The sequence below is a fragment of the Streptomyces sp. NPDC053750 genome, assembly GCF_044544295.1.
Classification (GTDB): Bacteria; Actinomycetota; Actinomycetes; order Streptomycetales; family Streptomycetaceae; genus Streptomyces.
Window position 1 is genome coordinate 1 of record NZ_JBITXB010000018.1, and the last position, 57,671, is coordinate 57,671.

Sequence of the window (57,671 nt, forward strand, 5' to 3'; positions counted from 1 at the left end):
CCGACGCCGATCGGTCCGGCGGACGGCGCGGGCTGGGAGCCGAACACTCCGGTCTCCGTGCCGATGAGCAGCGCGAACAGGGTGGCCGTGGTGCCGAGGAGCAGGGCGTGTGCCCGCAGCCCGGTCCCGTTGCCCACGGCGACCAGCTGCCGCCAGGCAGAGGTGAAGCCGAACCGGGAGTGGAAGAGGGCGACGCCCAGGCCGAGACCGAGCAGGAGCAGGACGCCCGGCTTGGCGCCGTGCGCGGACCACACGTACGCGGTGAGGACGGCGGCGAGCAGCCCGGACACGGCGAGCGGCGTCCGCCGCACCGGGGGCAGGGGCGGCGCCTGCGGGCGTTCCGAGGAGGTGGGCGAGGGAGCGAACAGAGCGGTGGACACGCGCGGCGGCGCGGCCGGGGACGACCCGGCAGGGGGTGCGGTGGTCACGGAAGAACTCTCCGGGGTGGGTGGTGTGCACGGGGACGGCGGGCGCCGGCGGACCGGCGGCGCGGGGAGTGCGGCCGGTCCGGGGGGCTCAGCGGCGACAGAGGCCGTCGTCGACGCACCACGCCGAGCACGCGAAGAGCGCGAGGCACAGCAGCGGAGCCGATGCATACATGCGTGCGAATATACGGAGGAGGCTGCTCCGGACGCCACACCGTCTCGCCAGGCGGATGGCGGACGGAGTGGAGTCCGTGTCCTTGCGGCCGGTTACCGGGTGCGCTCCAGACGGTCCGCCATCAGCTGCACGAACCGGGCGGGCTCCTTGGGCCGGCCGCCCTCGGCGAGCACCGCGAGGCCTCCAAGCATGGCCGTGACCTGCGGCCGCGCCGAACCACGAGACGTTGATGAGAGAACGGCACGGGCGCGCCCCGGTCCTGAACCAGGCAGAGGCGGCAGATCCGGGAGGGGCAGAAACCTCAGCGGGCCGGTGGACGTGCCCGCGGGTTCCCGCCCGGGCAGTGCGGGAACGACCGCATGCCCCACGCCGAGCCCGGCCGGCAGGATGGCGGTGTCCCCGTCGGCGGCACCGGTGTCCGATGTGAGGTGGACGCCCAGACGGGCGAAGGCCGCATCGACATGGGCACGGGACGAAGACCTCTCCGGAAGCCGGATGTGCCGGACGCCGGCCGGGTCAGCCGGAACTCCAGGGCCACACCTGAGCCCCACCACCCCCAGTCCTTCACGTGCGGTGGTGTGCGCCACGAAGGCGAGTTCCCCGTTCATCCATGGCGGCGCAGCTCATGGAAGAAGTCGTCGACGACGTGCAGCCGGCCGGTGTCGGTCACCGCGTCGTACACCTGCTTGCCGACGGCGAGGTCGAGGACTCCGAGGCCGAAGGGGGAGAACACCACGGGCCGGTCGTCCGGCAGCGACACCCGGTCCGTCATGACGTCGTGCAGCGTTCCGGTGAGGAAGTCCCGGTTGCCGGTGAGCTGTTCGGCCAGGTGCGGTGAGGTGTCGGCCTTGAGGCAGTGGTCGACGTCGTCGACGACGTTCGCCGAGGCGAGCACGATCTCGGGGGCCAGGTCGCGCAGCGACACGTGCAGCACCAGGGGGTTGTGGTCGAACCACGCCGGGTCCGTGACGTGGGGCCGCCCGGCGACGGTGGCGAAGACGACCAGGTCGCTGGAGCGGATCAGCTGCTCGGGACCGGCGTGCACGGTGATCCGGCCCGTGGCGGTCCGTTGCAGGTAGGTGCGGAAGCCGGCCGCGCTGTCGGCGGACAGGTCGTGCACACCGATCTGGTCGAAGGACCAGCCGGTCGCGGTCAGGTAGGTGTGGATGTACCGGGCGATCAGGCCCGTTCCGAAGAATCCGACGCGAGTGGGGCGCCGGCGGTGACGGCTGAGCCGGTCGGCCGCCGAGGCGGCCATCGCGGCCGTTCGGCAGGCACTGATGACGGAGCCTTCCAGGCAGGCGAACGGGTAGCCCGTGTCGTGGTCGTTGAGGATCAGGACGGCGGAGGCGCGTGGGATGCCGGCCCGCACGTTGTCGGGGAAGCTGGAGATCCACTTCACGCCGTCCACCCGCACCTGCCCGCCGATCGACGCGGGCAGCGCGATGATCCGCGCCGTCGGCCGGTCGGGGAACCGCAGGAAGTACGACGGCGGGTTGACCGAGTCCCCGGCGGCGTGCAGCCGGTAGGTGGCCTCGACGAGCTCCACGATCTGCCGTTCCCGGCCCTCCAGGGCGCGCTGGACCTGCGCGCCGGTGATCACCGCGAACGACGGCACGGTGATCGGCGACGGTGCGGGGACCGGCTCGGACACGGCGGACTCCGTGGCGTCGGCAGGGGCGGCGGCGTCGGAACGGTACGTGGTCATCGGGCGCCTCCCTCGAGGATCGGCGTGCGGGTGGTCGGGTGCAGCGGTTCGGCCATGGCGACGACGACGTCGCGCGGTGGCTCGAAGGGCTCCCGGCTGTGGGCGGTGCGGACGTTGTCCACGAGCATCAGGTCCCCCGCCTGCCACGGCTCGCGCACGGTGTGGCGCTCGTACACCGAGTTGATCAGCTGGACGACGTCCTCGCCGATCGGGTCGCCGTTCCCGAAACGGGTGTTGAAGGGCAGCCCGTCGGGGCCGTAGACGTCGACGAGGTACTCCCGTACCTCCTCCGCCATGGTCCATTCGTTCAGGAACGCGACCTGGTTGAACCAGCAGCGTCGGCCCGTGACCGGATGACGCACCACGGCGGGGCGGCGCTGACGGGTGCGCAGGCTCCCGTCGGGCTGCCAGTGGAGGTCGATCGCGTGGGCCCGGCAGTACTCCTCGACGGCGGCCTGGTCGTCGGTACCGAACGCCTCCTCCCAGGAGGCTCCTATCTCGTCGTTGTACGTCCGTGTGAGCAACCAGCCCTCCTCATCGAACCGCCGCACCAGGTGGGGCGGGAGGGCGTCGAGGACGGCGGGGGCGTCGGCGAGGGCGGTGGCTCCGCCGGTGCGGGGCGGGGTCAGGCAGGCCAGTAGCAGGAGGCCGGGCGGTGCATGGGTGTAACTGAGCTCGTGGTGCATGCACATGGGCTGGTTGGGCGGCCATGCCGTGGAGGAGTAGACGCCCGGCGCATGGGTGTGGCGGGGCGAGAAGGCTTCCCTCTCCGTCATGAGGGCGGGAGCCAGGTGCCGGAAGACGGCGTCGGCCTGGCCGGTGTCGCGCAGAGCGAGGCCGCGGACGAGGAGCGCGCCGTGTTCGGTGACGAGGTCGCGGAGGGCGTGGCGGTGTTCGGCCGCCCAGCCCGGCGGGTCCTCGGCGGTGCGGGGGTGAACGTGCAGGACGGGGGGCTTGCCGTGGTGCACGTCCAGGTCCGTCCCGGGCGGCGCGGGCACGGCGGCGGGCGTGGGGAGGGCGGAGGTGGGGAGTGACATCGTTCCTGTCCTTTCCATGACGTCGGGGAGTGCCAGGGGGTGCCTGAGGTCAGGCCGAGTGCGCCGGTGCGGTCGGCCGTCGGTCGGGGAGGTCCCCCAGAAGCCCGGCCAGGTCCGCGAGGACGGGGTGGCGGGTGATGTCCGCCAGGGACACCGCGCGGTCCAGGCTGATGGCGAGCTTCACGGCCGTCAGCGAGGTGCCGCCCAGGTCGAAGAAGTGGTCGTGGCGTCCGATCCGGCCCTCCGGGATGCCGAGCACGCCCGCCCATGCCGCCACCAGCCGCTGTTCGGCGGGCGTTTCGGGTGCATCGGGGACACCGGATGCACCGGGCGCACCTGGCGTCCGGAGGTCGTCGCCGTCGGCGGCGGCATGGAGTCGGGAGGCCAGAGCCGTCAGGGCCTTCCGGTCGATCTTGCTGTTGCGGGTCAGCGGGAGGCCGTCGCTCCAGTGGACGGCCGAAGGGACCATGTACGCGGGCAGCGCGGCGCCGAGCCGGTCCAGCAGGACGGCGGTGTCGAGGGGCCGCGTGGAGGAGTAGAAGGCGACCAGATGGGTGCTGTGGCCGGGCCGTTCGGCGACCACCACGGCGCTGTCGCGGACACCGGGCACCCGCAGCAGGGTGTTCTCGATCTCTCCGGTCTCGATCCTGAACCCGCGGACCTTCACCTGGGTGTCACGGCGGCCGAGGAACTCCAGTTTGCCGTCGGGCCGCCAGCGGCCGAAGTCGCCGCTGAGGTAGAGGCGCCGGCCTTCCCGGTGCGGATCGCGCAGGTAGACGGGCCTGGTGCGCTCCGGGTCGTTGACGTAGCCGCGGCCGACGCAGACCCCGGAGAAGGCGATCGCGCCGGGCGCGCCGAGCGGCACCGGGTTCAGGTACTCGTCGACGACATAGAGGTGCACGTTGCCGACCGGCCGGCCGAGCGGGACCCGGTCGCCGTCCGGGGCGCGGTCCATGATCTCGTGGTTGGTGTCGTCGGAGGTCTCGGTCAGGCCGTAGGCGTTGACCAGCTTGATGCGGGGCATGGCGGCGAACCAGCGCTGGGCGAGCTCCTTCTTCAGCGCCTCGCCGGTCACCGACACGTACCGCAGGTCCGGCAGTGCGCGCGGATGCTGCTCCAGGTAGGTCAGGACGACTTCGAGGTAGGACGGCACGACCTGGAGGACGGAGACCCGGCCGCGGGCGATCTTCTCGACGAACCGCTCGGCGTCGAGGATCACCTCCTGCTCGACCAGCAGCGTCCGCCCGCCGACCAGCAGGGCGGAGACGAGCTGCCACAGCGAGATGTCGAAGCACTGCGGCGCGGTCTGGGCGACCACCTGCCCCTCGGAGATCTCCAGGTCGTCGATCTTGGCGCAGAGGTGGTTGAGCATGCCCGCGTGTTCGCACATGGCGCCCTTGGGTTCCCCGGTGGAACCGGAGGTGAAGTAGATGTAGGCGAGCTGGTCCGGTGCGACGTCCACGCCGAGATCACACGCGGCGTGACCCTCCTCGTAAGCGGTGTCGGTGAGCAGGACCCGGACTGCGGGCATCGACGCGAGGGCTGCCTGGAGGGTGCCGGTGCCCGCGAGTTCGGTGAGCACGAGCCTGCACTCGGCACGGGTGAGCATGGACTTGATCCGTTCGGCCGGCAGATGCGGCTCGACGGGCAGGTACACGCCGCCCGCCTTGAAGACCGCCAGCACGGCGGCCATCCAGTCCAGGGTCCTGTCCATCACCACCGCGACGACGCCTTCGCGGCCGAGTCCCCGGGCCAGCAGCGCGCGGGCCAGCTGGTTGGCGCGGGCGTTGAGCTCCCGGTACGTCCACTGCTGGTTGCCGTGCACGGCGGCGACCGCGTGCGGGTCGCGCCGTACGCGCTGCTCGAACAGCTCATGGACCCGGGCGTCGGGCAGGGTGCGGTGCGGCCCGGCGAGTTGCTCGAGCTGGAAGCGCAGCTCCTCGGCCGACAGCAGGCTCTGCCGTGCGTGGTCCGCGTCCGGGTCGGCCGCGATCAGGGAGAGCGCGGTGAGGTGGTGGCCGGCGATGCGGGCGGCGCTGTCGGCGTCGAGGGCGTCGGTGCGGTAGCGCAGCCGCAGCACGAGCCGGCCGTCGTCATGGCGTACGACGGCCACTCGCAGCACCGCTTCCGGGTCCTGGTCGATGCCGGCGGCGCCGGTCACATCGAGCACGGTCTCGAACGGCGGTCCGGTCAGGCCGAGTTCGCGCCGTAGGTCGTCCACCGGGTAGTCCCGATGGGTGAGCAGCTGCGCGGCGACCTCGTGGGTGCGGGTCAGCAGAGCGCGCCACGTGCCGGCAGCCGTCGTCAGCCGGCACGGGAGCGGAGGGCCGCTCCCTGCGGCGAGGTAGCCGGTGGTGACCTCGCGTTCGCCGGTCAGTGCGGCCAGCACCTTGGCGTGCGCCGCCAGGAGCACGGAGCTCAGCGGCACGTCCAGGTCGGCCGCCAGACGGTGCAGGGCCCTCGCGTGGCCGGCGGGGATCTGCGTGTGGTGTTCGGCCAGGCCGGCAACCGGACGGCGGGTCCAGCGAGGGAGGGGCGTGCGGCCGCCCGAGGAGGTCAGGACACCGTGCCAGAAGTCGCGATCGGTGGGGGTGTGGAGTGCCATCGGGGTCTGTCCTTGTGCGTGGGTGGGGCGGGGGCGGGTCACGGATGCGCGGTGTCAGGCGCGGGCTGTCACGAGGCCGTGCGGGTGGGGGGTGTCGGCGAGCAGGTGGTCGGGCAGGTGACGGGCCGGATTGCCTCCCCATCGGGCGTACGACGGGACGTGTTCGCCCTTCATGAGGAAGGAGTCGCAGGCGAGATCGACGTGGTCGGCCATGGTCACGCCGTAGTGGACGAACGCGCCGACGCCGAGGGTGCAGCCGGCGCCGATCGTGGTGCGGTCGGTCTTGAAGGCGCCGTCCTCCTGCGAGTGGCACTGGACCACCGTGCCCGCATTGAGGGTGCAGTCGTCCCCGATCGTCACCATCGTCCGCTCCGGGAAGGCGGAGCCGTCGTCGAAGACCCGCTTGCCGATACGGGCACCCAGCAGCCGCAGGACGACGTTCTTGAACGGGGTCCCGTCCAGGAACTGGGCGTGATGGACGGCCGCCATCTTCCAGAAGCGCTCATGCCGCCAGAAGGACGGCTCGTAGATGGAGCAGTGCAGTGGCTTCTGGGCCCTGAAGCCGGTGGTGGCCCGTTCGAGGAGCGCGAAGTAGCAGACGGAGAAGACGAAGGTGACGACGATGGCCGGCGCGATCACCGAGGCGCCGAAGAAGGTGGAGAGGGCCTTGGCTCCCAGGGCCAGCAGGGTGATGAGGAAGAGGTGGAACCACCGCGTCAGCAGGTACATCACCGCGGTGACGGCGTTGTGCCGGTTCTTGGCCGCGAGCCGGCGGCGCAGTTCGCCACCGCTCTCGAGGTGAGCCAACCGGGTGTCCCGCAGCACCGTTCGCGGAATGGCGAAGGGCGGCGAACCCAGCAGACCGACGTCCTCCCGCACCTCTCCGTCGATCGGAACCATGACCTTCGTCGCCAACAGGCAGTTGTCGCCGGTTCTGGCCCGCGACGGGTAGGCGATGCGGTTCCCGAGGAAGTTGTGCGCCCCGATCGAGGCACGGGAGAGCGAGAACGACGAGTTGGAGAAGTCGGCGTTGATGATCGACAGGCCGTCGGCGACCATCGTGTTGCCGCCCACCGAGCTCAGGAACGGGCTGTCGTGCTTCACTTCCGTGCCGAAGTTCGAGCCGGTCTGCGTGACGGGGGACAGGTGGTAGCCGAGGTAGCGCAGGTAGTGGACGATCGCCGAGCTGTCGCCGAACAGCGTGGTGAAGAACTTCCCGTTGGTCAGGAAGGCGATGGCCCGCTGCAGTCCGTAGGGGAGGCCGTAGAGGGGGTAGACCCGGTCCGGCTCGAGGGCCAGGTTGAGCAGGCGCGGCACCGTGCCCTGGACGAGCAGCCCGGCGAGAGCGCCGCCGAAGAACACCGTGAGGGACGCGGTCAGGGCGCCGAGCCAGAAGGCCCAGCCGGTGAACGGCGGTGAGGCGGAGTCGGGGGACACGTCCAGCTGCGGCGCGGCGGCAAGCAGCAGGGTCACGCCGGCCGTGGTCAGCGGCAGATGGACCAGCAGCAGGACCAGCAGCTGCCCGACGCTGTAGCGGACCTTCCTGGCGGTGGAGCAGTCGGCGGCCTCCACCGTACGGAAGTCCGTGTCGGTGGCCTCCGCCGGTGACCCGTGCCGGCGCTCCCCGGCGGGCACGGCCTGCCCGGCGTACAGGGCGGAGGCATGCCCGAGTTGGGACGCGTCGCCCATGGAGGTGTAGATGTCGAGGACCGTCTGTTCGCCGACGACGACGTCCTTGCCGAGCGTGACCGGGCCGGTCTGGATGACGCCGGCTTGGGCGCGATAACCGGTGAAGAGTGCGTCCTTGCGGATGACCGTTCCGTCTCCGATCGTCAGCAGATCGGCGCAGACGGGTAGACGCGTGGAGAAGATCGCGACATCGCGTCCGATGTGCGCGCCCAGCGCCCGCAGATACAGCACATACAACGGCGATGCGGTGAACAGGCGCAATGGACTCGTACGGATCAGGGTCTTCACTACCCACCAACGCACGTAGGCAAGGCTCCACACGGGGAACCGGCATGGCTTGAAGCGGCCGATGAGCGTCCATTTGGCCAGGATCGGCACGGTGCACAGGCCGATGAAGCCGACACCGCCGACCAGGACGGAGCGCAGGTAGCGGTCCGTCAGCGCGGAGGCGTCGCTGATCCAGGCGTAGCCTCCGAGACCGGCGAGGGCGGCCAGGGAGGAGTACCCGAGGAAGAACAGGAACTGCAGCGTTCCGCAGAGCAGGTACTGCCGCGTGCCCGACCGCGTCGGCCCCTCGCCCGGCGCCGGGCCGGACGGCTGGACGGGAGTGGGTGCCGTGGCCGCGGCTTCGGGTGCCGTGTTCTCGGCGTCGGGTCCGGTGAGCGCGGTGGCCAGGCTTTCGATCGTGGGATGCCGGTAGACGTCCTTCATCGACACGGAGGGAAGGTCCGCCCGCTTGCGTACGCGCGCACAGAACTGGGCCATCACGAGCGAATCCGCGCCCAGGTCATGGAAGAAGTGGCTGTCCGCCGGCACCTGCGCCACACGGACGACGTCGGCCAGCACCTCGGCCAGAAGCCGTGCGGCATGGGCCTTAGGGTCGGCGGACTGGGATTGCGCTGGCATGGTGGCTCCGGTTTGGTGGCTGGATTCCTGACATCCACCCCTCCAGGAAGCCGGGCCGGCATCTCCGTGTCACGCCACTGGATCTCGTTACTTGACACATCGCGTCGGCAGTGTTACGGCCCAGGGTCAAAGAGTGCGTGTCTATATGTGATGGCGTGTTCGCTGTCAAGTCACGAGATTCTGTGACATGACACGCCCGCGACGGTCGCGCGTACTGGAGGGGTCCCACGGAGACGGGTCACCGCACACCAGGAGGCGATCGTGGCGGTCATATCCACCCCCCAGGCCTTCAACCAGGACGACCTCTACGTCGACCTCGAGGCGATCACCGGGCACCGGATCTTCCTCAAATGCGAGGGATTCAATTTCGCCGGCTCGATCAAACTCAAATCCGCCGTCGAGATGGTCGAGGCTGCCGAACGCGAGGGCCGTCTCGGCGACGACTCGATCCTCGTCGAATCATCCTCCGGCAATCTGGGCGTGGCCCTGAGCGTGATCGCGGCCGGCAAGGGCTACCGGTTCGTGTGCGTGACCGACTCCCGTTGCAACCTTCCCACCCGGTTGCTCATGGAGGCCCTCGGCAGCCAGGTCCACATCGTCACGGAGCCCGCCCCCGAAGGCGGTCTGCTCGCCGCGCGACTCCACCACGTCCGCGAGCTGTGCGCCTCGGACGACCGCTACGTATGGCTCAACCAGTACACCAACCCCAACAATGCCATGGCGCACTTCCGCACCACCGCCCCCGCCATCGCCCGCGACTTCCCCGAACTGGACGTCCTCTTCGTCGGAGCCGGCACCACGGGCACCCTCATGGGCTGCGCCCGCTACTTCCGTGACTGGCACCGGCCGGTGCACATCGTCGCCATCGACAGTGAAGGATCCGTCACCTTCGGAGACAGCCCGGGCCGCCGCATGATCCCCGGCCTCGGTGCCGGCGTCCGTCCGCCGCTGCTGGACGACTCGTACGTGGACGAAGTGATCCATGTGGGCGAGGCCGACACCATTCGCGCCTGCCACCAGATGGCGCGCCGCGGGTTCGTCTTCGGCGGCTCCACCGGCACCGTCGTCAGCGGCGCCTCCCGGTGGCTCGCCCGGCACTCAGGAGGCCGCCGGCAGCCGACCGTGGTGGCCATCGCCCCCGACCTCGGCGAGCGCTACCTGGAGACCATCTACCAGACCAACTGGGTCCAGGACCTCTACGGCGACGACACACTCACCCGCCAGGCGGTCGCCGCCCACTCGCCATCGGCCGGGCCCCGGACCGCCGCGGCCCGCGTCCCCGCGGAGCAGGTGCCGGCTTCAGGCTGAGCGAACCGAGTGAACGGCGACCGCGGCGCGTAACCGGCGTCCACCGCCGCGTCCTCGATCGTCCAGCCCGGCACCGCGGCCGCCGCTCCGGCCGCCGGCCCCAGGTAGTCCAGTGACATGGCGCGTCCCAGCCCGACACCCAGACCCTTCAGACAGGCCGCCTTGCGCACCCAGACCCGGGCGAACGCCGGTCGGCCTGTCCACCGCCCGCAGTCCACTCGACTCAACGCTCTCCCGCGGGTGCAGACAGGCCCCGACCTCCTCGGCGACCGCGAGGCCGGGGACCGCCTCGATGTCCACGCCGAACAGCGTCGCCGCGCACGCCGGCAGGCCCAGCCCACCGCTGTGCGACAGCGTCTCCCTCTCGAGGTCGTCCAGCACCGAAAGGCCCAGACGGGCCACCAGGGTCCCGAACTCCTCCGCCCGCACCAGCCACCCCGGGGCGAACCCCTGTCCCCGGCGCCGTCAGCGGCTGCGCCAACCCTCCGTCGCGCAGCTTCACAGGCCGCGCCGACGAGGTCAGGACGCGCTCGCGCCGCCGGCCCGGGTGAGCGTGAGTCCTCCGGTGGGCTCGACAGTCACGTCCACCCCGTCGCTGATCCTGGCGAGCGTCGCGCGCAGCCAGGCACGGTCCTTGTCCGGCGCCGGCTCCAGCCGCATCCGCCGGGCCAGCAGCGGCACGATGCGCACGGCCGTCACCCGGCCGGTGCCGGCCGCCACGGAGACGAGGTGGGCGAGGCGGAGGTCGTCGCGGTACCTCTCGTAGCCGGAGATGCCCTCGTAGTCGTCGATGAAGTCTCCGCAGCCGTGCAGGATCAGCCGGTCGTGGTACAGCTCGACGGGGCGGGGGTGGTGCGAGGAGTGTCCGTGGACGATGTCGACGCCGCCGTCGACCAGGGCGTGCGCGAAGCGGACCTGCTGCTCGGGCACGCGGTAACCCCAGTTGGATCCCCAGTGGACGGACACGACCGCGATGTCACCCGGTCGTTTCGCCCGCCGCAGCCGCCGGAGCAGGGCCTCGGCCGCCGCAGCCGTCGGCTCGGGAACGTAGGCGAGTCCGGACCGCTCCGCGGTCGCCGCCCAACTCGGCGGAATGCCGCTGGACGACATGCCGATGGCGAACACCAGGACCCGGACGCCGTGCCTCACGGCGATCACGGCCGGCGCGTGGGCCGACGTGGCGTCACGCCCGGCTCCGGCCGCGCGCAGACCGGCCCCCGACAACGCGCCGAGCGTCTCCGCCAGACCGGAGCGGCCGAAATCCAGCACGTGATTGTTGGCCAGCACGCAGACGTCGGGCCGGGCCACCGCCAGGGCGGGCACGTTGGCCGGGTGCATGCGGTAGTGCACCGCCTTCCCGGCTGCGAACGCACCGTCGCTGGTGATCGCGGTCTCCAGATTGAGGATCCGGACATCCGGGGCGGCCCGCTCCAGCAGCCCCAGTGCCTCGCCCCACGGCCACGACGGGCCGACCGGCGCGGGTATCGGGCCGCCGGCCCGCTCTGCGAGCTCCACGTACGACCGCGCGTCCCGCACGTAGTCCTCCCGGAGCTCCGGGTCACCGGGGTGCGGAAGGATCTGGTCGATCCCGCGCCCGAGCATCACGTCACCGCACAGGAACAGTGTCACCACGCTGGTGCCCATGTCTCCACCGTAGGCCGGTCGCCGTGCCGCGGTGCCCGCGCGCCCCGATGCCCGAACAGCCCGACAATGGACTGCGGCGCGGAGAACAGGGGCGGGGAACAGGGGCTGAGGCGTGGAGGGGGGAGGCCGAGGTAGGGAGCTCAGGTGCCCGAGTGGCCGTCGCTTCCCGACTTCCTGAAGGCCGTACGGCGTGCTGTCCGCGTGACCCTGGCGGCAGCTGCGGGGTTCTACCCGGCCGTCTACCTGCTGGACCGGCCCTCCGCCGCGGTGTACGCCCTGTTCGCCCCCATCGCGCTCGGCGTCCTGTCGCCGCTGCCCGGCTCTGGCCGCGACCGTGCCGGGACCGTGCTGTACGTCCTGCCGGCCGCCGCGGCGCTGACCGCGCTCGGCACCGCACTGGCCGTCGCCACCGCGTCGGCCGTCGCCGGAATGCTCCTGGTCGGCTTCGCGCTGACCTTCGGGGCCGCCGTCGGACCGAGGATCGCGGGAGCGGCGCCCGGACTCCAGCTCTTCTACATCCTGGCCTGCTTCCCGCCCTACGCCCCCGGCACACTGCCCGAGCGGCTCATCGGCCTGTGCGCAGGCGGAGTACTGCTTTCCTTGTGCGAGCTGCTGGTACTGCCGGAGCCCCGGTCCGCGTCCTACCGTGACCAACTCGCCGACGCCCTGTCCCTTGCCGCCCGGGCCTCCTCTGCCCTGGCCCGTCACGGCGTCCCCGGACCCGACCTGGGCCGGCGGCTGCGCGCCGCAGGTCACGGCCTTCGCTTCTCCCGGCAGCCACCCGGCACCACCCCGGCCGGGGCAGGACGTACGGACCGGGCCATGGCCCAGACCGGCGCCGCCACCCGGCGCCTGCTCGACCAGTTGGCCGTCCTGAGCGCGCACACCGAGCCGCCCTGCCGGGACCTTCCCGCGCAGGCTCTCCTACGGGGTATCGCCACGACCTGTACCGCGGCGGCGGACACCCTGCGCGGCGCACGCCGTCCCACGGGACCCGGACCGCTGCTGGAGATGACCGACGACTTCCTGACACAACGCGGACGGGGCGTCACGGAGGGGTCCCTGGCCGGTCACCAGGTCCTGCGCGGCCGTTCCACGGCGCTGTCCGCGGGTGTGTCGGCCATGACGGTGGCTGCCGCCGTCGCTGTGGCCCGCGGCGGCGCGCGGCGGGTGCCGGGCCTGCCCCGGGACCAGTTCTGGTACGCCGAACCGTCGCGCGCCCGCCTCTGGTGGGTGCGGCTGTCCGGCAACCTCACGTTGCGTTCCGTGGTCCTGCAGAATGCGCTGCGGACCGCGATCGGACTCGCGCTCGCCCGTACGGTGGCCGGCTCGCTGGACCTGGCACACGGGTTCTGGGTGCTCCTCGCCGTCCTGACCCTGGGCCGCACCACAGCCGTCGCCACCTGGTCCGTCGTCCGCTCGGCGATCGTGGGCACGATGGCGGGCGCGGGGGTGGCCGGTCTGCTGCTCACCGGGGCCGGCGGCGCCACCGACGTCTACGCGTACCTTCTGGTGCCGCTGATGGCCGCGGCCTTCACCGTCGGGCCCCTGGGCGGACCGGCCTGGGCGCAGGGGATGTTCACGCTCGTCGTCGCCACCGCGTTCGCCCAGCTCGCCCCCGTGTCCTGGCGGCTCGCCGAGGTACGGGTGATCGACGTGCTGACCGGCAGCGCCGTCGGTCTGTTGTGCGGCCTGTTGGCCTGGCCCGCCGGTGCCCGGGCCGAGATCCGCAGGAGCATGGCGGAACTGCTGCGATCGGTGGCGCCCCTCCTCCCGCTCACCGTCGCCGCCGCGCTCACCCCGCAGGATCGGGAACTGCGGTATCGGACGACGCAGGAGAGTGTGTGGCTGACCGGATACCGGCTGCGCGTCGCCGAGGCCGTATACGCCCAACTCCGCATGGAACCCTCACCGGGCCGCCATACCGACTCGTCCGACTGGCTGGCCGTCATCAACTGCGCCGTCCACGTGCTCGTCGGCGCGCACTGGCTGCCCCAGGAACACACGCCGCACGCAGTACCGGCGGAAGCTGGACGATGGGCGAGGGATGCGGCGGCTCGACTCGCGGCCGACACGGCGCGCGCGGCGGACTTTCCACCGGCCGGCACACGGGCCCGCCTCCCGGCCCTGCCGCCCGGCATCGCGCGTGCGGCCCCGCCGGAGACCCGGCCCTACCTGGTCGACGTGGAGGTCTGGTTGAGGCAGGTGGCCAGGGACCTGACGGCGACCGAGGCCGAGACTTCGGGCCTATGACACCGTCGGCTGACTCTGCTCCGATGCGATCAGGCAGGTGCACCCGCCGCTCTGTCCGATGCCGATGCGGCCGCTCTTCGGGAGCAGATCCGGGTCCGGCTGCCCGACGGCGGACATGGTGCAGGCGGGGTCGCCCACCACGCCCGTGGCGGCCATCCGCTGAGCGGCGGCCACCGCGGCCGGGGACGTGTACCACGTCCTGGTCGCCGGTCGGGTGCCGCTGGGTGTCGGCGCGGGGGACCGAGTGGACTTCGGCGTCGGTGTCCGCGTTGCCGATGCACTGGGGCCGGGTGATGTCGGTTCTGGTCTGGGTGTTGCTTTTGGTTTTGGTGTGCGTGTGGTTGGCGGGGTGATTGTGGATCGAATGTGAGGGCTGGGGCTGAGGCTGGGCCGGGTGGGTTTGAGTGTGGGTGTTGTTCTGGGTGCTGGAGGTGGTGTGGCCGGAATGGGCGCTGCTTTTGGTGCTCGTGTGGTTGGCGGGGCGGTTGTGGTTCGGGCGTGGGGGCGGGGGCGGGGGCGGGTCGGTTCCGGTCTGGGTTCGGGTTCGGGCGTCGGTTCGGTCACCGGGGACGCTCTGTCGGGGGTCGGTGGGGTCGGTGCTGTTCTCGGCGGCCGTGCGGTCGGCGGCGCGAGTGTGGCCCGTGGGCGCGACGGCTGGTCACCCGGCGGTGCAAGCTGCCAGGAAGGAGTGACCGGCGGCTCGGGTGGCACGGGCTCCTGGGTGCGCGTCGGCCTCGGCCGTGCCGTACTCGATGTCGTCGGCACAGGTGACACGGACGGCACGGGCGACACGGACGACACGGACGGCAGCGGGGCCAACGTGGGCAGGGACAGGTCGGCCGAGGGCGACGGCGTCGGCTCCGGTGTGCCGCCGTCCCGCGCCACCAACGTCCACACGCCGAAGCCGCCGAGGACGAGCACGGCGGCGCCGCCCGCGATCCATGGGGCCCGGCGGCGTGGACGGCGGTGACGGCTCATGGTTCTTACTGTCCGCGTTCCGCTCCCGGGCTGCTCGCCGGCTCGGCCAACTGCTGGACGCGGCCCGCCACGCGGGTGTCTCTTTCGGGTGGATCAGCCGGTTCCGCGGGCCAGGACGCGGCGGGCGGCCTCGGCTTCGGCGGCCGACGGCGACAGTTCGTCGAGGGTGTCGAGCTCGTCGTCCGTCTCCAGTTCCCGTTCCCAGGCCGCCGCGAGCTGTTCCTGCTCCTTCCGAGGCTGGGCACCGACGGCCTCCCGGTGATCCGGGTCCAGGGCCGCCAGGAATCGTCCGACCGGGTCCGTCGGCATATCGTGCTCCTTGTCGCCGGGAAGGGTGCCGCTCCAGGTCAGCTTGGCCAACCGGGTGCGCGCCGACCGCTCGACACGGCCGGAGGCCACCCGGATGGCACTGCCGCCCTGGCGGGGTGTTGCTAGGCCTGCGGGTGGAGTACGACCTTCGTGTAGCCCTCGACCCGTTTGTCGAACTTGTCGTACGCCGTCGGAGCCTGGTCGAGGGGCATCTCGTGCGACACGACGAAGCTGGGCGTCGCACGGCCCTCGATGATCATGTCCCGCAGCTGACGGTTGTAGCGCTTGACGTTGCACTGCCCGGTGCCCATGCGCAGTCCCTTCTCGAAGAGACGCCCGACGGCAACCATGAGCATGCCGTGCTTGGCCTGTTCGTCCGGGCCGCCGGGATCGCTGGGGACGTACAGCCCCGGCACGCCGAGGGCGCCCGTGGGCCGCACCGTCTCGACGAGCGAGTTCAGAACGGTCGCCGGCTCCTCGCGATCCTCGCCCGGCACCTGGGCCTGCGCCTGGTAACCGACGGCGTCGATGCCCTTGTCCGTGCCCTGGCCGCTGGTCTGCTCCCTGATCTGCTCCGCCGCGTTGCCCGCGGTGAAGTCGATGGGGACGGCGCCGATCTCCTCGGCCTTCTGCAGCCGCTCCGCCACCCGGTCCACCACGAACACCTTGCTCGCGCCGCGCAGCATCGCCGAGTAGGCCGCCATCAGACCGACCGGGCCACCGCCGTAGACGGCGACGCTCTCACCCGGACGCACATCGGCCAGCTCGTTGCCGTGATAGCCGGTCGGGAAGATGTCGGCGAGCAGGACGAAGTCGCTCTCCTTCTCGGTGCCCTCGGGCAGCTTCAGACAGTTGAAGTCGGCGTACGGCACCCGCACGTACTCGGCCTGGCCGCCCATGTAGGGCCCCATCGCGACATAGCCGTACGCGCCACCGGCGAAGCCCGGGTTCACCGTCAGACAGAAACCCGTGAAGCCCGCCGAGCAGTTCTTGCAGAAGCCGCAGGCGACGTTGAAGGGCATGACGACCCGGTCTCCGCGGCTGAGCGACGTCACCCCCTCACCGGTCTCCTCCACGACCCCCAGGTTCTCGTGGCCGAACACGATGCCCGGCTCGGCGGCGGTGCGCCCCTCGTACATGTGCAGGTCGGAGCCGCAGATGGCGGTGGACGTGACGCGGACGATCACGTCGTTGGGGTGCTGGATCCGGGGATCCTCCACTTGCTCGACCGCCACTTCGAACGGTCCCTTGTACACGACGGCCTTCATGCTCCAGCACCTCCACTGGGTGTGCCTTGATGTGCCTTCTGTGCTGTACCTCATATCCCAGACTGGTACATGATGAGAGGATTTGCACCGGGGCCGCTGGGGCCCTGTCCAAGCATTCCGGAAGGGTGCAAGACGGAAGGGTGCACAACCTTGTCGCGACGCATCGGTAGGCTGCTCGTCCCGGTCCCGGGTCTGTCCGGGACGACCTATCCGGAGGGAACCCGCGTGGCCATTCGCGGCACCGGGGGATCCGTCGACGGCTTCGTCGGCGGGGACTGGTTGCCGCTCGCCTGGTGGGAGTTCGCCGACGTCCGGGCAGAGGACGCCGCCGAGATGTGACCCCGGTCAGTCGCCCTCGTTCTCGCTGTCGCGGTACGTCGTGCGGTGGCCACCTGCGGTGATCTGGGCCGCCAGGTCGGCGAGGTGGCCGCAGGCTCGCGCGATCTCCCGCTGCGACTGGTTGCGCTCGCTGACGGCCGCCGCGACGAGCAGGGCGGTCAGCGAGGAGGAACCGTTGAACGCCTGCAGCGTGATCATGTTGGTGACCAGGTCGTGCCCGGTGAACGGGCCCGATCCCCGCGTGGCCGCGATGATCGCGAAGGTCGACACGGCCAGGGCGCAGGGCGCGGCCCCGGCCAACTGGAAGCGGAAGGCCGCCCAGATCAGCAACGGGAACCCCAGGAACATGAGGGGAGCACTGCCGGTCTCGACGAGCCCGACGCAGGCAGTGGCCGCGAGGAGCAGCAGCGCATCCAGCCAGCGGCCCGGCTGAACATGCTTCGGCAGGCGTGCGGAGCGGAGCACGAGCAGGACGGGTGTCACCACCAGTACTCCCATCGCGTCGCCGGTCCACCAGACCGACCACGTCGGCCAGAACTGGTCCGCGCTCAGCGCGCCGGCGAGGGCCAGCGTCGCGCTGCCGGTCGTGGCGCTGACCAGCATCCCCGTGAACGCGCCCAGAAAGATCAGCGCGAGCGCGTCCCGCAGCCGGACCAGCTCGACACGGAACCCCGAGCGCCGGAGCAGTGCGTACGAGCACAGGGGTGCGAGGGTGTTTCCCGCCACGATGGCGAGCACGGCCGGGGGCGACGGCCCGATGGAGGCGTTGACCAGGAGCGCGCCGAGCGCGATCCCGGGCCAGACCCGCGGGCCGCGCAGCAGCAGACTCGCCAGTGCGATACCGGTCGGCGGCCACAGTGGGGTGACCTGGCCGCGTACCAGCTGCTGGAGCAGTCCCAGCTCGGCCGAGCCGTAGTACAGCGCGGCAACGATGCAGATCTCCAGGGCGGTCGCGCCGCCGCGCCGGAGCCGTTCACCCCGCGCGACCGTCATCGGGCGACCTCCGCGTCGAACTCACTCCAGACCCATCATCCGCCGGATCCCCGGGATCCTCCACAGCATCGTCGGGCCCGGCGTTCGCCGCACACGAGGTCAGGCGGGCGGGGTACGCAGGGCGAGGACGGCCATGTCGTCGTGGCCGTCGCTGGGATGGTGGTCGGCCAGGGCCCGAACGAACTCCGGCAGGGGCAGTGCGGCGTACGAGGTGGCGGTCTCGGTGAGCTCGTCGAGGCTCGCGTCGATGGGCCGGGCGGGATCCTCGATCAGCCCGTCCGTGAAGAAGACCACCGTGGCGTTCGGGGGCATGGAGCGGGAGTGTTCGGGGCGGGGCTGCTCGGAGTCGACCCCGAGCGGGAGTCCGGGCTCGGCGAACAGGTACTCCGCCCGGCGCCCAGGGGCGATCAGCAGCGGCGGGACGTGGCCCGCGCTGCTCCAGGAAAGACGCCAGCCCGGTCCGGACGGTTCGATGCGCGCCAGCGTGGTCGTGGTGACGGGATTGTCCGTGATGGCCTGCACGGTGCGGTCCAGCTGGGTGAGGACCGTGCCGAGATCACCGCCCCGTTCGAACAGCAGGGCGCGCAGCATGTTGCGCGTGGAGGCCATCGCGGCCGCGGCCTGAAGGTCGTGTCCGACGACGTCACCGATGACGACGGCCACGACGTTGCCGGGCAACCGGATGGCGTCGTACCAGTCCCCGCCGACGTGACTGGGCTCGGCAGCGGGCCGGTAGACGGCGGAGGCGGTGAAGGGGTGCAGGTCGGGCAGCGTCGGCAGCAGAAGCCGCTGGAACTCCTCGGCCCCGACGCGTACCTGTTCGAACAGACGGACGTTCTCGATCGCGATGCCGGCGGCGCCGGCCAGCGCGACGACGACGTTCTCGTCGTGGACGTCGAAGGGACGGCCGTCACGCCGCTCGGAGAGGTAGAGGTCGCCGTAGATCTCGCCGCGGACGGTGATGGCGACGCCGAGCAGGGTGCGCAGGCGCGGGTGGCCGGGCGGGAAACCGACGGACGACGGATGGTCCGGGATGCTGTCCACCCGCAGGGGGTCGGGGTGGCGGATCAGGTGCCCGAGGACCCCCAGGCCGCGAGGGAAGCCGGTCCGGGCCAGCGCGGCGTGTTCCTGTTCCGACAGGCCGACCGCGATGAAGCGCTCCAGGTGGTCTCCGGACCGGTCGAGTACTCCCAGTGCCCCGTAGCGGGATCCCACCAGGTCCATGGCGGTGGTCACGATGCGGTGCAGCACCGCGGGCAGTTCCACCTCCCGGCTGATGGCCACCACCGCGTCGAGCAGGCCCTGCAGCCGGTCCATGGCGTCCAGCAGAGCCCGCAGCTGCTCGTCGATCCGGCCCAACTCGGCACGCAGCCGTACGTGCAGGTCGGGAACGTAGGGCGGCCCGGGGTGCGCCGCGTCGCCGGTCCTTGCCATCACGAGCCAAACGGGTGGAAACGCGGTCATCGCTCACCCATAGGATCGCACATCCGTGCTGTTCGAGCGGCTTTTCCGATGCCCCGGGCCGACGTGCGGGGCGCCGCGCCCTTCCGGGTTGCCCGCCCGGAGCGCAGGGGTGAACCTGCTGGCATGGGTCGTGGCGCTCGGCGCGCCGGCCATCGCCGCACACCCGTGCCAGGAGGATCGGATGACGGCACCACTGGGCTTCGGGCCGGACCGCTGGATGCCCGCGTGACCGGGCCCGCGACGCCGGTTCCGCAGTTCGGCGGACTCCGCGCGCTGTTCGTCAACGCGACGCTGAAGCGGTCGCCCGAGGTCAGCAACACCGAAGGACTCATCGACATCAGCGCGGGCATCATGCGCGGGCACGGTGTCGAGGTGGACGTGGTCCGCGCGGTCGACCACGACATCGCGACCGGGGTGTGGCCGGACATGACCGAACACGGCTGGGCGAGCGACGCGTGGCCGAAACTGTTCGAGCGGGTCATGGCCGCGCACATCCTGGTGCTGTGCGGCCCCATCTGGCTCGGGGACAACAGCTCCGTGATGAAACGGGTCGTCGAACGGCTCTACGGCTGCTCCAGCCTGCTCAACGACGCGGGACAGTACGCGTACTACGGACGCGTCGGCGGCTGCCTGATCACCGGCAACGAGGACGGCATCAAGCACTGTGCCATGAACGTCCTGTACAGCCTGCAGCACCTCGGCTACACCGTCCCGCCCCAGGCCGACGCCGGATGGATCGGCGAAGCCGGACCCGGCCCCTCCTACCTGGACCCCGGCTCCGGGGGCCCGGACAACGAGTTCACCAACCGCAACACCACCTTCATGACCTACAACCTCCTGCACCTGGCAGCCCTGCTGCGGAACGCGGGGGGCATCCCCGCGTACGGCAACCAGCGCACGGAATGGGACGCCGGCTGCCGCCCCGACTTCCCCAACCCCGAACACCGATGACCCTCGACCGCGGGAGGCACGACGGTGACGCAACAGATGCCACGCACCTCGCAGGCATGGCCGCGCCTGCGGGTGGCCGACTGGGCCGAGACGCGGGACACCCTTCACATGTGGACCCAGATCGTCGGCAAAGTACGGCTCGCCCACGCGCCCCTGGTCAACCACTGGTGGCAGGTCACCCTCTACGTCGGCCCCCGCGGTCTGACGACCTCCGCCATCCCCTATGGCACCGGCGCGTTCGACATCGAGTTCGACTTCATCGACCACCAGTTGCGCATCCGCGGCAGTGAGGGTGCCGTCCGTCAGGTGCGGCTGGAATCCAAGACGGTGGCGCGGTTCTACGACGAGACGATGCGCGCACTGGACGAACTCGGCATCCAGGCGCCGATCCAGTCCCACCCCAACGAGGTCGAGCCCGCGATCCCCTTCGCGGAAGACGACCAGCACGCCTCCTACGACCCCGACGCCGTGCACCTGTTCTGGCGCCAGCTCCTGCAGGCCAACCGTGTCATGGGTGACTTCCGCTCCCACTTCGTCGGCAAGGTCAGCCCCGTGCACTTCTTCTGGGGCGCCATGGACCTCGCCTGCACCCGCTTCTCCGGCCGATCCGCCCCACCGCACCCCGGCGGCGCGCCCAACTGCGGCGACTGGGTCATGGTCGAGGGCTACTCCCGGGAACTGAGCAGCTGCGGCTTCTGGCCCGGAGGCGGCGAGGAAGGCGCCTTCTACGCCTACGCCTACCCCGAGCCCGACGGCTTCGCCGACCACGACGTCACCCCGGCCGACGCGTACTACAGCCGTGAGAACGGCCAGTACCTGCTGCCGTACGAGGCCGTACGCACCTCCGCCGACCCCGACGGTGTGCTGATGGGATTCCTCCAGAGCACCTACGAGGCGGCAGCCGTGCACGGGAACTGGGACCGGACCATGCTCGAGGACGACCCCAGCCGGTGGAACGCCCACCGATGAGCTCCCGGCTCACCAGGTCTTGCCGGCCTGCTCCCGGACGGTGCGGTTGATCCGGTTGAAGAAGTTGGTCGTCGCGATCTCCAGGATGATCGCGGACAGTTGTTCCTCGCCGAAGTGGTCGGCGGCGGCGTCCCAGATCTCGTCGGTCACGCCCGGAGCGCCGTCCTGGAGCCGGGTTGCGGCCTCGGTCAGGGCGAGCGCCGCCCGCTCCTCGTCGGTGTAGAACGGCGTCTCGCGCCATGCGACCACGTTGTGCAGCCGCTCGTCCGTCTCACCGGCCTTCTTCGCCGCCGGGATCGAGGCGAAGACACAGGGGCTGCACCCGTTGATCTGGCTGGCGCGCAGATGGACCAGCGACAGCAGTCGCGGGTCGACGCCCCCGGAGTGAATCGCCTTGTAGAGGTGCTGGATCGCCGTGGTCACGTCGGGACCGGCCGTGCCGTTCATGCGTGCTTCCATCGGTGTCGCTCCTTCATCGGTTACCCGAGCCCGTCCGGGCCCGTCATCACCCCTGACGGAGCAGAGCCGAGGAAGGTAACAACATGTCCGACACCCGCCCGACGGACCCGGTGGCCGAGGCGTTCGAGGCCCAGCGTGACCGGCTGCGCGCGGTCGCCCACCGCATGCTCGGATCGCACGCCGACGCCGAGGACGTGGTCCAGGAGGCCTGGCTGCGGCTCGCACGCCAGGACACGGCGAGCATCGACAACCTCGCCGGCTGGCTGACCACGGTGGTCGGCCGGATCAGCCTCGACGTCCTGCGTTCGCGTCGGTCCCACCCGCAGTCCTCCTACGACGACCGGCTGGCCGAACTCGTGGTGACGGCCGACGACGGCCCGGCGCCCGAGGACGACGTGGCCCTCGCCGACTCGGTCGGGCTCGCTCTCCTCGTCGTCCTCGAGTCGCTCAGGCCGAGCGAACGGCTGGCGTTCGTGCTGCACGACCTGTTCGCGGTGCCGTTCGAAGAGATCGGCCGGATCCTCGGCAAGTCCACCAACGCCACCAAGATGCTTGCCAGCCGGGCCCGCAGAAAGGTGCAGGCCTCCGAGCGGCCGACGGTCGTCGGACGGGAGCAGAGAGAGGTGGTGCAGGCCTTCCTGGCGGCGGCTCGCCGAGGCGACTTCGACGGGCTGCTGCGAGTGCTCGACCCCGAGGTGCGGCTGACCGTCGACACCCCGGGCGGCACGGTCGTCACCCTCGGCGCCACCGAGGTCGCCGCCGGCGCACAGCTGTCCGCGGGTGCCGCCGCGCGGGGCCGGGCGGTGCTGGTGGACGGCCGTCCCGGGATCGTGTCCTGGCGCGAGGACGGCTCCCCGCTGTCGGTCATGGCCTTCACCGTCACCAACGGCCGGATCACCGGCATCACGGTCGTGGTCGACCCGGCCGGGCTCGCGGCGATGGAGCTGCCGGGGCCCGCGTGAGTCACGGCCCGGGCGGCGTCGTGCTCACGCGTCCGTGGGAAGTCGCCCAGCGCGCGGGGCACGTCGGTGTGCCGGGCGACCCCCGTCAGGGCTCGGGCCAGGACCGGGAAGAGGGGTCGTCGACGGCGTCATCGGAGCCGCTTGTCGACGTGCCGGCACCCTTCACGGCGTCGTGGCTCAGGCGTGGTGGTCCAGCCGGGCCAGCAGGTCGTACGCCCGCTGCTCCGCCGCCGCGAGTTCGGACGGGTCGATCTCGGCCGGCCACAGTTCCCCGGCCGCGGCGTCGTCGGCCTCGCGCAGCTCCACGGCCGCCTCTGCCAACCGCAGCCGCACGGCCGCGTGCGACGGCCCGGCGGGGTGGGCCAGGGACCGTTCGGCGTGCTCGGCGGCCGTCCGGCAGGCGTCGAGGGCACGCTGCACCCGTACCGCGGCACGGTCGTGGACCACCAGGAGCGCACAGAGCAGCCCGACGGCGATGCCCATGACACTGCCCAGCGCCCGGTCGAGGATCAGTTCCCCCGCCGGCTCGGGCGTCGCCAGGTCGCTCAGCAGCAGGGCCATCGGCGTCAGAAAAACGACGCCCAGGGCGTAGTTGCGGACCACGACGTACTCCAGCAGGAACTCCAGCACCACGATCACCACGGTGAGCGCCACCGGTTCCGGCCGTGCGGCCAGCACCCCGAGCGCGAGCAGCAGCCCGACGACGGTGCCCAGGGTCCGCTGGACCGCACGCTGGGCGGTGGTGCGGACGTTGACCCCGTGCAGCACCGCGGCGGCCGAGATCGCCGCCCAGTAGCTGTGCTCCAGGTCGAGGAGGACGGCCAGTCCGCCCGCCACGGACGTGCCCAGAGCCATGCGCAGGGCCGGAACGGCGAGCACGGCCGGATGGTGCGGACCGTGCGCGCGCCCGACCAGCAGCTCGGTGGCGCGCAGCGCGGCGGACGGGGCCGGCGCCGCCGGCGCCACGGGAACGGGCGGCCGGGGGCCGAGATTCGGGGAGACCCGGCGGCGCCGGATCATCAGCAGGCGGGCCTGACCGCGCAGGTACCGCGCCGCGTCGGCCTGTTCCCCGGGGTCGCGCCGGGCCGAGCCGACCAGCAGGGCCCAGGACAGATCGGCCAGGTCCAGGAGGGCCGCGTCGTGGCGAGGTCCGGACCGCCGGGTGTACGCCGGTGGCGGCCGGCCGATGCTGCGGTACGCCTGGAGCACGGCGACCGTGGCCCCGTGCCGCGTCCGCGGGGACGCCGCGCTCTCCCCGGCGCGCGCCTCCAACAGGACGGCGACCCTGCGCAGGGCCGTTGCGACCGCGAGGCGTTGCGGGCGGTCCGGATGCACCAGCCGGCCCAGCAGCCCGAGCAGCCAGGCGAACGCCGCCCCCGCCGCCGCGACCCCCGTGTACGGGAGCACGTCGGCGATGCCCGGTGAGGCGTGGGCCGCCACCGCGAACGAGAACAGCACCATGACCGCGCCCAGCCCACCGAGCCGGGTGGCGTCGCAGACGTACTTCGCCACGCCCGCGACCAGGGCCGTCGCCGCGACCACGACGGCGGCCCCGCCTGCGGTCTCCTCCGGGCGCACCCACGCCGCGAGCGCCGATCCGCAACCCACGCACGCCGTCATGGCCAGGGCGACCAGCGCGAGGACCCGGGCGCGGCGGGCGTAGGGCAGGTTCCGGCCGAAGGTGGTCGTGAAGGAGCCCAGCATGCCGTACACCGCGAGGTCCGCACGGCCGGCCAGCGCGAGGGGCACCGCGACCAGCCCCATCGCGAGGGCGGCCCGCAGGGCGAAGAGGAGCGCCCCGTCCACGTCGTGCAGAGCCAGCGCTCCGTGGGGACGGAGCACACGCCGCACACCGACGGTGAGAACGACCGACCGCCGTCGGCCGGGCCGGCGCAGAGGGGGGACGAAACGGCGTGACATGGGCATACGGGCTGTATACCTAGCGCCGATCGCCGAGGACGGGTGACAGCCCCGCGGCCCGGCGTCGTGTCGACTCGACTTCCCGTCCGGGCGAGCTCCACCGGGCCGGGCACCGCCCGCGGGACTAACGTCGTCGTGCATGAGGAGCTGGTTGCCGCTGGACGCCGTGCCCCGGTTGTCCGGTGCGCTGCTCCTGGGCGTCCTGGTGGGTGTGGTCGTGGGACTGGCCACCGAGACGCCGCTGGGCGCCCTGGCGGGGATCGCCGCGACCGAGCTGCTCTTCGTCCTGGCGGGATGGGCGGTGCTGTGGCCCATGGACGCCGCCGCCACCCGCCGCAACGCACGCCGTGAGGACTTCCGGCCCGTCGTCGAGGAGGCCGCCGTCGTGGCGGTCGCGGCGTGCGGTCTGCTCGCCATCGTGCTGCTCCTCGTGCTCGGCACGTCCGACACCGGACACGTCGGCGCCGCCACGGCGCTCTGCGGTGTGTTCATGGCGTGGGCCGCCCTGCACCTGATGTACGCGACCCGCTACGCCTGCCTCTACTGCGCCGACTCCGGCGGGATCGACTTCAACTCCGACGACCCGCCCGCCTACCGCGACTTCGTCTACTTCAGCTACAACCTCGGCATGACCTACCAGGTCTCCGACACCGATGTCTCCAGCTCGACGATCCGCGCCATCGTGCTGCGGCACTCCCTGCTGTCCTACGTCTTCGGCACCGGCATTCTCGCCACCGCGATCAACCTGGTCGCGGGCCTCGTGGCGGGCTGACTCCGGGCGCCCGGCAGGCGTCCCGGGCCCGAGTTGCGGGGCGCACGGCGGCGCGTTTCCGTGGAAGGGTCCCCTTGCCGCTCAGGAGCTGCCATGGCGATGTCGTCGTTCGGTCTTGGCTCGTCCGATCCCTTCAGCGACCTGCTCAACCGGTTCTTCGGGATGTCGCCCGCGTCGTCGCCCCCGGCGGTTCAGCGGGTGCCGATCGGACGGCTGCTGACCGAGTCCTCGCACGAGCTCCTCAACCTCGCGGCGCGGCGGGCCCTCGAGGACGGCACCTCGGACCTCGACACGGAGCACCTGCTGTGGGCGGCCACGAAGGTCGACCCCGCGCGCGGCCTCCTCGCCCAGGCCGGGGCGGACCCCGACACGCTCGCGTCCCAGATCGCCGAGGTCCTGCCCCGCGAGTCGGGCGAGCCGTCCGCCGAGCCCGGTCTCACCCCGGCCGCCAAGCGCACCCTCGCCACCGCCTACGCCCGCTCCCAGGCGGCCGGCGTCTCCTACATCGGCCCCGAGCACATCCTGGGCGCGCTGCTGGACGGCGGTGACACCGGCGCCGCCCGGCTGCTGAGCGCGGAGGGCCAGGACATCCGGAAACTGGAGGGGCTCACGGAGCAGGTGAGCCGCGCGGACGGGCTCCCCGGCGAAGGCGGCAAGAAGCAGCCGGCCACGACCCTGGACGAGTACGGACGGGACCTGACGGACGAGGCGAAGGCCGGGAAGCTCGACCCGGTCGTCGGACGTGCCGAGGAGATCGAGCAGACCGTCGAGATCCTCTCGCGGCGCTCCAAGAACAACCCCGTGCTCATCGGCGAGCCCGGCGTCGGCAAGACGGCCATCGTGGAAGGGCTCGCACAGCGCATCGTCGCCGGTGAGGTGCCCGACACCCTGAAGGACAAGAGGGTGGTCGCGCTCGACCTGTCCGGCATGGTGGCGGGCGCCCAGTACCGCGGCCAGTTCGAGGAGCGGCTCAGGAAGGTCATCGAGGACGTCCAGCAGGCCCGCGGTGCCATCATCCTGTTCATCGACGAACTGCACACGGTCGTCGGCGCGGGCGCCACGGGCGAGGGCTCGATGGACGCCGGCAACATGCTCAAGCCGGCCCTCGCGCGCGGCGAGCTCCACGTGGTGGGCGCGACGACCATCGACGAGTACCGCAAGTACGTCGAGAAGGACGCCGCGCTGGAACGCCGCTTCCAGCCGGTGATGGTCCCCGAGCCGACGGTCGAGGAGACCGTGCAGATCCTCGAGGGCCTGCGCGACGCGTACGAGGCGCACCACCAGGTCCGCTTCGCCGACGGCGCCCTCGCGGCCGCGGCGGAACTCTCCGACCGCTACGTCAGCGACCGCTTCCTGCCCGACAAGGCGATCGACGTGATGGACCAGGCGGGCGCCCGGGTACGGCTGCGCAGTGCCGCCCGCTCCACCGAGGTCGTCAGCCGCGAGGACCGTATCGCCAAGCTGCGCCGGGAGCAGCAGCAGGCCGTCGCCGCCGAGGACTTCGACCGGGCGGGGGAGCTCAAGCGTGAGATCGCCGAGGCGGAGGGCGAACTCGCGGGCATCGAGGAGCGGCGCGAGGGCGTCGTCTCCGTCACCGCCGCCGACATCGCCGACGTGATCTCCCGACGCACGGGCATCCCGGTCTCCCAGCTGACGGCCGGCGAGAAGGAGAAGCTCCTCAAGCTGGAGGAGCAGATGCACTCCCGCATCGTCGGCCAGGACGAGGCGGTCACCGCCGTCTCGCGCGCGGTACGCCGCAACCGGGCCGGCATGGGCGACCCGAACCGCCCCGTGGGCTCGTTCCTCTTCCTCGGCCCCACCGGCGTGGGCAAGACGGAGCTGGCCAAGACCCTCGCCGAGCTGCTGTTCGGCGAGGAGAACCGGATGATCCGCTTCGACATGAGCGAGTTCCAGGAGAAGCACACCGTCGCCCGGCTCGTCGGGGCCCCGCCCGGATACGTCGGCTACGAGGAGGCCGGGCAGCTCACCGAGAAGGTGCGCCGCCAGCCCTACAGCGTGGTCCTGTTCGACGAGGTGGAGAAGGCGCACCCCGACGTCTTCAACACCTTGCTGCAGATCCTCGACGACGGGCGCCTCACCGACGGACAGGGCCGCACCGTCGACTTCCGGCACTGCGTCGTCATCATGACCTCCAACATCGGGGCCCACCGCATCCTCGACCACAAGGGCGACGTGTCGGAGCTCAAGGACGAGCTGATGGGGGAGCTGCGGACCCGGTTCCTGCCGGAGTTCCTCAACCGCATCGACGACATCATCATCTTCCACGGCCTCACCGAGCAGGACCTGGGCGAGATCGTCGACCATCTGCTGGGCCAGAGCGAGCGCCGGGTGCACGCGCAGGGCCTGAAGCTGGAGGTCACCGAGGCCGCCAAGAAGCTGCTGATCGCCCATGGGCACCAGCCGGAGTTCGGCGCCCGTCCACTCAGGCGCACGATCCAGGCGGAACTCGACAACCGCATCGCCGACCTGCTGCTGGGCGGCGAGGCCGACCCCGGCGACACCATCGTCGCCGACGTACGGGACGACTCGCTCCACTGCACGGTCAGGAAGGGCGGCGCGGAGGGCGACGCGGAGGCCGAAGCAACCGACGCAGCCGGCGCGGACCCGACTGCGAGCTGACTCCAGGAGGCCGGCATGACGCACCACAAGTCCAACCAGGCGGTCGAGGGAGAGGCCGGATCCCGACGCGCCCACGACCGGGGGATGCCCCGGCGGCCCGACACGGAGGAGCTGGCGCGGCGGACGATGCGGGACCGTGCGGAAGCGGGCCTGCCCGCCGGAGGGTCCGAGGACCCCGACGCCGTGTACCGGGCGGTGCACGACGAGGTCGACGTCCAGGCCGCCGACGGCTCCCTCGCCACCGGCACGGCACGCCGGAACCGTGGCTTCCCACCGACCCGCTACTGAGTCCGGTGGCCCGACCGGCCGACCCGACGGGACGCATCGACCGAGCGTCGTGTGGCGGCCCGTCGGTCCGGCGACGAGACTGACCGAGCGGGGCGTGGCGAAGGCGAGTGGTGAATGAGAACCGTTGAGGAAATGGTCGAGGTCGCGGTACCGGTGCATACCGCCTACAACCAGTGGACGCAGTTCGAGTGCTTTCCGCGGTTCAGCTCCGTGGTGCGACGCGTCGAGCAGGTCACGCCCTCCGTGACCACCTGGGTCGTCGGCCTCGGGCCGGTGCGCAGGGAGTTCCGGGCCGAGATCGTGGAACAGGTGCCCGACTCCCATCTGGCCTGGCGGAGCCTGAACGCCGGCCCCTGGCACACCGGCGAGGTCAGGTTCCGGGCCGCCGCCGAGGGCCGTACCGCGGTCGCGGTGCGGATGGAGCTGCGACGGCGTGGACTGGCGGGCCTGCTCCCGGGGGCTCCCGAGATGGCCGGCCGGGTGCTGCGGCGGGAACTCGGACACTTCAAGGAGTTCATCGAAGGGCGGGGAGAGGCCGGCGGCGGCTGGCGGGGGACCATCCGGGGCGGCCACGTACGGCCGGGGGAGCCGGAACTGACGAAGAGCCGGGTGCCCACATGGCCCGTGGGCTGATCCCCCGGGCGGACCAGAGGAAGCGAGAGACGACTCGATGAAGCCGACGGGTGAAGAGCCGAAGGACGACCTCACCGTCACTCCGCCCAAGAAATGGGCCGCGGGCGTTCCCGCGGTGACGCACGCGCTGCGGTACTCCCTGGAGCAGACGTCCGTGCCCAAAACCGCGGTGGACCTGCTGACCATGAACCAGGTCGACGGGATCGACTGCCCGGGATGTGCGTGGGCGGATCCCTCCCCCGGTCACCGGCACCGCAACGAGTACTGCGAGAACGGCGCCAAGCACATCAACGACGAGGCGACGACCCGGCGGATCACCGCCGACTTCTTCCGCGACCACCCGGTCTCCGACCTGGCCCGGCGCTCCGACCTGTGGCTGAACCAGCAGGGCCGGCTCACCCGGCCGATGGTCAAGCGCCCGGACTCCGACGTCTACGAGCCCATCAGCTGGAACGACGCCCTCAACCTGCTCGCCGAAGAACTGAAGGCCCTGGACACCCCCGACGAGGCGGTCTTCTACACCTCGGGCAGGGTCAGCAACGAAGCCGCCTTCGTCCTGCAGCTCTTCGCCCGGGCCTACGGCACCAACAACCTGCCCGACTGCAGCAACATGTGCCACGAGTCGAGTGGCTTCGCCCTGCACGAGACCCTCGGCACCGGCAAGGGATCGGTCAGTCTCCAGGACCTCCACCACGCCGACCTGATCTTCCTCGTGGGGCAGAACCCCGGGACCAACCACCCGCGGCAGCTGTCCGCACTGGAACAGGCCAAGCTGAACGGCGCCCGCATCGTCGCGGTGAACCCGCTGCCGGAGGCGGGGCTGCTGCGCTTCAAGAACCCGCAGAAGGTACGCGGGGTGATCGGGCAGGGCGTCCGGATCGCCGACCGGTTCCTGCACATCCGTCCCGGCGGCGACCTGGCCCTGTTCCAGGGCCTGAACCGGTTGCTGCTGGAGGCCGAGGACGCCCGGCCCGGGGAGGTGCTCGCCCACGACTTCATCCGCTCCCACACCAGCGGCTTCGAGGAGTTCGCCGAGCACGCCCGCCGGATCTCCTGGGACGACGTGCTCACCGCCACCGGCCTGGGACGCGAGGAGATCGAGAAGGTCCGCGACGACGTCCTGCGCAGCGAACGGGTCATCGTCTGCTGGGCCATGGGAGTGACGCAGCACAAGCACGCCGTCCCCACCATCCGGGAGATCGTCAACTTCCTGCTGCTGCGCGGCAACCTCGGCCGGGCGGGCGCCGGCACCTGCCCCGTGCGAGGACACAGCAACGTCCAGGGCGACCGCACGATGGGCATCTGGGAACGGATGCCGGACTCCTTCCTCGACGCCCTGCAGCGCGAGTTCGGCTTCGACCCGCCGCGCGCCCACGGGCTGGACTCGGTGAACTCCATCAAGGCGATGCGGGAGGGCCGCATCAAGGTCTTCCTGGGCGTGGCCGGCAACTTCGTCCGGGCCGCCCCGGACAGCACGGCCACCGAGGAGGCGATGCGCCGGTGCCGGCTGACCGCCCACATCTCCACCAAGCTCAACCGGTCCCACACGGTCTGCGGACGGACCGCGCTCATCCTGCCGACCCTGGGCCGCACCGAACGGGACTTCCAGGTCGGCGGGGAGCAGTTCGTCACGGTGGAGAACTCGATGAGCGAGGTGCACACCTCCCGTGGGAGGCTCCGGCCGGCCTCCAAGCTGCTGCTCAGCGAAGTGGCCATCCTGTGCGGGCTCGCCCGCCGGACGCTCGACGGACGGGTGGACCTGCCGTGGAAGGAGTTCGAGGCCGACTACGGCTCGATCCGCGACCGGATCTCCCGCATCGTGCCCGGACTGCACGACTTCAACCGGCGGGTGACGCGCCCCGGCGGCATCAGGCTGCCCAACCCCGTCAACGCCGGCGTCTTCCCCACCCCCGTCGGCAAGGCCCTGTTCACCCGCAACACCTGGCAGATGCCGGACGTGCCCGAGGGACACCTGCTGCTGCAGACCCTGCGCTCCCACGACCAGTGGAACACGATCCCGTACACGCCCAACGACCGCTACCGGGGCATCCACGGCAGCCGCCGGGTGGTCATGGTCAATCCGGCGGACCTGGCCGCGCTCGGGCTGACCGCGGGTCAGCGCGTCGACCTGGTCGGCGTCTGGCACGACGACGCGGAGCGGCGCGCCGAGGACTTCGAGGTGGTCCCGTACCCGACCGCGCGGGGCTCCGCCGCCGCGTACTACCCGGAGACGCAGGGGCTCGTGCCGCTGGACAGCGTGGCCGACATCAGCAACCAGCCCACCTCGAAGGAGGTCGTCGTCCGGCTCGAGGCGGTCACCTGAGGGCGAGTCGTCACCCGAGGGCCGGCAGTGGTCCTGGTCATCCGCCGGTGAGCCGGATGACCAGGACGGCGATGTCGTCCAGGTGGCCCACGGTGCCCGCGGAGTCGAGGATGCGGTCGGCGACCCCCTCGGCGCCCAGGCCGTCGCTGAGCGCCGCCGCGGCCGAGGCTCCGGTGCGGCGCAGGCCGGCTTCCAGCGTCATGCCCGGACCCTCGACGATCCCGTCGGTGACCATGATCAGGGAGGTGTGCTCGTCCAGGGTGAAGTCCGACTGCTCGTACCGCGCGCCGGGCAGCACGCCCAGTACGGTCCCGCCCCGCAGTTGGTGGATGTCGTAGCCGCCGTCGTCGCGCACGCGGAGCAGCGGTACGTGACCGGCGCTGGCCCCGGTGATCCGACCGTTGCGGGGATCCACCCGCAGCATGGTGCAGCTCGCGAAACGCGGCACGCCCATGGCGAGCAGCAACTCGTTGGTGCGGGTGAGCACGGTCCGGGGCTCCGTGGCGTGTGCGGCGATCGCCCGCATGGAGGCGCGCACCTGGCCCATGAGGGCGGCGGCGTCCACATCGTGCCCCTGGACGTCGCCGATCACCAGGACCACCGTGCCACCGGGCTCCTCGAACACGTCGTACCAGTCGCCACCGATGTCCAGACCGCCGAAGCCGCAGCGGTAGCGCACGGCCACCTCCATGCCGGGGAGGCTGTCCGGGGGTGCCGCCAGCATGCTCTGCTGGACGGCGTTGGCGAGCTGGACACAGGCCTGCTGCCACCTGATGCGTTTGAGGGCCTGCCCGGCGAGGCCGGCGAGCGTGTTCATCAGCGCCTGTTCGTCCCCGGACAGCCGGCGCGGCCGTTCGTACGTCACCATCCAGGCGCCCAGGGGTTGGTCGCCCGCCGGGCCGAGAGGGGTGACGGACAGCGCGGTGTCCGGACCGAGCCAGGGCGCACTGACCCCCTGCGGCCAGCGCAGCACGTACTCGGCCCGGCCCGACAGGTACTGGGGTTCACCGCTGCGGATCGCGTAGGGGAGGGGGCTCGACGCGTCCAGCGACACACTCCGTGCGGCGTTGGCCAGTGCCAGGGGGATGCCGGCGTCGGTGGAGATCTGCAGGTGGTCCTCATGGACGAAGGCGAGCAGCGCGCCCGTGCCCTTGAAGGTCGCGGCGAGCCGGGTCAGGACGATCTGCCGCAGCTCCTGTTCCGTGGTGGCGGAGATCAGCGCGGAGGCGAACGAGGTGATCTCCGCGGTGCGCTGCCGCTCGGCGCCCAGCGCGGCCATCATCGCCTGTTGGCGTTCCTCGCTCCGGGTGTCGTCGCGGATCACCCCGAAGGTCCGCTCCGGACCACCGTGGCCCAGCTGGATGCGGCGCGTATGACACCTCAGGTGGCGCTGGTCGCCCTCGTCGGTGCGGAAGCGCAGCGTGAACCAGGGGGACTCGGCGGCGGACGAACGCATGAGCCGGCGCAGGCCCTCCCGGTCGTCCGGGTGAATGCGCCGGACCATCCAGGACAGGGACACCCCGGTCGACGGAATCAGAGCGGTCAGGGCGGGAGCGCCGCCCAGCCACTCGATCCGGTTGCCCTCGGGGACGTAGGAACACAGGGCGAGGTCGGCCGCCTCCGCCGCCATGCGGAACGGGATCAGCAGGCTGCCGAAGTCGTTCGACGTGTCGAGGACATGGATCCACACCAGTTGCAGCCCCTGCGCCGAGGTCACCGGCCGGGCCTCGACGAGGCACACGACGGGGGCGGCACCGGGCCGGGGGAACTCCATCACCCGCATGGCGAGCCGCTTCGTCGAGAGGGCGTGGTCCACGAGGAGCTCGAGGATGGCCCGCTGACCCACCGGAAGGAGCTCCTCGGTACGGCGGCCCACGCATTGATCCGCCGGCCTGCCCAGCGTCGCGGCCATCGGGGCGTTGAGGGAGTGCACGCTCCCCTCGAGAGTCAGCAGGGCCGACGGCTCCACCCTGCGCAGATACACGTCCGTTGCGTCCATGAACCGACTCCTCACGACGGGTGCCGGTGTCAGGGAGACGGCGCAGGGTAGGTCAGGCGACCGTCGTGCACCCGGGCGTGCTCGTTGAGGACGGCCGGCTTCGCTGTCGTGCCCGACATGATGTGCACCACCTCCACGCCCTCGACGATCAACGCGTCCGTGATCAGCCTCCGATGACACCGCCACGGCACCGCCTCGCTGCACACGATCGCGCACCGTTCGTGCTCCGCCAGCTCGAGCAACTCCTTCAGACCCTCCGCGAATTCGTCGGTGCCCATGTAGTCGGCGTAGTCACGGAACGCCTTGACCTGCCACGCGCCGTTCGCGCTCGGCACTCCCGCGGGAGTGTGCCGACGGCCGCCCAGGCGGCGGATCCAGCGATACCCGATGTCGGGCGGCAGGGCTTCGACGATCGCCGACCGGTCCCACTGCGGGTACTTCCTGGACGACGGGAACGACCGGACGTCGACCAGGCAGGTGATGTCGTGGCCGCGCAGCAGGCGGAGCATCTCGTCGAAGTCGCGCGTCGAGTGTCCGACCGTCCAGATGCGAAGCGGGGGCATCCTCTACAACTTCGTCAGGGCTCGCCCTTTGTGCATCGCGACGTGGTCGGACCTGTCGCTCCTGACCTCGTACTGCGGATCGGCCTCTGAACAGTGGCGCGTACGACCCTTGAACTCGACGTCGTGCGTGTGCTTCTCGATGATGACGCCTTCCACGTGTCCGGCTTCCGATTCCACCGCACGTGATCCCCGACGCCGAACTGCTCCGTCATCGCAGTTCCTCTCGTTCCGTCCTGCCTCCTGCGGAATTCCCGTCCACGATTCCACGCACGGCCGGGCCCCGCCATCCGGCACCGTGCGGACTTCCCGGGCGCGAATTGGCATGGGTTGGGCATGAGCGGCCGACAGCCCTCGTAGTCAAGCCTGGAGGCGTCATCCGTGCCCGAGTCGCAGTCGGTGATCGCCCCGCCGGCCAAAGCCGCTCTTTTCCTGGTGTGCACCATCGTGCCCGGCGGTGAATCCGTGGTCCGCGACGTTCTCCCGGACCTGGCAGGGCTGCGGCGGTCGGTGGGATTCCGGGCGCCGGACGCCGAACTGACCTGCGTCGTCGGCATCGGGTCCGCCGCATGGGACCGGCTCTTCGACGGGCCCCGTCCACGGGATCTGCACCCCTTCATTCCGCTGGCGGGGGAGCGCCACTGCGCCCCGTCGACGCCGGGCGACCTCCTCTTCCACCTGCGGGCCCGCCGGATGGACCTCTGCTTCGAGCTGGCTCAGCTGATCACCAGGCGTCTTCGCGGGGCCGTTTCGGTGGTCGACGAGGTACACGGTTTCAAGTCCTTCGACGAGCGTGATCTCCTCGGTTTCGTCGACGGAACGGAGAACCCGGAAGGGCAGCTTGCGGCCGACGCGGTGTTCGTCGGTGACGAGGACCGCGCCTTCGCGGGCGGCAGTTACGTCATCGTGCAGAAGTACCTCCACGACCTCACCACCTGGAACGCGCTGACCACGGAGGAACAGGAGAGGGTCATCGGCCGGACGAAGCTGTCCAACGTGGAACTGCCCGACGAGGTCAAACCGCCGGATTCCCACGTCGCGCTCAACACCGTCACGGACGACCAGGGCGACGAGCGGAAGATCGTACGGGACAACATGCCGTTCGGCCGGGTCGGGACAGAAGAATTCGGAACCTACTTCATCGGCTACGCGCGCACCCCTGCGGTGACCGAGCAGATGCTGCGGAACATGTTCCTGGGGGACCGTCCGCACCTCCACGACCGCATCCTCGACTTCTCCACGGCCGTCACCGGCTGCCTCTTCCACGTGCCGAGCGCCGACTTCCTCGACGATCCGCCCGCCCCGCCCGCCGGCGCCGCCTCGGCGGCGGGTTCCCTGGGCATCGGCAGTCTCAAAGGAGCCTGATCCATGTCCACGCCCACCGCGACGAACAACCTCCACCGCGAACTCGCCCCCCTCACGTCCTCGGCGTGGGCGCAGATCGAGGACGAGGCCCGCCGTACCTTCGAGCGCAACCTCGGCGGCCGCCGCGTCGTGGACGTGACCGGACCGGACGGACCCACGCTCGCGGCGGTCGGCACCGGCCATCTCACCGGCATCGACGCTCCCGCGCAGGGTGTCGCCGCACGGCTGCGCACGGTGCAGCCGCTGGTCGAACTGCGCGTCCCCTTCACCGTCGGCCGCGAGGCGGTCGACGACGTCGAACGCGGCGCCCAGGACTCCGACTGGCAGCCGGTCAAGGACGCCGCGCGGGCCATGGCCCTCGCCGAGGACCGAGCCGTCTTCGAGGGCTACGCCGCGGCCGGCATCGACGGGCTGCGCAGCCGCACCTCCCATCCGGTGCTCGGTCTGCCGGCCGAGCCCCGCGACTACCCGGACGCCGTCAGCCGGGCTCTGACGACGCTCCGCCTGGCCGGCGTCGACGGCCCGTACGCGCTGGTGCTCGGTGCCGAGGCGTACACGGCGGTGAGCGAGACGTCCGACCACGGCTACCCCATCGCCGCCCATCTGGGCCGGCTCATCGACGGGCCGCCGATCTGGGCCCCGGCCATCGACGGCGCGTACCTCGTCTCCACGCGGGGCGGCGACTTCGAACTGAGGCTCGGTGAGGATCTCGCGATCGGCTACACCGCGCACGACACCGGGGAGATCCAGCTGTACTTCCGCCAGAGCCTGACCTTCCTCGTGTACACCGACGAGGCCGTGGTGGCCCTCACCTCCTGACCGGGCCTCACGCGCAGGCCGTGTCCGGCAGCCCCTCCCAGCGGCTGAGGACGAGATGCGTCTCCACCTCGGCCTGCAGGCGCAGCACCTCCAGCAGCCCATAGCCGAGCACCGCGCCGGTCGCCCCGGTCATGCCGACGACCAGTCGCATGGCGCCCCGCCGTGCCCGGCCGTCCCGTGTCCATGCCCGTGCCCGGCCGTCCCGCCCCGGTGTCCAGCAGGCGCCGCGCCGTCGTGAGGCGTTCGGGCGCGATGCGTGTCCTCTTGTCGATAAAACGGTCTGTCAACCCCTGCCGGAACGACGCGCGTTCGGCAGGGCGCGCGGCGACCCGGCAGGGAACCGCCGGTTCCGTACCGTCAGCGGCCGCTCGGCCGGGACGTGCCGGACGGCAACGTGGGCAGGTACCGGGGCGCACGCCAGGCGTCGAGTCGGCGCTCCACCGCTGCCCCCAAGGACAGCAGTTCGGCGTCCTGGTGGTCCCCGGCCATCAGGAGCAGGCCGACCGGCAGTTCGCCCACGGACCCGGCGGGCACGGACAGCGACGGGTACCCGGCCACGGCGGCCGGGGTGGAGGACGGAATCACGTCGTTGTCGCCCCGCCCGCAGTCGGTCGTCCACGCGGGCGGATTGGTCGGGGCGGCGATGGCGTCCAGGTCGTGCGCCGCCATGGTCTCGTCGATGGACCGCCGGGAGAGGTCCTTCAACTCGGCGCGCATCGCCCGGTACTGGGGATCGGTGGTCGCGGGCGCGACCAGGGCCTGCTCGAACAGCTCCTGACCGGCGAAGCAGGTGCGCTCGGCCGGGTGCGCCCGGTTGAACTCGATCAGCTCGGCGAGGTTCCGCGGCCCCGAGCGGGTGGCGAGATAGGCGTCGATGTCCCGGTGGAACTCGCTCAGCAGCGCCGGGAACTCGAGCTCGGCGAGCCGCTCCTGGTACGGCGGCGTCACCTCGACGACCTGCGCCCCCGCGGCGCGCAGCCGTGCCGCCGTGCGGGACATCAGGGCGTCCACCTCCGCGCCCAGGGGAAGCCGCCACAGGCCGATGCGCTTGCCGCGCAGACCGCCGGGGCGCGTGCCCGCGTCCGTGAGGCCGACAGGGCTGCCGGCGCGTACGGTGTCGCGGCCACTGAGCACCGAGAGGGTGAGCGCCACGTCGATCACGTTGCGTGCCATGGGGCCGGCCGTGTCCTGCTCGGCGGAGATCGGGACGACACCCGACCCGCTGACCAGGCCGAGGCTGGGCTTGTGGCCGACCACCCCGTTCATCCCGGCCGGGCACACGATGGAGCCGTCCGTCTCCGTCCCGATCGCCACCTGCGCCAACGACGCGGCGAGCGCGGCGGCCGAACCGGAGGACGAGCCGCAGGGGTTGCGGTCCAGGACGTAGGGGTTGTTCGTCTGCCCGCCCACCGCGGACCACCCCGACGTCGGTTTCGCCGCGCGGAAGTTGGCCCATTCGGACAGATTGGCCTTGCCGAGGATCACCGCGCCCGCCGCCCGCAGCTTCCGCACCAGGACCGCGTCCGTCTCCGGCGGGCTCCCGGCCAGGGCCAGCGACCCGGCGGTCGTCGGCATGTCGTGGGTGTCCACGTTGTCCTTCAGCAGCACGGGGATGCCGTCGAGCGGGCCCAGTACCCTGCCGCGACGGTGCCGGACATCGCTGGCGGCGGCCTGGCGCAGCGCGGTCGGGCTGATGTGCAGGACCGCGTGGAGCTTCGGGTCGATGGCTTCGATCCGTCGCAGGTACGCCCGGGTCAGCGCCGACGAGGTCAGCGACCCGCGCTTCATGTGCGCCTGCAACTCGGGGATCGTCACGGTGTTGAGGTCCACTCCGTGGACGAGCGGCGCGTCGGCGGACGGCGACGCACCGTCGGCGTCCGGTTCGGCGGCTTCCGCGCGCTGACCCGGTGCACCCGCTGCTAAGAGGGGGGTGACGAGCAGGGCGGCGGTCAGCGCCGCGAGGCTTCTCTTCTTCATGGGGGACACCCCACTGCACGGCACGACACGGCGCAAGATGCCGTCTGCGCGGGCGTGGGCGCGAGGTGGAAGCAGCGCACTCCAGCCCCCGTCGGCTCAGCCCACCGCCGGTCCGGTGATGGGCCGGCCGTCGGCGTCGTAGGGCCAGACGTTGGTCCGGCAGCCGTGCAACCCCTTGATCTGCTGCATCATCACCGGGGCCGGCCGCCCCGCACCGGGGCACCCTTCGTGACCGTGACCGAGGAAGTGCCCGACCTCGTGATTGATGATCAGGGCCCGGTAGGACGTCACGTCGTCCGCGTAGTACTGCGTGGCCAGCAGCCACCGCTTGAGGTTGACCATGACGTCCTGACCCACGTTGCAGTTGACCTCGCCGCCGGTGTCCAGCCCGTACTGCCCGCAGATGTCGTCCACCGTCTCCGCCGTGGCGAGCCGTACCCGGAAGTCGGACGCGCCGCCCGACACCCGCCGGAACCCCACCTTCCCGTCGGCCGTCCAGCCGCGGTCGTCGGCGAGGATCCGCTCGACCTCGGTCGCGACGTCCCCGGGGGACATCCCGATGCCGTCCTCGACCTGGACCACGTAGGTCAGGGTCCGTCCGCTCCCTCCGACCGGGTCACCGCCGCCCCGGGCGGTGGCGAACGTCCCGGGACCCGAAGACGGGATCGCCTCGGGGGATGCACCGGCGGACGCACTGGAGGACGCACTGGAGGACGCACTGGAGGACGCACTGGAGGACGCACTGGCCGACGGACGAGGAGACGGCTCCTTGCTCGCCGTTGCGGCGGCCCCCGCGGCCCCCGCGGCCTCGGCGGTGTCGGCGGTGTCGGCGGTCTTCGACCGCTGCTCGACGGCCAGGCCGCCGACGACCAGCAGAACGACGCCTGCCGCCGCCCCTGCCCACAGCAGCGGCCGTCTTCCGCTCCGTCTGCGGCGGGAGCGGCTCCCGCGGCGGCGGCGTCGGGCCGCGTCCAGGGACGGCGAGGGCGTCGATCGGTGCTCGTTCATGATCACGCAGCGTGCCCCGGCAGTGTGATCGGCCGTGGACGGCTTTTGGACCGCTCTGTAACAGCCGCCACCCGCCCGCGAACGACCGCCCGGCGGTGCGCATACTGAGGTCCATGCCAAGGGTCCTGATCATCGAAGACGACCGCGCCGTCCGGGAGGGCGTGCGACTGGCCCTGCGCCGCCAGGGGCACGAGGTCGCCGCGGCCGCGACGGGCGAGGAGGGACTGGAGCAGCTGCGGGCCTTCCGGCCCGACGCCGTCGTCCTCGACCTGATGTTGCCCGGCATGCCCGGACTGGAGGTGTGCCGCCGCATCCGCGCCCACGACCAGGTGCCGATCATCATGGCCACCGCCCGCGGCGACGACACGGACATCGTTGTCGGCCTGGAGGCCGGAGCGGACGACTACGTCGTCAAGCCGGTCCGCGCCCGCGTCCTGGACGCCCGCATCCGCGCGGTGCTGCGCCGCGCGGGCAGCGCCTCGGACGAGCCGGGCACGCCGCGCACCGAGCACCACGGCGACCTCGTCATCGACCGGGCCGGACTGACCGTCACCCACGAGGGGCGGCCCGTCGCCCTCGGCCCCTCCGAACTGCGGCTGCTGCTGACGCTGTCCGCCTCGGTCGGGCAGGTGTTCAGCCGCCAGCAGCTCCTGGAAGCGGTGTGGGAGCACAGCTACCACGGGGACGCGCGGCTCGTGGACGCCTGCGTCAAGCGCCTGCGGGCGAAGATCGGCGAGCCCGCGGGCCGGCCGCGCTACGTCCACACCGTGCGCGGCTTCGGCTACCGGTTCGGGGCCCGGTGAGAGTTTCGCGGATGCTGCGCGCGCTGGGCGGGCTGCGCGTGCGGTTGGTGGTGGCCTTCACCCTCGTCGCCGTCGTGGCCACGGTGACCACCGGCGCGCTGACCTTCCGCGAGGCCCGTACCGGAATCCTGCAGCAGAGCCAGGACGCGGTGATCGAGGACTTCCGGCACCGGGTCAACACCCTGGTGGCCAATTACCGGTTCCCGCCGGACGAGTCCGACCTGGGATCGCTCGCCGCCGACGTGGCGCGCGGCGGACGGTCCGGACAGTGGCGGGTACTGGCCGCCTACCGCGGGGCGAGCGCGACGTCCGACCCCGGTGACGCGTTCGAGGAGCTGTCCCCGGCGATGCGCGAGGCCGTGCGCTCCCGCCGGGCCACGGTGTTCCAGCGGGTCTCGCACGACGGCCGCGCCGCCCTCGTCGTCGGCATGCCCGTCACCTTCGCCGGCGCGTACGTCACCGAGCGGGGCGCCTCCGGACTCGAGATCTACCTCACCGTGCCCCAGCGGGAGGAACAGGGCTACGTCGACGCCCTGGTCACCGCCATCGAGCGGGCCACCGTGCCCGCCCTGGCCCTGGCCGTCCTGATCGCCCTCCTGGCCGCGCGCGGGGTCCTGCGTCCCGTGCGGGCCCTGCGCCGGGCGACCCGCAGCATCGCCGAGGGCCGCCTGGACACGCGGCTCAGGGTGCAGGGCACCGACGAACTCGCCGACCTGTCCCGCACCTTCAACGAGACGGCCGCGGCGCTGGAGGGATCGGTCGCCGAGCTGCGGCGCATGGAGGCCGGCGCCCGTCGCTTCGCCGCGGACGTCTCGCACGAACTGCGCACCCCGCTGGCGGCGATGTCGGCGGTGACCGACGTCCTGGACGAGGACGCGGCCGGCCTGGACGAGGACACCGCGACGGCCGTCCGCCTCATCAGTGAGGAGACCACGAAGCTGGCCGGCCTGGTGGACGACCTGATGGAGATCTCCCGCTTCGACGCGGGAGCCGCCGCCCTGCACCTCGACGAGATCGACCTCGCCGAGTCCGTACAGCGCACGCTCGCCTCCCGCGGCTGGCTGGACACGGTGGAGACGAGCCTGCCGGAACCGGGCACGCTGCGGGGCCGGGTCGACCCGCGCCGCCTCGACGTCGTCGTCGCGAACCTCGTCGCCAACGCCCTGCGCCACGGCGCGCCCCCCGTCCGCCTGCACCTCCACGAGGTGGACGACCCCCGCGCGGGTAGGCAGGCGGTCGTCTCCGTCAGGGACGCCGGGGACGGCATCCCCGACAGCGTCCTGCCCCATGTCTTCGACCGGTTCTACAAGTCGGACAGCGCCCGCACCCGCAGCGAGGGCAGCGGCCTCGGGCTGGCCATCACCACGGAGAACGTACGCCTGCACGGCGGCACCGTCCGGGCGGCCAACCATCCGGACGGCGGCGCCGTCTTCACGGTCGTCCTCCCGCTGCGACCGGACGGCGCGCAGGACGCGGTGCCGCACACGGCGAAGGAGGACCGGCCATGAACCCGACGAGACCACCACGGGTGGCCCCAGGCACCCGACGCGCGCTTCCCCTCCTGCTCACGGCGCTCCTGACGCTCTCCGCCTGCGGCATCCCCGCGACCGGGGTGGTCGAGGCGGGCGAACCCGCGACCGGCGTCCTCGAACCGGGCAGGACCGCCGTCCCTTCGGAGACGCAGCCCACGGCGGTACCCGTCGCCACGGTCCCGCTCTACTTCGTCGCGGACGGCGCCCTGGTGGCGGTCCCCCGCGAGGTGCCCGGCACGACCGACCTCGCCGGTACCGTGCTCATGCTGCTGAAGGGCCCGGACGGCCAGGAGCAGGAGCAGGGACTGACGACCGAACTCCCGCCGTCCGCCGTGGCACCCACCGTCCGCACCGACGGAGCCGCGGTCGTCGTCCAGCTGCCGCGGAGCACCGGGAGCCTCACCGACACGGCCGTCGACCAGCTGGCCTGCACGGTGGCCGTCGCCCGGCTGCGCCAGGACCCGGCGCTGGGAAGCGCGCAGGTGACCGTGGAGCAGCCCGGCGGCCGGCTCGCGGGCCGGTCCAGCGACGACTGCCCGACCGGCGACGTGGCCCGCGAGGCCGACAGGACCGCCGGGACGGGCGGGACGGGCGAGCCCGGCGACCCCGGCGTGCCCGGCGGAGGCTGACGGCCCGACACGGCGCGCCCCTGTGGGCCAGGTGGCCCATCCGACCCGTCCCGACGGCACTCCGGCGCGTCAACCCGGCGCCGGTCCCGGCGTGGCCGTCCGTCCGCACCCGGGGTGCCTGGGTACCCTCCGCCGCATGGCGGTGGACAGGAGGACCGAACCGCCGCGCCGGGCACCGGCGCGGTCGCGGACGAACCGCACGCTCGGGCGGGCGCTGACCCGCTGGGCGACGACGACCGATCACAAGGTGATCGGCAACCTGTACATGACGACGTCCTTCGGCTTCTTCCTCTTCGGCGGCGTCCTCGCCCTGCTGATGCGCAGCGAACTGGCCCGTCCCGGGCTCCAGCTGTTCAGCGCTCACCAGTACAACCAGCTCTTCACCGTCCACGGCACGATCATGATGCTGCTGTTCGCGACCCCGCTCTTCGCCGGGTTCACCAACGCCATCATGCCCTTGCAGATCGGCGCCCCGGACGTGGCGTTCCCCCGGCTCAACGCGCTGTCGTACTGGCTGTACCTCTTCGGCGGCCTGATGGTGGTGGCCGGGTTCCTGACCCCCGACGGAGCGGCCGCCTTCGGCTGGTTCGCCTACGCGCCGCTCAACAGCGCGGTCTTCAGCCCCGGCCCGGGCGGCGACCTGTGGACCATGGGACTGGTCGTCACCGGTGTGTCCACCACGCTCGGCGCGGTCAACTTCATCACCACCATCCTGTGCCTGCGCGCGCCCGGCATGACCATGTTCCGGATGCCGATCTTCACCTGGAACGTGCTCTTCACGTCGATCCTCGTGCTGCCGGCCTTTCCCGTGCTGACCGCCGCGCTGTTCGCGCTGGAGGCCGACCGGAAGTTCGGCGCTCACATCTTCGACGCCCCGAGCGGCGGGGCGCTGCTGTGGCAGCACCTGTTCTGGTTCTTCGGGCACCCCGAGGTCTACATCGTGGCGCTGCCGTTCTTCGGCATCGTCTCCGAGATCATCCCGGTCTTCTGCCGCAAGCCGATCTTCGGCTACGTCAGCCTGATCGGCGCCACCATCGCGATCACGATGCTGTCCGCCGTGGTGTGGGCGCACCACATGTTCGCCACCGGGGCCGTGCTGCTGCCCTTCTTCTCCCTCATGTCGTTCCTCATCGCCGTGCCGACCGGGGTGAAGTTCTTCAACTGGATCGGCACGATGATGCGCGGCTCGCTGTCCTTCGAGACACCCATGCTGTGGTCGTGCGGCTTCCTGGTGACCTTCCTGCTCGGCGGCATGAGCGGCGTCCTCATCGCCTCACCGCCGCTGGACTTCCATCTGACGGACTCGTACTTCATCGTCGCCCATCTGCACTACGTGCTGTTCGGCACGGTCGTCTTCGCGATGTTCGCCGGCTTCTACTTCTGGTGGCCCAAGTTCACCGGCAGACTGCTCGACGAACGCCTGGGGAAGATCCACTTCTGGACCCTCTTCGTCGGCTTCCAGACCACGTTCCTCGTCCAGCACTGGCTCGGCCAGCAGGGCATGCCGCGCCGCTACGCCGACTACCTGGCCGCGGACGGCTTCACCACGCTGAACACCGTCAGCTCCATCGGCGCCTTCCTGCTCGGCCTGTCCACGCTGCCGTTCCTGTACAACGTGTGGCGCACCCGCCAGTACGGCACCCCGGTGGAGCACGACGACCCGTGGGGCTACGGCCGTTCCCTCGAATGGGCCACGTCCTGCCCGCCCCCGCGGCACAACTTCACGTCGCTTCCCCGGGTCCGCTCCGAGTCCCCGGCGTTCGACCTGCATCATCCCGACATCAGCCGACACGACCAGAGGCACGTGCAGTGAGGACCGAAGCGCGTCTGTTCACCGGAGTGGCGGCCTTCTTCGCCGTCACCGCGGCCGGCTACGGCTGGTTCTCCCACGAGCCGGCCGGCACCGCCGCACTGACCGTCTCCTTCCTGATGGCGGCGCTCGTCGCGTTCTTCCTGCGCGTGCAGCACCACAAGCGCGGACTGCGGGCGCAGGACCTCGGTGACGCCGAGGTCGTGGACGCCGCGGGCCCGCTGGACTTCTTCCCGCCGCACAGTCCCTGGCCCATCACGGCCGCGCTCGGCGCCGTCGTCCTCGCGCTCGGCATCGTCTACGGCCTGTGGCTCGCGCTGATCGGCTTCGGCGTACTCGCCCTCGCCGTCTTCGGCCTGGTCTTCCAGTACGCCGACCGGGGCGCTCAGCGCTCCAGCTCGCGCGAGGAGGCGGACCGAGGCCCGGGCTCCGGCTCCGTCTCCTCCACGTCGACCCGGTCGCCGTAGTACCACTCGCTGAGCGTCGCCCGCAGCCGCCCCACGTGCGGCGCCTCCGCGTCGGGCGCCGTCGCCGCGAGCGGCTCGGGCTCCCTGCGGGAGCGCAGCACGTACCGCTCCTCGGCGTCGAGCGGTTCGTGGCTCTCGACATAGCCGCCCGCGAGCGTCTGCCGCAGCTCACCCGTCTCCTCACCCTCGGCCAGCCGCTCCCGCTCCCGCTCCTGCAGCGCCAGACAGACACGCTTGGCCACCACGAAGGCGACCGGCGGCACCACCACCAGGGAGATCCGGAAGATCCAGGTCAACAGGTTCAGCGAGATGTCGAAGGTGAGGGCGAGGATGTCGTTGGCGCCCGCGAGCAGCAGGACCGCGTAGAAACAGACCGCCGCCACGCCCAGCCCGGTCCGCACGGGCTTGTTCCGGGGCCGGTCGCACAGATGGTGTTCGTCGTGGTCCCCCGTCACCCAGCGTTCGAAGAACGGGTAGGCGTACAGCACCGTGAACAGGGCGCCCGGCAGCACGACCGCGGGCACCAGCACGTTCCACATGACGGTGTGGCCCGCCACCGCCGTCTCGAACGGCGGCATCAGCCGCAGCGACCCCTCCAGAAAGCCCACGTACCAGTCCGGCTGGGAGCCCGTGGAGACGATGTCCGGGCGATAGGGGCCGTACGCCCAGATCGGGTTGATCTGCGCCACCGCCGAGAGCACCGTCAGCACGCCGAAGACCATGAAGAACAGGCCGGTCGAGTTCGTCATGAACTGCGGGAACATCGGCCTGCCCACGGCGTTGCGCTCGGTGCGGCCGCGCCCCGCCCACTGGGTGTGCTTCAGATAGAACACCAGGACCAGATGGAGCGTGACCAGCGCCAGCAGCAGCCCGGGGATCAGCAGGATGTGCAGTGAGTACAGCCGGGGGATCAGATCGTCGCCGGGATACTCGCCGCCGAACGCGAACATGCTGACGTACGTCCCCACCACCGGGATGGACAGCATGATCCCCTGCGCGATCCGCATGCCCGTCCCGGACAGCAGATCGTCGGGCAGCGAGTAGCCGGCGAAGCCCTCGGCGAGCGCCAGCACGAACAGCGTCAGGCCGATCGCCCAGTTCACCTCACGCGGTCGGCGGAACGCGCCGGTGAAGAAAATCCGCAGCAGATGCACCCCGATGGCCGACAGGAACACCAGAGCCGCCCAGTGGTGCAGCTGCCGGATCAGCAGACCGCCGCGGACGTCGAAACTGATGTCCAGGGTCGAGCGGTACGCCTCCGACATGCTCAGCCCGAGCAGCGGCTCGTACGACCCGTCGTAGACCACCTCCGTCATCGACGGCTTGAAGAACAGCGTCAGCCAGACACCGCTCAGCAGCAGCACGACGAAGCTGTACAGGGCGATCTCACCGAGAAGGAACGACCAGTGCTCGGGGAAGGCCTTGCGCAGCAGCCCCCCGCCCTCGGAGACGGGGAGCCGGCCGTCGGCCCAGGTGACGGTGTGTTCCGCCGCGTATCGGGCCCGCGCACCCGCGCGGGCCCTTCTCCTCTTCAACAGCACGCCGCATGGGTTCCCGTGCGGCCGGGGCGGAAACTACGCTCCGTCCGCGCCCGGTCACCTTCGGCTTGCCGCGTCGGCCTCGCGGGTCAGTGTCCGCCCGGCCCGCCGCTGCCGAACGAACCGCTGCTGCCCTCGTCCCAGCGCGGCCGCTCCTGCCCGGAGGCGGTGCGGCTGCCCCGGTGACCGAGGTCGTGCGGCAGCGTCCGGTCGTCGCTCCTCGGCATCTCGTCGGGCTCCCGCCGCTCCCGTACCTCGTGCACGGGCCCCTCGTCGGGCATACGGGGCTGCTCCTCGGGGCGCGGTGGCGGCGACTCCCGGCGCTTTTGCCGGCTTCCGAAAGCGAAGGCTCCGATCAGCAGGGCCACGACCACGACGGCCGCGACGACCAGGCCGATGCCGAGCGCGCCGGAGCCGGCGGCCAGTTCCATCCATGCGTGGTTCATGGAGCGCGGGTACCCCCGCTCCACGCCCGCAACCTGCTCAGCCCGACCGGGCCGCTCGCGTCTGCGAACGGTTGGCCTTGCGGATCGCCGACAGCAGCTCCGCCTTCGACATCCGCGACCGTCCCGGCACGCCGAGCTGCCGGGCGAGGCCGTACAGATGCTCCTTCGAGGCCTGCTCGTCGACGCCCTCGCCGCTGCGTCCGCCCTGCCCGCGCGGCCGCGCCGACTGCGGGTCGGAGGGGCCCTTGCGGCCGCCCTCCTTGCGCTCCCAGTGGTCGCCGACCTTCTCGTACTTGTGCTTCAGGGCCCCGTACGCCACCCGATGGGCCCGCTCGCCCTCGCCGTACTCCTCCACGGCCGAGTCGTGGGCCTTGATCCAGGTGCGCTGGGCGTCCCTGGGGGAGCGCTCCAGGGTCGACGGCAGTTCCTCTCGTCCCGGCATGTCGTGCACCTCCGTGCGTCGTCGCGGTCGTCGCCGTGGCCGGCTCCGGAAGAGTTCACGGGTGCCCGGCGGCCCACCCCGAAAACGAGCCGGAACCCTTGGGAACACAGGGCGCGGCGGGTTTGGCGCGGCCCCCGGGGGCAACTCGCGCGGTGTGACAACGACGACGACTTCCCACCAGACGACGTCTCAGGAGACGGCGACGTGACGGCGACGTCCCAGCAGGAACTGTTCCGCTTCCTGGAGGACCGCTTCGCCTGCGCCCAGGCGTGCACCGAGTGCGCGCGGGCGTGCGCACTGCGGGCGAGCCTCGTGGACCCCGACGGGACCGAGAACCAGGAGCTCGTACGGCGCAAGGGCATCATGTGCGCGGAGGTCTGCGACGCGACGTGCCGGGTGCTGTCCGAGCAGAACCAGGTGGACGAGGCCGCCATCCGCGTCCAGCTGGAGTGGTGCCGGCAGGTGTGCCTGGAGAGCGCGCACGTCTTCGACGCGCACCCGGGCGCCGAGGAGAGCGCCCAGGCCTGCCGCGACTGCGCCCGGGCCTGCGGAGAGTTCCTCGCCACCCTGCGCTGACGCCCTGGGGGCGCCGGGCGCAGGGCGTTAGCCTGCCGGTATGACGGCGACGCGGACGGACGACCGCTCGGGTGACCCGGGACTGTTCGGGCCCGGCTCGGTGACGTGGCAGGCGCACGGCGACCCGATGATGTGGATTGCCGGGGTCCGTGCGCTGTACCTCCAGGCCCTGCACCCGCGCGCCGTGCGCGGCGTCATGCAGAACAGCGACTTCCGCAGCGACGCCTGGGGCCGGCTCCTGCGCACCGCGAGCTTCGTCGGCACCACGACGTACGGCACCACCGAGGCCGCCGAGCGGGCCGGCGCCCGCGTACGGAGGATCCACCGCATGCTCGGCGCGACCGACCCCGATACGGGAGAGCGGTACGGCGTCGACGAACCCGCGCTGCTGCTGTGGGTGCACTGCGCCGAGATCGGCTCCTACCTGCACGTCCTGCGCCGCTCCGGGTTCCCCCTCACGGACGCCCACGCCGACCGCTACCTCGCCGAGCACCGGCACAGCGCCCGCCTGGTCGGCCTCGATCCCGACGCCGTACCCGGGAACCGGGCCGAGCTGGCCGCCTACTTCGCGCGGGTACGGCCCGAGCTGGCCGCGGGCGACGAGGCGCGCGAGGTGGACGAGTTCCTGCTCCGCCCGCCGACGCACCCCCTTCTGGTCCCGGCACGCGAGCTGCTGTGGCGACGGGTCGCTCATCTGGCGTACGACTCCCTACCGCAGTACGCGCAGGAGCTCTACGGCAGACCGGCCCCCGCACCCGCCACCGTCACCCGGCGGCTGCGGCTCACCGGCACCCTCCTGCGCGCGATTCCCGCACGTCTGCGCTGGCAGCTGCCGCCCAAACACATCCTCGGCGCCATGGCACGGCTCGGTCCGGGCGCGCGCCCGGCACCATACAAACTCGGGCCATAGACCGCCATACTGGACCGGCCAGGGGAGGGCGGGGCGGACAGAACCACGGGGGCGGGCGTAGCCATGGGGGACAGCACGCTGATCCAGGGCCGGTACCGGCTGCTCGACCAGATCGGACGCGGCGGCATGGGCGAGGTGTGGCGGGCCCGGGACGAGTCACTGGGCCGGCGCGTCGCCGTCAAGTGCCTCAAGCCGCTGGGCACGCAGCACGACCATTCCTTCACCCGGGTGCTCAGGGAGCGGTTCCGGCGCGAGGCCCGGGTGGCCGCGGCGCTCCAGCACCGCGGGGTGACCGTCGTGCACGACTTCGGCGAGTGGGACGGCGTGCTCTTCCTGGTCATGGAGTTACTGGAGGGCCGTGACCTGAGCCGGCTCCTGGAGGACAACAAGCACCATCCGCTGCCGGTGCCCGACGTCGAGGACATCGCCGAACAGGTCGCCGCCGCGCTCGCCTACACCCACGACCAGGGCATCGTGCACCGCGACCTGAAGCCAGCGAACATCGTGCGGCTCACCGACGGCACCGTGAAGATCTGCGACTTCGGCATCGCCCGGCTCGGCCACGACGTGGGCTTCACCGCCCGGCTGACCGGCACCGGCATCGCCATGGGCACCCCGCACTACATGTCGCCGGAGCAGATCGGCGGCGACGAGGTCGACCGGCGCAGCGACCTGTACTCGCTGGGCTGCGTGCTCTACGAGATCGCCACCGGCGTCCCGCCGTTCGACCTCGACGACGCCTGGGCGATCCTCGTCGGCCACCGGGACACCGCGCCCGAACCGCCGCGCACCCACCGCGCCGAACTGCCCGCGTACCTGGACCGGCTGATCCTGGACCTGCTGGCCAAACGGCCCGAGGAGCGCCCGGACGACGCCCGCGAGCTGGTCCGCCGCATCACCGCCGGCCGTACGGCGCCGGGGTACGCGCCGGCCGTGCCGGCACCCCGGCCGCGGACGCCCGAGCCGGTCGGGGGCCGGGCCGCGCTGCCCTCCTGGACCCACGGCATGACCACCGGCCCCAAGGCGACCGGTACCGGTCCGCGCTCCACGCCCCCGGCCCCCGGGGCGGGTATGTCCGGCGCGTGGATCCCGCGGCCCGGCGGCGACGAGGTGGCCGCGCCCGCCCCCGACGAGCGGGCCGACCCGGCGCCGGAGGCGGTCACCTCGCTGGCCGGGCGGCACAACGCGGGTCTGAGCCTGGGACGGCTCGGCCGCTGGGAGGAGGCGGGGGAGGTGCACCGCGCGGTGGCCGACGAACGCGAACGCCTGCTCGGCCCCGACCACCCCGACACCCTCGCCAGCCGCTACGAGGTCGCCTTCACCCTCGGCCGCACCGGTCACGCCGCCGAGGCACTGCGCGTGTACAAGCGGGTCGCCGAGGCCAGGATCCGGGTGCTGGGCGCCGACCACGCCGACACGCTCGCCGTCCGCCAGGAGATGGCGTACACCCTGGGGCGGCTGGGCCGCTACGCCGACGCCCACCAGGTCTACACGTCGGTCCTCGCCGCCCGCGAGCGCACCATGGGCGCCGACCACCCCGACACCCTGCGCTGCCGACACAACCTCGCCTTCAACCTCGGCCGGCTCGGCCGCCCGGAGGACGCCCACCGCATGGCCCGCGAGGTGGCCGCCGCCCGCGCCCGCGTGCTCGGCCCCGATCACCCCGACACCCTGGTCACCCGCTACGAGGTGGCCTACGAGCTCGGCCGGCTCGACCGCTGGCAGGAGGCCCTCGCCACCTATCAGGAGGTCGCCGGGGCCCGGGAGCGGGCACTCGGCCCGGACCACCCCGACACCCTCGCCGCCCGCTACGAGATCGGCATCAGCCTCGGCCGACTCGGCCGCAGCGCCGAAGCGCTCACGCTGTACGACGGGCTGATCGACGACCGCACCCGCGTCCAGGGCCCCGAGCACCCCGAGACGCTGCGCGCCCGGCACGGCCTGGGCGTCAACCTCGGCCGGCTCGGCCGCTGGGCGGAGGCGCTCGCCGAGTCCCGCGAGGTGTGCGCGATCCGCGAACGCGTCCTCGGCCCCGACCACCCGGACACCCTGGTCAGCCGTCGCGAGGTCGCCGTCGGCCTGGGCTGGCTGGGCGACTGGTCCGCCGCCCTCACCGAGTACCGCAGGGTCGCCACCGCCCGCGAACGCGTCCTGGGCCCGGACCACCCCGACACCCTCACCGCCCGCGACGACGAGGCCCACTGCCTGGAACAACTCGGCCGCGGCGCCGAGGCCGTGGAGCTGTACCGCAGAATGGCAGCACTCCGCCGAACGGCCGCCCGCTGAGCCCGGCGGGACAGCGCGTCCGTGTCCCCCGGCAAGGGGTGCCGCAGTGGGCTGGTCGGCCTCGATCGGCTCGTGTTACCCAGGACCATGACGACGACCACCCCGCATCCCGCGTCCCGCTCCTACGACGCCGTCGTCGTCGGCGGCGGACACAACGGTCTGGTCGCCGCCGCCTACCTGGCCCGCGCCGGCCGCTCCGTGCTGGTGCTGGAACGACTGGACCACACCGGAGGAGCGGCCGTGTCCACGCGGCCGTTCGCCGGGATCGACGCACGGCTGTCGCGGTACTCCTACCTGGTCAGTCTGTTGCCGAGGAAGATCGTGCGGGAGCTGGACCTCGACTTCCGGGTGTGCGGACGCACCGTCTCCTCGTACACGCCCGTGGAGCGGAACGGCCGACCCACCGGGCTCCTCGTCGGCGGGGACGAGCGGCGCACCCGGGAGTCGTTCGCCCGGCTCACCGGCTCGGAGCGGGAGTACGCGGCCTGGCAGCGCTTCTACGGCATGACCGGGCACGTCGCCCAGCGGGTCTTCCCCACCCTCACCGAGCCGCTGCCCTCCCGGGACGAACTGCGCCGCAGGGTCGACGACGAGGAGGCCTGGCGGGCCCTGTTCGAGGAGCCGATCGGTGTCGCCATCGAGGAGCACTTCGCGGACGACCTGGTGCGCGGAGTGGCCCTCACCGACGCGCTGATCGGCACCTTCGCCGACGCCCACGACCCCTCCCTGCGCCAGAACCGCTGCTTCCTCTATCACGTGATCGGCGGCGGCACCGGCGCCTGGGACGTGCCGGTCGGTGGCATGGGCGCCCTCACCGACGCCCTGGCCGGCGCGGCACGCGCAGCGGGGGCCGTGCTCGCCACCGGCCACGAGGCGGTACGGATCGACACCGACGGGCGCGCGGCAGAGGTCACCTACCGTTCGGCCTACGGCGAGGGCGTCGCCGCCGCCCGCCACGTCCTGGTGAACGCCTCCCCGCAGGAACTGGCGGCGCTCACCGGTCAGGCACCGCCCGCGCCCGCCGAGGGCGCCCAGCTCAAGGTCAACATGCTGCTGAAGCGGCTGCCGGCGCTGCGCGACCCCGCGGCCGACCCGCGCCAGGCCTTCGCCGGAACCTTCCACATCGCGGAGGGATACGAGCAGCTCGCCGACGCCCACGCCCGGGCCGCGGCCGGCGAACCGCCCGCCGCCCCGCCCTCCGAGATCTACTGCCACTCGCTGACCGATCCCACGATCCTCGGCCCGGACCTCACCGCGCAGGGCATGCACACGCTCACCCTGTTCGGCCTGCACACGCCCGCCCGCCTCTTCGCCCGGGACAACGACGCCGTACGCGAGAAACTGCTCACGTCGACCCTCGACCAGCTCGACGCCCATCTCGCCGAACCCCTCGCCGACTGCCTGGCCACCGACGCCGACGGACGGCCCTGCATCGAGGCCAGGTCGCCGCTCGACCTGGAGCGCGATCTGCGCCTGCCCGGCGGCAACATCTTCCACCGCGAGCTGTCCTGGCCCCACGCCCAGGCAGGTACCGGCCGCTGGGGCGTGGAGACCGGACAGGCGAACGTCCTGCTGTGCGGCGCGGGCGCGGTGCGCGGGGGAGGGGTCAGCGGGGTGCCGGGGCACAACGCGGCGATGGCGGTGCTGGAGCAGACGGTGAACTGACGGGTGCATGCGCCGGACGGGGCTGGGTACCGCGACATAACGGAAATTCCGTACTTTTCACCAGCGCGACAAGGAGCCAGTCATGGCGGACCTCAGCCCCATCGACCTGCAGAAGGCGCTCAGCGGCATGGACTACCCGGCGGACAAGAAGTCGCTCGTCGACTGCGCCCGCAAGAACAAGGCCGACGACAAGGTCGTGAGCCGCCTCGACGGCCTCAAGGAGAACAGCTTCGACGGGCCGAACGAAGTACAGAAGGCCGTCTTCAACGGCTAGCGACACCGGGCCGCCTGTCTAGTCGGCCGACGCAGTCCACCCCGCCGCCCGGATCCGCGCCGCGTCCGCCGGGCGCGCGTCGTGGAACAGGACGCCGTCGGCCGACTCCGCGCGCACCCCGTCCACGTAGGCACCGCGGCCCACGTAGAGCCGGTCGGTCGTGTACCGCCAGCGCAGCGTGAGCCCTCGGGCGGCGGGGAGGTCCGCCGTCAGCCGGTGCCAGACCCGCCCCGACCAGCCGGTGGCCGAGCCCGCCGGATGCTCCCGTGGCGCCGCACCGCGCCGCACGGTGGTGAACGGGACCGGCGCCCAGGTGGCGCCGCCGTCGGTCGTGGCCTCCAGGACGAGGGCGTCCGAGCCCGGTTCGGTGTCCCACCACAGCGAGCAGCCCAGCCGCGCCCCGCCGGCGGACGTGTCCAGCGCGGGCAGCGTGAGCGTCGCCGTCGAGGAGCTCGCCGTCCCGGAGAACCACGCCGTACGTCCGTGTGCGGGACGCACCGGCACGGCCCGCGCCATGTGGGTGGCGGCCGCGACCCGCGGCGCGGAACCCGAGCGCCAACTGCGCACCGGGTGCACCGAGTTGCCCAGCACCACCAGGAACGAGTCGGTCGTCGGGTCCAGCACCAGCGAGGTGCCGGTGAACCCGGTGTGCCCGGCCGTGCGCGGCGTGGCCATCGCGCCCATGTACCAGTGCTGGTAGAGCTCGAAGCCGAGGCCGTGCTCGTCGCCGGGGAAGTCGGTGTTGAAGTCGGTGAACATCAGCTCCACCGACTCCGGCCGCAGGATGCGCGCCCGGCCGTAGGAACCGCCGTTGAGCAGCGTACGGCCGAGCACCGCCAGGTCCCAGGCGCAGGAGAACACCCCCGCGTGGCCGGCGACGCCGCCGAGGCTGAAGGCGTTCTCGTCGTGCACCTCGCCCCACACCAGCCCGCGGTCGAGTCCGGACCAGGGCGCCCGGGCGTCCTCCGTGGCCGCGATCCGCCCTCTCCAGGAGGCGGGCGGGTTGTAGCGGGTGCGGTCGAGGCCGAGCGGGGCGGTGACCTCCTCGCGCAGCAGGACGTCCAGGGCACGGCCCGTGACCTTCTCCAGCACCAGCTGGAGCGAGATCATGTTGAGGTCGGAGTAGAGGTAGGCGGTGCCGGGCGGGCCGACCGGCGCCTCGTCGAAGACGAGCCGGACCTTCTCCTCGTAGGTCGGCGCCTTGTACAGCGGTATCCAGGCCCGGAACCCGGAGGTGTGCGTCAGCAGCTGCCGGACCGTCACGTCCTGCTTGCCCGCACGGCCGAACTCCGGCAGGTACGAGGCGACCGGCGCCTCCAGCTCCAGCGCACCCCGTTCCAGCTGTTGCACGGCCAGGATCGACGTGAACAGCTTGGAGATCGACGCGAGGTCGAACACCGTGTCCTCGGCCATGGGGATCTGCTCCCCGGCCGGGAACTCGATGCCGGTGTCGGTCTTCTCGTCGTAGGCCCGGTAGCGCACCGCCATGCCGATCGGCTCGTGCAGCGCCACCGTGCCGCCGCGGCCGGCGAGCAGTACGGCGCCCGCGTACCAGGGGTGCTCGGGGGAGGGACCGAGGAACGCCTCGGCGTCGGTGACGAGTTGGCGCAGATGTCCCCGGAGCAGCCCGGCGCGCTCGGCGGAGCCGCGCCGCAGCGTGGGGCGGCGGCCCTGGTCCGCGACGGCCTCGGCCGGTCCGGCCGCGAACGGGGCGATGGCCAGGGCACCGCCCAGGGCCAGGGCGCCGGCGCCCAGTTGCCGCCGAGTGAATCCGCTCGTCGCCTGTCCGGCCATCGAAGAGCCTCCCGCCACCGAAGCTGAAAGTATCTTTCGTGGATCGCCGTGCGGAGTGAAACTTTCCTGTCAGTGACGGGTCGTGTCAATGGGGCGTACGGAGTTGACGAAGCGACGGACCCGCCCGGCAGACCGCCGGACGGGTCGCGGTGCGGTGCGGCTCAGTGTTCGCGCACCCGAACCACCCGGAGGTCGGGCGACGACCGGATGTCGCGCTCGCAGAAGCGGGACGTCACCCACTTCTCCCCGGAGAACAGCCGGGTCTGGTCGGCGTAGTGCCGCGAGCCGGGGTTGGAGGACTGGGAGTAGGTCAGCAGCGTACGGGCCACCGGGCACCGGCTCCCGTCCCAGCCCACGGCCTGGATGTAGCTGGAACCGGTGGTCACCTCGGTGTATCCGCCGCCGGCCGGGTTCCACACGGGCTCGATCTTGTTCCAGATCCCCAGCGACTCCGTGCCGCCGCCCACGGGGATGCGCTCGCCGCCCCGCACGACGAACTGGTGCTCACCGAGCGGCGCGTCGAGTGGGATGCCCGCCGCCCGCAGCTCACCCACCGCGTCGGCCAGGGCGGTGGCGAAGCCCGGCGCGTCCGTGTTCAGGGTGTTCGGGGTGCCGACCGGGTCCGCGGCGGAGAACGGCACCTTCCACAACTGCCCCGACGGCACAGCCCTGTTGAGGCTCCGCCAGAACCGGTCGAAGAGCAGCGCGCCCCTGCTGTCGGTGTCGACGGTGCGGTCCCAGCCGGCGAGCACACCGCAGGCCTCCCCGACGTCGACGGCGTTCCCGTCGCTGTCCGTCGCCGTGCCGCCCGGCAGCGCCGCGCAGGCCCGCGACGCGTCGGCCGCGACCAGGTCCCCGGCGGGCGCCCGGTTGGCGAACTGCTGCCGCTGCAGGTCCCGTACGGTCAGCTCACCCCGGTCCGCCATCGCCGCCACGTCCGCGATCGCACCCCGCGTCCGCATCGACCGCTGGGTGCCGACCGTGCCGAAGACCCGCTCGTAACCGGTGAGCGGCCGGTCCGCGTTGGCCAGCCAGGCGCTGTCGTTGGAGTTCTCCGCGTACGGCGCGTCCTCCAGCGTCGGCATGCGCGACGGGCCGAAGATCCCCGGCTGTACGGCGTCCCGGTCCCGGCCCGGCGCGCAGTCGCCGCGCGAGCCGTCCAGCACCGCGAGCCCCGAGGACGCGTAGGTGGCCCTGCCGAGCGGCGTGGAGCAGCGCTCGGCCAGGTCGTCGGTGATGCGGGGGAGCACCTGCGACTGCGTGAACAGCGTGTGACCGCGCGAGTCGGCGGCGATCGTGTTCACCCACGGCAGCCCCTGCGTGCGGCGCAGCGCGTCCCGTACGTCGTCCGTGCCGCGGGCCCGGCTGAAGCCCAGCGCGGTGTCGGAGGCGCGGAGGTTGGCGGCGTTCGGGTCGTTCAGCGCGTACGCCGTCGTCGCCGTCCACGGCAGGGGCAGCGAGGCGCCGAGCGACGTCACCACGGGTCCGTACCGGGTCCACCACTGGGTCTTGGTCACCGGGTCGCCGCCCCGCACCGGTACGGTGACGGACCGTTTCGTCATCCGCTCGCGCCTGCCGTCCACCAGGTAGACCGTCGGGTCGGCCGGGTCCAGCGTCAGCTGGTGCAGATTGAGCGTGACACCGGTGGCGACGGTGTGGCTCCAGGCGACGTGCGCGTTGTGGCCTATGGACACCGTCGCGGAGCCGAGCAGGGAGCCGCCCGCGACGTCGAGCCGTCCCGGGATCGTCTGCTGCGACTGCCAGAACCGGCGCCCGCCGTGCCACGGGTAGTGCGGGTTGCCGAGCAGCAGCCCGCGGCCGTTCGCCGTGGTGCGCCCGCTGAAGGCGACGGCATTGGAACCCATGTCCGCGTTGTCGGCGGCGAACAGGTCCCGTGCGGCGCGCGCCACCGCCTCCGCCCCCGGCTCCCGGGCGGAGCCCGCCGCTGCGTTCGCGGCCGGCGGCTGTGCGGCCGTGATGCCGTCCACCGCGCGTCCCTGGCCGCCGAGCACGGAGAGGGCGAAGCCGCGCACGGCCACGTCCAGCGAGGTCACCGGCCGTACCCAGGCCGCGCCCCGGCACGCCGGGTCGGTGATCCGGTTCTGCTCCAGCCATGCGTTGTAGCCCGCCGCGAAGCCCCGCATCAGCTCCTTCGCGTCCCGGCTGGGACCGCGCGGCGCCGGCTCGGCGAGCAGCTTCTCCACGGTGCCCGCCCGGCGCACTCCCCGGAAGTACAGGTCGCTGGAGAGGTTCGTGGCGGCCGAGGAGAGCGAGAGGTCGGACACCGCGTCGGCGCCGAAGTGGCGGGAGCGTTCGCCGCGCACGGTCGTGAAACCGTCGGCCAGTGTGCACACCTGGTCCGCGGCCTGGGCCCAGCCGGTGCCGAAGCCGAGGTTCGCGTAGTCCTCGGCGACGATGTGCGGAATGCCGTACTCGGTGTAGCGGATGACGGCGGACAGCCCGCCGTGGGACGGACGTTCGTGCCGGTCACCGGAGCGTTCCGCCGCCGCGGCGGGCAGCGTGGTCGCGGCGGTGAGCAGGGCGAGGGCCGTGACGACGAGCCGTCTCGGGCGTATGCGCATCGTGCCTCCCGACGTCTTTGGGGGAAGGGGCGGCTGAGCGTACCAGTCGGTATGTGCACGTGTCAGTGGCATGACACCGGACACGTCCGGCGCGGCACGCACATGTCTTGACCCGCCCCGCCGACCGGCCGAGGATCAGGCCATGACGCTCACGCCCGGACACGGCAGCACGGTCGACGGGGTGCTGCGGCGCAGTGCCCGGCGCACTCCGGCGCGCGTCGCGGTGGAGTACCGCGACCGCTCCTGGACCTACGACGAACTCGACACCGCCGTCTCCCGCGCGGCGAGCGTCCTGCTGCACCGGGGACTGGCACCGGGGGACCGGGTCGGCGCCTACGGGCACAACTCCGACGCCTACCTGATCGCCTTCCTGGCCTGCGCCCGTGCGGGCCTGGTGCACGTCCCGGTCAACCAGAACCTGACCGGCGACGACCTCGCCTACCTCATCGACCAGTCCGGCAGCACCCTGGTCCTCACCGACCCCGACCTCGCCGGACGGCTCCCCGACGGCGTCCGCACCCTGCCCCTGCGCGACACCGACGACTCGCTGCTCAGCCTGCTGGCCGAGGCACCCGCGTACGACGGCCCCGAGCCGGGCGGCGAGGACCTGGTGCAACTGCTCTACACCTCGGGCACCACCGCCCTGCCCAAGGGCGCGATGATGACCCACCGGGCGCTGGTGCACGAGTACCTGAGCGCCATCACCGCCCTGGACCTCGCCGCGGGCGACCGCCCCGTGCACGCGCTCCCGCTCTACCACTCCGCGCAGATGCACGTCTTCCTGCTGCCCTACCTCGCCGTCGGCGCGACGAACGTCGTCCTCGACGCACCGGACGGCGACCGGCTGTTCGACCTGATCGAAGCCGGCCGAGTGGACAGCCTGTTCGCCCCGCCCACGGTGTGGATCGCCCTGGCCAACCGCGCCGACTTCACCACCCGCGACCTCGGCGGCCTGCGCAAGGCCTACTACGGGGCGTCGATCATGCCCGTGCCCGTCCTGGAGCGGCTGCGCGACCGCCTCCCTCACCTCGCCTTCTACAACTGCTTCGGCCAGAGCGAGATCGGCCCCCTCGCCACCGTCCTCGGACCCGACGAACACGCGGGCCGGATGGACTCCTGCGGCCGGCCCGTCCTGTTCGTCGACGCGCGGGTGGTCGACGAGAACGGCAAG

At 72.0% G+C, this 57,671-nt stretch carries 45 protein-coding genes and 3 pseudogenes (1 of these 48 running past the window's edge); 25 read left to right on the forward strand and 23 right to left on the reverse strand.

Annotation, left to right across the window (positions count from 1 at the left end):
* From ACIGO6_RS34120 to ACIGO6_RS34140, 5 genes and pseudogenes are all read right to left on the reverse strand, one after another.
* Positions 1–428, reverse strand: a pseudogene (locus ACIGO6_RS34120) (YeeE/YedE family protein); the annotation flags it as partial.
* A gap of 776 nt (positions 429–1,204) precedes the next feature.
* On the reverse strand, positions 1,205–2,308 hold the full coding sequence (gene sbnB / locus ACIGO6_RS34125) for a 2,3-diaminopropionate biosynthesis protein SbnB (RefSeq protein ID WP_399883169.1): 1,104 nt from the start codon (positions 2,306–2,308) through the stop codon (positions 1,205–1,207).
* On the reverse strand, positions 2,305–3,345 hold the full coding sequence (locus ACIGO6_RS34130) for a TauD/TfdA family dioxygenase (RefSeq protein WP_399883171.1): 1,041 nt from the start codon (positions 3,343–3,345) through the stop codon (positions 2,305–2,307). Before ACIGO6_RS34130 ends, sbnB begins: the two co-directional genes overlap by 4 nt.
* Before the next feature lie 49 nt (positions 3,346–3,394).
* A complete protein-coding gene (locus ACIGO6_RS34135; RefSeq protein WP_399883173.1) occupies positions 3,395–5,950 on the reverse strand; it encodes an amino acid adenylation domain-containing protein in 2,556 nt (851 codons plus the stop codon).
* Positions 5,951–6,004: 54 nt separating this feature from the next.
* A complete protein-coding gene (locus ACIGO6_RS34140) occupies positions 6,005–8,545 on the reverse strand; it encodes a Pls/PosA family non-ribosomal peptide synthetase (RefSeq protein ID WP_399883175.1) in 2,541 nt (846 codons plus the stop codon).
* Between the two features lie 261 nt (positions 8,546–8,806).
* Here ACIGO6_RS34140 and sbnA point away from each other — a divergent pair, with 261 nt between their 5' ends.
* Entirely contained in the window at positions 8,807–9,853 is a 1,047-nt protein-coding gene (gene sbnA, locus ACIGO6_RS34145; RefSeq protein WP_399883177.1) for a 2,3-diaminopropionate biosynthesis protein SbnA, read from the forward strand.
* Positions 9,854–10,372: 519 nt separating this feature from the next.
* Here sbnA and ACIGO6_RS34150 read toward each other — a convergent pair.
* On the reverse strand, positions 10,373–11,497 hold the full coding sequence (locus ACIGO6_RS34150; RefSeq protein WP_399883179.1) for a CapA family protein: 1,125 nt from the start codon (positions 11,495–11,497) through the stop codon (positions 10,373–10,375).
* Between the two features lie 144 nt (positions 11,498–11,641).
* Here ACIGO6_RS34150 and ACIGO6_RS34155 point away from each other — a divergent pair, with 144 nt between their 5' ends.
* Positions 11,642–13,750, forward strand: a complete 2,109-nt coding sequence (locus ACIGO6_RS34155; protein ID WP_399883181.1) for an FUSC family protein — start codon at positions 11,642–11,644, stop codon at positions 13,748–13,750.
* A gap of 688 nt (positions 13,751–14,438) precedes the next feature.
* Positions 14,439–14,720, forward strand: a complete 282-nt coding sequence (locus ACIGO6_RS34160) for a hypothetical protein (protein ID WP_399883183.1) — start codon at positions 14,439–14,441, stop codon at positions 14,718–14,720.
* A 101-nt stretch (positions 14,721–14,821) separates the two neighbouring features.
* On the opposite strand, the gene ACIGO6_RS34165 is transcribed toward ACIGO6_RS34160, so the two are convergent.
* A complete protein-coding gene (locus ACIGO6_RS34165) occupies positions 14,822–15,037 on the reverse strand; it encodes a hypothetical protein (protein WP_399883185.1) in 216 nt (71 codons plus the stop codon).
* Positions 15,038–15,159: 122 nt separating this feature from the next.
* Entirely contained in the window at positions 15,160–16,305 is a 1,146-nt protein-coding gene (locus ACIGO6_RS34170) for a glutathione-independent formaldehyde dehydrogenase (RefSeq protein ID WP_399883187.1), read from the reverse strand.
* A gap of 150 nt (positions 16,306–16,455) precedes the next feature.
* On the opposite strand from ACIGO6_RS34170, the gene ACIGO6_RS34175 reads away from it, so the two are divergent.
* Positions 16,456–16,644 (forward strand): hypothetical protein, encoded by a 189-nt coding sequence (locus ACIGO6_RS34175; protein ID WP_399883189.1) that lies wholly within the window; start codon positions 16,456–16,458, stop codon positions 16,642–16,644.
* Between the two features lie 6 nt (positions 16,645–16,650).
* Here ACIGO6_RS34175 and ACIGO6_RS34180 read toward each other — a convergent pair whose 3' ends face one another.
* Both ACIGO6_RS34180 and ACIGO6_RS34185 read right to left on the reverse strand, forming a co-directional pair.
* Complete coding sequence (locus ACIGO6_RS34180) at positions 16,651–17,637, reverse strand: MASE1 domain-containing protein (RefSeq protein ID WP_399883191.1); 987 nt, start codon at positions 17,635–17,637, stop codon at positions 16,651–16,653.
* A 99-nt stretch (positions 17,638–17,736) separates the two neighbouring features.
* Positions 17,737–19,071, reverse strand: a complete 1,335-nt coding sequence (locus ACIGO6_RS34185) for a PP2C family protein-serine/threonine phosphatase (protein ID WP_399883193.1) — start codon at positions 19,069–19,071, stop codon at positions 17,737–17,739.
* 255 nt (positions 19,072–19,326) lie between these two features.
* On the opposite strand from ACIGO6_RS34185, the gene ACIGO6_RS34190 reads away from it, so the two are divergent.
* Both ACIGO6_RS34190 and ACIGO6_RS34195 read left to right on the forward strand, forming a co-directional pair.
* Positions 19,327–20,052 carry a flavodoxin family protein gene (locus ACIGO6_RS34190; protein WP_399883195.1) on the forward strand — a complete coding sequence of 242 codons (726 nt, stop codon included), beginning with the start codon at positions 19,327–19,329 and terminating at the stop codon, positions 20,050–20,052.
* Between the two features lie 36 nt (positions 20,053–20,088).
* Positions 20,089–21,021 (forward strand): DUF5996 family protein, encoded by a 933-nt coding sequence (locus ACIGO6_RS34195; protein WP_399883197.1) that lies wholly within the window; start codon positions 20,089–20,091, stop codon positions 21,019–21,021.
* Between the two features lie 9 nt (positions 21,022–21,030).
* On the opposite strand, the gene ACIGO6_RS34200 is transcribed toward ACIGO6_RS34195, so the two are convergent.
* The gene (locus tag ACIGO6_RS34200) at positions 21,031–21,480 is read right to left on the reverse strand and encodes a carboxymuconolactone decarboxylase family protein (protein WP_399883199.1); all 450 of its coding nucleotides are present in this window, start codon (positions 21,478–21,480) and stop codon (positions 21,031–21,033) included.
* A gap of 83 nt (positions 21,481–21,563) precedes the next feature.
* Here ACIGO6_RS34200 and ACIGO6_RS34205 point away from each other — a divergent pair, with 83 nt between their 5' ends.
* Positions 21,564–22,442, forward strand: a complete 879-nt coding sequence (locus ACIGO6_RS34205) for a sigma-70 family RNA polymerase sigma factor (protein WP_399883201.1) — start codon at positions 21,564–21,566, stop codon at positions 22,440–22,442.
* 177 nt (positions 22,443–22,619) lie between these two features.
* Here the strand turns inward: ACIGO6_RS34205 and ACIGO6_RS34210 are convergent, their stop codons facing one another.
* On the reverse strand, positions 22,620–24,368 hold the full coding sequence (locus tag ACIGO6_RS34210; protein WP_399883203.1) for an FUSC family protein: 1,749 nt from the start codon (positions 24,366–24,368) through the stop codon (positions 22,620–22,622).
* A 133-nt stretch (positions 24,369–24,501) separates the two neighbouring features.
* On the opposite strand from ACIGO6_RS34210, the gene ACIGO6_RS34215 reads away from it, so the two are divergent.
* The 5 genes from ACIGO6_RS34215 to ACIGO6_RS34235 all read left to right on the forward strand — a co-directional run bounded on the left by ACIGO6_RS34215 (position 24,502) and on the right by ACIGO6_RS34235 (position 31,018).
* Complete coding sequence (locus ACIGO6_RS34215; RefSeq protein WP_399883205.1) at positions 24,502–25,134, forward strand: DUF1345 domain-containing protein; 633 nt, start codon at positions 24,502–24,504, stop codon at positions 25,132–25,134.
* Between the two features lie 93 nt (positions 25,135–25,227).
* Positions 25,228–27,774, forward strand: coding sequence for an ATP-dependent Clp protease ATP-binding subunit (locus tag ACIGO6_RS34220; protein WP_399883207.1), 2,547 nt, complete (start codon positions 25,228–25,230; stop codon positions 27,772–27,774).
* 15 nt (positions 27,775–27,789) lie between these two features.
* On the forward strand, positions 27,790–28,062 hold the full coding sequence (locus ACIGO6_RS34225) for a hypothetical protein (RefSeq protein WP_399883209.1): 273 nt from the start codon (positions 27,790–27,792) through the stop codon (positions 28,060–28,062).
* Between the two features lie 114 nt (positions 28,063–28,176).
* Positions 28,177–28,695, forward strand: coding sequence for an SRPBCC family protein (locus ACIGO6_RS34230; protein WP_399883211.1), 519 nt, complete (start codon positions 28,177–28,179; stop codon positions 28,693–28,695).
* A gap of 37 nt (positions 28,696–28,732) precedes the next feature.
* Positions 28,733–31,018 carry an FdhF/YdeP family oxidoreductase gene (locus ACIGO6_RS34235; RefSeq protein WP_399883214.1) on the forward strand — a complete coding sequence of 762 codons (2,286 nt, stop codon included), beginning with the start codon at positions 28,733–28,735 and terminating at the stop codon, positions 31,016–31,018.
* A 37-nt stretch (positions 31,019–31,055) separates the two neighbouring features.
* On the opposite strand, the gene ACIGO6_RS34240 is transcribed toward ACIGO6_RS34235, so the two are convergent.
* The 3 genes and pseudogenes from ACIGO6_RS34240 to ACIGO6_RS34250 form a co-directional block, all read right to left on the reverse strand.
* A complete protein-coding gene (locus ACIGO6_RS34240; RefSeq protein ID WP_399883216.1) occupies positions 31,056–33,017 on the reverse strand; it encodes a SpoIIE family protein phosphatase in 1,962 nt (653 codons plus the stop codon).
* Between the two features lie 29 nt (positions 33,018–33,046).
* Positions 33,047–33,580, reverse strand: coding sequence for a DUF488 family protein (locus tag ACIGO6_RS34245; protein WP_399883218.1), 534 nt, complete (start codon positions 33,578–33,580; stop codon positions 33,047–33,049).
* Positions 33,581–33,583: 3 nt separating this feature from the next.
* Positions 33,584–33,792 (reverse strand): annotated as a pseudogene (locus tag ACIGO6_RS34250) (DUF2945 domain-containing protein).
* A 166-nt stretch (positions 33,793–33,958) separates the two neighbouring features.
* On the opposite strand from ACIGO6_RS34250, the gene ACIGO6_RS34255 reads away from it, so the two are divergent.
* Positions 33,959–34,942 carry a Dyp-type peroxidase gene (locus ACIGO6_RS34255; protein ID WP_399883220.1) on the forward strand — a complete coding sequence of 328 codons (984 nt, stop codon included), beginning with the start codon at positions 33,959–33,961 and terminating at the stop codon, positions 34,940–34,942.
* Between the two features lie 3 nt (positions 34,943–34,945).
* Entirely contained in the window at positions 34,946–35,761 is an 816-nt protein-coding gene (locus tag ACIGO6_RS34260) for a family 1 encapsulin nanocompartment shell protein (protein WP_399883222.1), read from the forward strand.
* Between the two features lie 37 nt (positions 35,762–35,798).
* Here the strand turns inward: ACIGO6_RS34260 and ACIGO6_RS34265 are convergent.
* From ACIGO6_RS34265 to ACIGO6_RS34275, 3 genes and pseudogenes are all read right to left on the reverse strand, one after another.
* Positions 35,799–35,912 (reverse strand): annotated as a pseudogene (locus ACIGO6_RS34265) (phenolic acid decarboxylase); the annotation flags it as partial.
* 206 nt (positions 35,913–36,118) lie between these two features.
* The gene (locus tag ACIGO6_RS34270; RefSeq protein ID WP_399883224.1) at positions 36,119–37,738 is read right to left on the reverse strand and encodes an amidase; all 1,620 of its coding nucleotides are present in this window, start codon (positions 37,736–37,738) and stop codon (positions 36,119–36,121) included.
* 96 nt (positions 37,739–37,834) lie between these two features.
* Entirely contained in the window at positions 37,835–38,746 is a 912-nt protein-coding gene (locus tag ACIGO6_RS34275) for a DUF3152 domain-containing protein (protein ID WP_399883226.1), read from the reverse strand.
* A 113-nt stretch (positions 38,747–38,859) separates the two neighbouring features.
* On the opposite strand from ACIGO6_RS34275, the gene ACIGO6_RS34280 reads away from it, so the two are divergent.
* From ACIGO6_RS34280 to ACIGO6_RS34300, 5 genes are all read left to right on the forward strand, one after another.
* Positions 38,860–39,549 carry a response regulator gene (locus tag ACIGO6_RS34280; protein ID WP_399883228.1) on the forward strand — a complete coding sequence of 230 codons (690 nt, stop codon included), beginning with the start codon at positions 38,860–38,862 and terminating at the stop codon, positions 39,547–39,549.
* Positions 39,550–39,560: 11 nt separating this feature from the next.
* On the forward strand, positions 39,561–41,057 hold the full coding sequence (locus ACIGO6_RS34285) for an ATP-binding protein (RefSeq protein WP_399883230.1): 1,497 nt from the start codon (positions 39,561–39,563) through the stop codon (positions 41,055–41,057).
* The gene (locus ACIGO6_RS34290) at positions 41,054–41,710 is read left to right on the forward strand and encodes a hypothetical protein (RefSeq protein ID WP_399883232.1); all 657 of its coding nucleotides are present in this window, start codon (positions 41,054–41,056) and stop codon (positions 41,708–41,710) included. Before ACIGO6_RS34285 ends, ACIGO6_RS34290 begins: the two co-directional genes overlap by 4 nt.
* A gap of 136 nt (positions 41,711–41,846) precedes the next feature.
* Positions 41,847–43,523 carry a cytochrome c oxidase subunit I gene (gene ctaD, locus ACIGO6_RS34295; RefSeq protein ID WP_399883234.1) on the forward strand — a complete coding sequence of 559 codons (1,677 nt, stop codon included), beginning with the start codon at positions 41,847–41,849 and terminating at the stop codon, positions 43,521–43,523.
* Positions 43,520–43,987 (forward strand): cytochrome c oxidase subunit 4, encoded by a 468-nt coding sequence (locus ACIGO6_RS34300; protein WP_399883236.1) that lies wholly within the window; start codon positions 43,520–43,522, stop codon positions 43,985–43,987. Before ctaD ends, ACIGO6_RS34300 begins: the two co-directional genes overlap by 4 nt.
* Here the strand turns inward: ACIGO6_RS34300 and ACIGO6_RS34305 are convergent.
* From ACIGO6_RS34305 to ACIGO6_RS34315, 3 genes are all read right to left on the reverse strand, one after another.
* On the reverse strand, positions 43,906–45,528 hold the full coding sequence (locus ACIGO6_RS34305; protein WP_399883238.1) for a cytochrome bc complex cytochrome b subunit: 1,623 nt from the start codon (positions 45,526–45,528) through the stop codon (positions 43,906–43,908). The two genes, ACIGO6_RS34300 and ACIGO6_RS34305, sit on opposite strands and share 82 nt — an antisense overlap.
* An 86-nt stretch (positions 45,529–45,614) precedes the next feature.
* A complete protein-coding gene (locus tag ACIGO6_RS34310) occupies positions 45,615–45,971 on the reverse strand; it encodes a DUF6479 family protein (protein ID WP_399883240.1) in 357 nt (118 codons plus the stop codon).
* 37 nt (positions 45,972–46,008) lie between these two features.
* Entirely contained in the window at positions 46,009–46,413 is a 405-nt protein-coding gene (locus tag ACIGO6_RS34315; RefSeq protein ID WP_399883242.1) for a ChaB family protein, read from the reverse strand.
* 204 nt (positions 46,414–46,617) lie between these two features.
* On the opposite strand from ACIGO6_RS34315, the gene ACIGO6_RS34320 reads away from it, so the two are divergent.
* The 5 genes from ACIGO6_RS34320 to ACIGO6_RS34340 all read left to right on the forward strand — a co-directional run bounded on the left by ACIGO6_RS34320 (position 46,618) and on the right by ACIGO6_RS34340 (position 52,124).
* Positions 46,618–46,989, forward strand: a complete 372-nt coding sequence (locus ACIGO6_RS34320; RefSeq protein ID WP_399883244.1) for a four-helix bundle copper-binding protein — start codon at positions 46,618–46,620, stop codon at positions 46,987–46,989.
* 40 nt (positions 46,990–47,029) lie between these two features.
* A complete protein-coding gene (locus ACIGO6_RS34325) occupies positions 47,030–47,899 on the forward strand; it encodes an oxygenase MpaB family protein (protein ID WP_399883246.1) in 870 nt (289 codons plus the stop codon).
* A 63-nt stretch (positions 47,900–47,962) separates the two neighbouring features.
* On the forward strand, positions 47,963–50,185 hold the full coding sequence (locus ACIGO6_RS34330; protein ID WP_399883248.1) for a tetratricopeptide repeat protein: 2,223 nt from the start codon (positions 47,963–47,965) through the stop codon (positions 50,183–50,185).
* An 87-nt stretch (positions 50,186–50,272) separates the two neighbouring features.
* Positions 50,273–51,850, forward strand: a complete 1,578-nt coding sequence (locus ACIGO6_RS34335) for a phytoene desaturase family protein (RefSeq protein ID WP_399883250.1) — start codon at positions 50,273–50,275, stop codon at positions 51,848–51,850.
* 82 nt (positions 51,851–51,932) lie between these two features.
* Complete coding sequence (locus tag ACIGO6_RS34340; RefSeq protein ID WP_055420399.1) at positions 51,933–52,124, forward strand: DUF2795 domain-containing protein; 192 nt, start codon at positions 51,933–51,935, stop codon at positions 52,122–52,124.
* An 18-nt stretch (positions 52,125–52,142) separates the two neighbouring features.
* Here the strand turns inward: ACIGO6_RS34340 and ACIGO6_RS34345 are convergent, their stop codons facing one another.
* A complete protein-coding gene (locus ACIGO6_RS34345; protein ID WP_399883252.1) occupies positions 52,143–53,918 on the reverse strand; it encodes a serine hydrolase in 1,776 nt (591 codons plus the stop codon).
* Between the two features lie 161 nt (positions 53,919–54,079).
* A complete protein-coding gene (locus tag ACIGO6_RS34350; RefSeq protein WP_399883254.1) occupies positions 54,080–56,500 on the reverse strand; it encodes a penicillin acylase family protein in 2,421 nt (806 codons plus the stop codon).
* A 142-nt stretch (positions 56,501–56,642) separates the two neighbouring features.
* Here ACIGO6_RS34350 and ACIGO6_RS34355 point away from each other — a divergent pair, with 142 nt between their 5' ends.
* Positions 56,643–57,671, forward strand: partial view of an acyl-CoA synthetase gene (locus ACIGO6_RS34355; RefSeq protein ID WP_399883256.1) — the 5' portion only. The gene runs 477 nt beyond the window's last position; the window shows 1,029 of its 1,506 coding nt (coding positions 1–1,029); it begins with the start codon at positions 56,643–56,645; its stop codon lies beyond the right edge, outside the window.

Bases quoted from the DNA above. Each gene is read 5' to 3' on its own strand.
- sbnB (WP_399883169.1), bottom strand. From the start codon at position 2,308: ATGACCACGTACCGTTCCGACGCCGCCGCCCCTGCCGACGCCACGGAG.
- ACIGO6_RS34130 (WP_399883171.1), bottom strand. From the start codon at position 3,345: ATGTCACTCCCCACCTCCGCCCTCCCCACGCCCGCCGCCGTGCCCGCG.
- ACIGO6_RS34135 (WP_399883173.1), bottom strand. From the start codon at position 5,950: ATGGCACTCCACACCCCCACCGATCGCGACTTCTGGCACGGTGTCCTG.
- ACIGO6_RS34140 (WP_399883175.1), bottom strand. From the start codon at position 8,545: ATGCCAGCGCAATCCCAGTCCGCCGACCCTAAGGCCCATGCCGCACGG.
- ACIGO6_RS34150 (WP_399883179.1), bottom strand. From the start codon at position 11,497: ATGGGCACCAGCGTGGTGACACTGTTCCTGTGCGGTGACGTGATGCTC.
- ACIGO6_RS34165 (WP_399883185.1), bottom strand. From the start codon at position 15,037: ATGCCGACGGACCCGGTCGGACGATTCCTGGCGGCCCTGGACCCGGAT.
- ACIGO6_RS34170 (WP_399883187.1), bottom strand. From the start codon at position 16,305: ATGAAGGCCGTCGTGTACAAGGGACCGTTCGAAGTGGCGGTCGAGCAA.
- ACIGO6_RS34180 (WP_399883191.1), bottom strand. From the start codon at position 17,637: ATGACGGTCGCGCGGGGTGAACGGCTCCGGCGCGGCGGCGCGACCGCC.
- ACIGO6_RS34185 (WP_399883193.1), bottom strand. From the start codon at position 19,071: ATGGCAAGGACCGGCGACGCGGCGCACCCCGGGCCGCCCTACGTTCCC.
- ACIGO6_RS34195 (WP_399883197.1), top strand. From the start codon at position 20,089: ATGCCACGCACCTCGCAGGCATGGCCGCGCCTGCGGGTGGCCGACTGG.
- ACIGO6_RS34200 (WP_399883199.1), bottom strand. From the start codon at position 21,480: ATGGAAGCACGCATGAACGGCACGGCCGGTCCCGACGTGACCACGGCG.
- ACIGO6_RS34205 (WP_399883201.1), top strand. From the start codon at position 21,564: ATGTCCGACACCCGCCCGACGGACCCGGTGGCCGAGGCGTTCGAGGCC.
- ACIGO6_RS34210 (WP_399883203.1), bottom strand. From the start codon at position 24,368: ATGCCCATGTCACGCCGTTTCGTCCCCCCTCTGCGCCGGCCCGGCCGA.
- ACIGO6_RS34215 (WP_399883205.1), top strand. From the start codon at position 24,502: ATGAGGAGCTGGTTGCCGCTGGACGCCGTGCCCCGGTTGTCCGGTGCG.
- ACIGO6_RS34220 (WP_399883207.1), top strand. From the start codon at position 25,228: ATGGCGATGTCGTCGTTCGGTCTTGGCTCGTCCGATCCCTTCAGCGAC.
- ACIGO6_RS34225 (WP_399883209.1), top strand. From the start codon at position 27,790: ATGACGCACCACAAGTCCAACCAGGCGGTCGAGGGAGAGGCCGGATCC.
- ACIGO6_RS34230 (WP_399883211.1), top strand. From the start codon at position 28,177: ATGAGAACCGTTGAGGAAATGGTCGAGGTCGCGGTACCGGTGCATACC.
- ACIGO6_RS34235 (WP_399883214.1), top strand. From the start codon at position 28,733: ATGAAGCCGACGGGTGAAGAGCCGAAGGACGACCTCACCGTCACTCCG.
- ACIGO6_RS34240 (WP_399883216.1), bottom strand. From the start codon at position 33,017: ATGGACGCAACGGACGTGTATCTGCGCAGGGTGGAGCCGTCGGCCCTG.
- ACIGO6_RS34245 (WP_399883218.1), bottom strand. From the start codon at position 33,580: ATGCCCCCGCTTCGCATCTGGACGGTCGGACACTCGACGCGCGACTTC.
- ACIGO6_RS34260 (WP_399883222.1), top strand. From the start codon at position 34,946: ATGTCCACGCCCACCGCGACGAACAACCTCCACCGCGAACTCGCCCCC.
- ACIGO6_RS34270 (WP_399883224.1), bottom strand. From the start codon at position 37,738: ATGAAGAAGAGAAGCCTCGCGGCGCTGACCGCCGCCCTGCTCGTCACC.
- ACIGO6_RS34275 (WP_399883226.1), bottom strand. From the start codon at position 38,746: ATGAACGAGCACCGATCGACGCCCTCGCCGTCCCTGGACGCGGCCCGA.
- ACIGO6_RS34280 (WP_399883228.1), top strand. From the start codon at position 38,860: ATGCCAAGGGTCCTGATCATCGAAGACGACCGCGCCGTCCGGGAGGGC.
- ACIGO6_RS34285 (WP_399883230.1), top strand. From the start codon at position 39,561: ATGCTGCGCGCGCTGGGCGGGCTGCGCGTGCGGTTGGTGGTGGCCTTC.
- ACIGO6_RS34290 (WP_399883232.1), top strand. From the start codon at position 41,054: ATGAACCCGACGAGACCACCACGGGTGGCCCCAGGCACCCGACGCGCG.
- ctaD (WP_399883234.1), top strand. From the start codon at position 41,847: ATGGCGGTGGACAGGAGGACCGAACCGCCGCGCCGGGCACCGGCGCGG.
- ACIGO6_RS34310 (WP_399883240.1), bottom strand. From the start codon at position 45,971: ATGAACCACGCATGGATGGAACTGGCCGCCGGCTCCGGCGCGCTCGGC.
- ACIGO6_RS34315 (WP_399883242.1), bottom strand. From the start codon at position 46,413: ATGCCGGGACGAGAGGAACTGCCGTCGACCCTGGAGCGCTCCCCCAGG.
- ACIGO6_RS34325 (WP_399883246.1), top strand. From the start codon at position 47,030: ATGACGGCGACGCGGACGGACGACCGCTCGGGTGACCCGGGACTGTTC.
- ACIGO6_RS34330 (WP_399883248.1), top strand. From the start codon at position 47,963: ATGGGGGACAGCACGCTGATCCAGGGCCGGTACCGGCTGCTCGACCAG.
- ACIGO6_RS34335 (WP_399883250.1), top strand. From the start codon at position 50,273: ATGACGACGACCACCCCGCATCCCGCGTCCCGCTCCTACGACGCCGTC.
- ACIGO6_RS34340 (WP_055420399.1), top strand. From the start codon at position 51,933: ATGGCGGACCTCAGCCCCATCGACCTGCAGAAGGCGCTCAGCGGCATG.
- ACIGO6_RS34345 (WP_399883252.1), bottom strand. From the start codon at position 53,918: ATGGCCGGACAGGCGACGAGCGGATTCACTCGGCGGCAACTGGGCGCC.
- ACIGO6_RS34350 (WP_399883254.1), bottom strand. From the start codon at position 56,500: ATGCGCATACGCCCGAGACGGCTCGTCGTCACGGCCCTCGCCCTGCTC.